Origin of the sequence: Paragemmobacter amnigenus (assembly GCF_009908265.2) — a bacterium.
In the GTDB taxonomy this organism is placed as follows: Bacteria; Pseudomonadota; Alphaproteobacteria; order Rhodobacterales; family Rhodobacteraceae; genus Paragemmobacter; species Paragemmobacter amnigenus.
The window spans coordinates 111573-168418 of sequence record NZ_JAAATX020000001.1; the positions used below are offsets into that span (position 1 = coordinate 111573).

Consider the following 56846-nt stretch of genomic DNA (forward strand, 5'->3'; position numbering starts at 1 on the left):
GCTCGCCCCCGTCGTCCCCGTCCTCGTGATCGACGACCTCGCCCATGCCGCCCCCCTCGCCCGCGCGCTGGTGGCGGGCGGCCTGCCCGCGCTGGAAGTCACGCTCCGCACCCCTGTCGCGCTGGACGCCATCCGCGCCATGGCCGACATCGAAGGCGGCACCGTCGGCGCGGGAACCCTCCTCACCCCCGCCGACGTCAAGGCCGCCAAGAAAGCAGGCGCCACCTTCGGCGTCTCGCCCGGTGCCACCGACAGCCTGCTGAAAGCCTGCGAGGATGAGGGCCTCCCCCTCCTCCCCGGCGCCGTGACGGCGTCCGAGATCATGGCGCTCCTCGAACGCGGCTATACGGTGCAGAAATTCTTTCCCGCCGAACAATCGGGCGGTGCGGCCTTCCTCAAATCCATCGGCTCCCCCATCCCGCAGGTCAAATTCTGCCCCACCGGCGGCATCAGCCTGAAGAACGCGCCCGACTACCTGTCGCTCAAGAACATCCTCTGCGTCGGCGGCTCATGGGTCGCGCCGAAGGAGGCGATGGCCGCAGGCGACTGGGCCACGATCACCCGCCTCGCCGCCGAGGCGCGCGCCCTGCGCTGAAAGGCTTGCCCGACTCTCCCCTCCCGCGCATTCTCAGAATGAGACGCAATGCAAGGGAGAGGCCACCATGACCGGACCCAGCCTGCAAACCTGCCTCTGGTTCGACGATCAGGCGCAGGAGGCGGCGGAATGCTACGTCGCGCTCCTGCCCGGATCGAAGATCCTGCACAGCTTTCCTCGGCGGGGCGGGACGGGAACCTTCCTCGTCCACCTCTCGCTTCTGGGCCAGCGCTACACCTTCCTCAACGGCGGCCCGCATTACCGCCTGACCCCCGCCGCCTCGATCGAGGTGCATCTGGACACGCAGGTCGAGATCGACCTCCTCTGGAACGCCCTGCTGCAAGGCGGTCAGGCGATGCGCTGCGGCTGGCTGACCGACCGTTTCGGCGTATCATGGCAGATCATCCCGCGCAGCCTGATCCGCCTGATGCAGACCGAAGACGATGCCGTGGCCCAGCGCGTGACGGCCGCCATGATGCAGATGGTCAAACTCGACGGCCCGGCGCTGGAAGCCGCCGCCCTCGGCTAGGCGATTTTTGGCGCAAAAATCGCCCCGAAATCTGACGCAGATTTCGGAACCCGACGCCGCGCTCCGGAAAATTCTGCGTCAGAATTTTCCGCGATTTCTGCGTCAGAAATCGCTAAACGCCCCCCACCCGCGCCGCGCGCCCGCCGCGCCGCTTCGGCGCCTCCGGCGTCATCAGCCCGTCCTCCAGCACCTTCGACATCGGATGATCCGGCGCGCCCAGCGCATATTCCGCCATCAGCACGCGGATCGCATCCTTCATCGGCGCATCCACCGGCAGGCTCAGCGCCCAGTCGACAAGGATCGACCGGCACTCGCCCGGCGTGATCCCCTCGATGCGGTAACTCTCCCGCACCAGCCCCTTCGGGTCCGCCTCTTTCAGGTCCAAAGCCCGTCTCCCCATCTCATGCCCCCTGCCCGACATGGGCCGCGATCACCGCCTCGGCAAGGCCCGTCACCGCCTCCAGCCGCTCGGACAGCGCCTCCGCCCCCGCCTCGCCCGTCTCGCGCAGCACAAAGGCACAGGCCCCCTCGCCAAGGCTGCCCGGCTCCACCACGCCATCCGTGATCAACCGCGTCCCCGCCTGCAACCGCCACAGCAACCTGTAGGCATCCAGCAGCACCCGCGCGTCCGAATCCGACACAATGCCGCCCTTTCGCCCCGCCTCGATCTGCCGTTCCACCCCCCGCGCGGGCGATCCGGCCAACAGCGCGGCCATCTGCGCCATCAACTCGATATCCATCAACCGCCCGGGGCCGTTCTTGGCCTCCCACAGGCCGCGCGCCGGTTTCGCCGCCTGCAACCGCGCCCGCATCTCGGCCACGTCCGACCGGACCTTCGGCCCCTGCCCCTTCTCCACAAGCAGATGCCGCCGGAACGCCTCCACCGCCGCCATCACCTCTGCCGCCCCTGCCAAGGGCCGCGCGCGGGTCAGCGCCAGATGCTCCCATGTCCAGGCCTCGCCCTCCTGATAGCTGGTGAAGGACTGGAAGGACGTCGCCACCGGCCCCTGCCGCCCGCTGGGCCGCAGCCGCATGTCGACCTCGTAAAGCCGCCCCTCCGGCATCTGCGCCGTCAGCGCCGTGACGAAGGCCTGCGTCAGCCGCGCGTAATAGGCCCGCGTGGCCAGCGGACGCGGCCCCTCCGACGCCTCCACCCCCTCGGCGTCATAGATCACGATCAGGTCCAGATCGGACCCCGCATTCAACCGCGCCGCCCCCAGCGACCCCATCCCAAGGACGACCGCCCCCTTCCCCGGCAAGGGCCCGTGCTTGCGCGCGAATTCCGCACAGACGACCGGCCACAGCGCGGCAATCACCGCCTCGGCCAGATCGGCATAGTGCTTGGCCGCCTCGAAGGCATCGACCAGCCCGCGCAGATGATGCACTCCCACGCGGAAATGCCACTCCTTCATCACCCGCCGCGCGGCGCCCAGCTTCTTTTCGTAATCCCCCTCGGCCTCCATGCCCTTCGCCACCGCCTGCACCAACGGCCCCACCCCCGGCCATGGCGCAAAGAACGACCCGCCGATCACCCCGTCCAGCACACCCGCATTGCGCGACAGATACCGCGCCAGCGCGGGCGACGTCCCCGCGATGTCGATGATCAGATCGATCAGCGCCGGATTGGCCTCGAACAGCGAGAAAAGCTGCACCCCCGCCGGCAAGCCCGCCAGAAACCCGTCCAGCGCCACCAGCGCCTCATCCGCATTGGCCGCCCGCATCAGCCGCTTCAACAGCACGGGCCGCAACCGCCGGAAGATCGCCTGCGCCCTTTCGGACCGCAGCGCAGGGTAATGCGACCACCCCTCCACGATCCCCCGCGCATGATCCGAAAGCTCGGGTCCCTCCTCCGCCTGCCCCGGCGCAAAGAACCCCTCCGTAAGCCGGTCCACCCGCGCCAGCCGGTCCAGCAGCCCCGCGCGGAACGCCCCCTCCTCCTCGCCGCAGAAGGCCGCGATCCGCGCCACCCCCTCCGCCGTCACCGGCATGTCATGGGTCTGCGCGTCATTCACCATCTGCAACCGGTGCTCCACCTCGCGATGCGCGCGATAAAGCGCGGTCAGCTCCTCCGCCACATCCCCCGGGATCCACCCCTTCGCCGCCAATGCCGCAAGGCCACCGACGGTCGTCCGGTCCCGCAGGTCCGCATCCCGCCCCCCCGCGATCAGCTGCCGCGTCTGGGTGAAGAACTCGATCTCGCGTATCCCGCCCTGCCCCAGCTTCATGTTGTGCCCCTCGACCGTCAGGGGCCGGTTCAACTGTCGGTGCTCGCGGATGCGCAGGCGCATGTCATGGGCATCCTGGATGGCGGCGAAATCCAGATGCTTGCGCCAGACGAAGGGCACCAACACCTTCAGGAACCGCTCCCCCGCCGCCAGATCGCCGCCACAGGGCCGCGCCTTGATATAGGCCGCCCGCTCCCATGTCCGCCCGACGCTCTCATAGTAACTCTCCGCCGCCGCCATCGAGAGGCAAACCGGCGTCACCGCCGCGTCCGGCCGCAGCCTCAGGTCGGTGCGGAACACATATCCCCCCGCCGTCAGGTCGCTCAGCAGCGCCGCCATCTTCCGCGTCACGCGGATAAAGGCCGCCCGCGCCTCGCCCGCCTGATCGCCATAGCGCGTCTCGTCGAACAGGCAGACAAGGTCGATGTCGGAGGAATAGTTCAACTCCCCCGCCCCCATCTTCCCCATGGCCAGCGCGACCATGCCCGCCCCCGTCGCCTCGTCCCCCGCCACGGCACCGGGCAGCTTGCCCCGCCGGATCTCCTCGCCCACGAACCAGCGGATCCCCAGATCCACCCCCAGATCTGCCAGCCGCGTCAGCGCCCCCGTCACCTCCTCCAGCCGCCACACGCCCCCCACGTCACACAAGGCCGCCAGCAGCGCCGCCCGCCGCTTCGCCACCCGCAACGCCTCGCCCAGCGCCTCGGCCCCCTCCACCCCCACGGGCGCGGCCAGCACCGCCTCCATCGCCGCCTCCGGCGCGCCCGCCAGCGCCCCGCGCAGCCATTCCGCCTCGCGCCCCATCAGCCCCTTCAGATAGGGCGAACACCCCGCCGTCGCGGCCAGCAGACCCGCCACCTCGGGCGGCAGGTCGGCGAAACTGCGCCCCACATCGGCGGCAGCCTCGCGGTCAAAGGCGATGGGGGAACGGTTCAGGCGGGCGGCAAAGGGCGCATGTGTCATGGCCGAAGCCTTGCACCGCCCGCCCCGCAGGGTCAACGCGTCAACCCGACCCCCGTTGCGCTGCCTCCGACCGTCACGCTAGACCTGTGCCATCCGACAGGAGCCCGCATGTCCAAGAGCCTCGCCCGCGTCACCGCAGCCCTCCGCGCCGCAGGGCTGACCATCACCCCCGTCGAAACCGCGACCGAAACCCGCACCGCCCAGCAGGCCGCCGATGCGGCGGGCGTGCATCTCGACCAGATCGTGAAATCCATCCTCTTCGCGGGCGAAACCTCGGGTCGCCTCTTCCTCTTCCTGACCGCAGGCGGCAACCAAGTCGCCGCCGACCGCGCCACTGCCCTTGCCGGCGAACCGCTGGGTCGCGCCGACATCGCCACCGTCCGCGCCGTCACGGGCTTCGCCATCGGCGGCGTCGCCCCCGTGGGCCACCTGACACCCTCCCCCACCTTCCTTGACCCCCGCCTCATGGATTTCCCCACCGTCTGGGCCGCCGCCGGAACCCCGCGCCACATCTTCCCCATCGCGCCTGCCGATCTCTTGCGCATCACCGCCGCCCGGACCGCACCCTTCACCGCCTGACGCCCCCCATTTTCCGTCTTCAAATATCCTCGGGGGGTGAATGGCCGCGCCCGCGCGGCCAGAGGGGGCGCGAGCGCCCCCTTGACCCCTCCCCTCCGCCCCGATGTGAATTATTTTAACATTACCCCTTGAACCCGCCCCGCCGCCCCCTCATCTTCCCCGATGTGAAGGACATTCACATAACACACGCAACGGGAGAAACCGCCGATGTACACCACCCCCGCCGCCGCCGCGCGTCCCGCTGGCGGTCTCCTCGCCTGGCCCCGCCGCGCCGAAACCTGGCTTGACGGCCACGGCCGCAAGGCCTGGATCACCGCCATGGTGCTGGGCTTCATCTTCTTCTGGCCCGTGGGCCTCGCCCTCGTCGCCTACATGACCATCACCAACCGCTGGAGCAGAACCATGTTCGGACAATCCTGCCGCACCTCCCGCCACACGCATTGGGGCGCGCAGCGCGTCCATTCCTCCTCGGGCAACAGCGCCTTCGACGCCTACAAGGCCGAAACGCTCCGCCGTCTGGAAGAGGAACAAGCCGCCTTCGAAGGTTTCCTGAACCGCCTGCGCGAGGCGAAGGACAAACAGGAATTCGACGCCTTCATGGAAGATCGCAGCCGCACCGCCGCCCGCCCCGTGGCGGACGACCGCCCCGCCAGCGACGCCTGATCCCCGACACCCCCTTGATCCGGTGGCCCGCAAGGGCCACCTTTCCCTCCGACCGAAGGAGCGACGATGTTCACCGACAGCTACCAGCCCGCCCTGCCCGACCCCGACCGCCACGCGGAATTCTACGCGGGCGTCGCATTCAAGCGTGCGCTGGCATGGGTCGTGGACACGATCTTCGTCACGCTCATCGTCTTTCTCGTCACCCTCGTCACCGCGCTGACCGCGCTCTTCATCCTGCCGCTGGTCTGGCTGGCCGTGGGCTTCCTCTACCGCTGGGTCACCCTCAGCGGGACGTCGGCCACCTGGGGCATGCGCCTGATGTCCATCGAATTCCTCGACCGCACCGGCAAGCGGTTCGATGCGGCCACGGCTTTTGTCCATACGCTGGGCTACTCGCTCTCCATGGCCTTCGTGATCCCGCAGCTCCTCTCGGTGGCGCTGATGATGCTCAGCCGCCGCGGTCAGGGCCTGACGGACATGGTCCTCGGCTCGGTCGCGATCAACCGCGCGGCCTGAACCCGCGCGTTCCGGCACAAAACCGCCCGCTTTGCGCGGATTCCCGGCTTGGCGGCTGGCATTCCCCTTGCTAGGGTGACGGCTGATCCCAATTCCGTCAGCAGATGCGCCACACCCTTCCCATCGCGCCCCAGTTCTATGTGACGGCTCCCCAGCCCTGCCCCTATCTGGATGGGCGCATGGAACGGAAGCTGTTTACCGCGCTGCAGGGCGAACACGCGCAGAAGCTGAACGACACCCTGTCGAAACAGGGCTTCCGCCGCAGCCAGAACGTGCTCTACCGCCCCTCCTGCGCGGAATGTTCGGCCTGCCTCTCGGCCCGCATCCGCGTCGCCGACTTCGCCCCCCGCCGCACCCAGCGCCGCATCCTGAAGAAATGCGAGGATTTGCGCCGCAACGCCACCTCGCCCTGGGCGACCGAGGACCAGTTCGCGCTCTTCCGCCGCTATCTCGACACGCGCCACGCCGATGGCGGGATGGCCGACATGGACATCTTCGAATTCGCCGCGATGATCGAGGAGACGCCGATCAAATCCCGCGTCATCGAATACACCCGCCCCGCGCGCGAGGGCGAGCGGGGACGTCCCCTTGCCGCTGTCTGCCTGACGGATGTCTTCGATGACGGGCTGTCGATGGTCTACAGCTTCTACGACCCCGGCATGACGGACTTCTCGCTCGGCACCTATGTGATCCTCGACCACATCGCCATCGCGGCCGAGGCGGGTCTGCCTTACGTCTATCTCGGCTACTGGGTGCCGGGCAGCCGCAAGATGGGCTACAAGGCCACCTTCCCCGCGCTGGAAATCTACAAGGGTGGGCGCTGGCAGGACATCGGCGATCCGGCCGACCACAAGGCGGAACTCCACCCCCTCTCGGTCGACCCCATCGCGGAACAGGTGGCCCGCATCTCGCTGCCCGACACCCGCACCCCGCGCGACGCTTCCTGACCCCACACCGACAGCGTGGCCGGAAGGCAACGTCCGCCCCCGACCCCGCCACCCGACGGGGAATTTTGCCCCCCGCCCGCCGCTGCGGCCTTGTATCCCGCCCCGCCAGCCCAATCTCTGCCCAAGCCCGCCGCGCCAAGCCCGGCGCAACGGGCCAAGCGGGAGCATCCATGACCTATCTACTGTTCGGTATCGGCCTTCTGTGCCTGTTCTTCGGCGGCGAATATCTCGTGCGCGGCGCCTCGGCGGTGGCGCGCCATTTCCGCCTGTCGCCCATGGTGATCGGCCTCACAATCGTGGGCTTCGGCACCTCCGCGCCCGAGATGCTGGTCTCGGTGCAGGCCGCGCTCGAAGGCAGGCCGGGCATCGCCATCGGCAACGTGGTCGGCTCCAACATCGCCAATATCCTGCTGATCCTCGGCGTCTCGGCCCTGATCGCGCCACTCCTGATCCCCGCTCGCAAGCTCTGGCGCGATCTGGGCTTCATGCTTGCCGCGACCGCCATCCTCTGGGTCATGCTGCTCGACGGCGATATCTCCCGTCTGGAAGGGATCCTGCTGCTCGCGGGACTTGCCACCTTCCTTGGCGTGGCCTTCCTGACGGGCAAGCAGGACTCTGACGAGGTGACGGTGGGCGACATCCCGCAATGGAAGGCATGGGCCATGACGGCGGCCGGTCTCGTGGTGCTTGTCGTCGGCGCAAGGCTGCTCGTCGACAGTGCCACCGAACTCGCCCGCGGCTTCGGCATCTCCGAGGCGGTGATCGGCCTGACCATCGTCGCGGTCGGCACCTCGCTGCCGGAACTGGCCACCTCGGTCATCGCGGCCATCCGCAAACAGACCGAGATCGCGGTGGGCAACATCGTCGGCTCCAACGTCTTCAACATCTTCGGCATCCTTGGCACCACTGCCGTCATCGCCCCCATTCCCGCCGAGGCGCGCTTTGCCCTGATCGACATGCCATGGGCCGCGGCCACGGCGGTCGGCCTGACGCTGCTCGCCTTCCTTCTGGGCGGCCTGCCCCGCATCGCCGGTGCGCTGCTGCTCGGTGCCTATGGCGGCTATCTCTGGCTGATGGGGTAAGGACGACGCAAGGGTGGCGGCCGTCCCGCCGGGGTGGCTGCACGGACCCCGTGCGGCCGCCCCGGGGGGGGCGGGACGGCCGCCACCCGGGCCATTGGGCCCGGGTGATGACCCGACCGTCGCGCCCTTGTGCCCTGCCCCCGCGCGACAAAGGAAAAGGGCCGCCCCGCAGGACGGCCCTCTCCGGTCGCTGAACGATCCTCACCCGCGCGGGCGGTTGCGGATCATGAAGGTGTCGAAGGTGTATTCGGCCACCTGATTCCACAGGTTCGCCTCGTTGCGATAGGCCTGCTGGCTTTCGAAGATCGTCTTGAAATCCGCATTCTCCGCCGACAGCGTGGCGTAAAGCTTGTTGGACTCCTCGAAGGCCTTGGCCATCACGTCATCCGGATAGGGCTTCAGCTGCGCCCCGCCCGCGATCAGGCTGCGCAGCGCGGCAGGGTTGCGGTAGTCGTATTTCGCCAGCATCGTCGCATTGGCCCGCGCCGCCGCACTCTCGACAATCGCCTTGTAGGCGGGCGTCAGCTCGTTCCACTTGTCGAGATTGATCATGAAATGCAGCATCGCGCCGCCTTCCCAGAACCCCGGGTAATAGTAGTAGGGCGCGACCTTGTTCAGACCCAGCTTCTCGTCGTCATAGGGACCGACCCATTCCGCCGCGTCGATGGTGCCACGTTCCAGCGCCGGATAGATCTCGCCGCCCGGAATCTGCTGCGGAACGACGCCCAGCGCCTCCATCACCTTGCCGCCCATGCCGCCGATGCGCATCTTCACCCCCGCCAGATCGGCCAGGCTGGTGATCTCCTTGCGCCACCAGCCGCCCATCTGACAGCCCGTGTTGCCCCCCGGGAAGGCATGCAGGTTCTGCTTGTTGTAGAACCCGTTCATCATGTCGATGCCGCCACCGTCATAGTTCCACGCGTTCAGGCCCCGCACGTTCAACCCGAACGGCACCGCCGTGCCCAGCGCATAGGTCGGGTCCTTGCCCCAGTAGTAGTAGGACGCCGTATGCGTCATCTCCACCGTGCCCGCGGCCACCGTGTCGGCGGCTTCCGGCATCGGGACGATCTCGCCCGCCGGAAAGGGCTGGATCTGGAAGTTGCCGTCCGTCGCCTCGCTCACGTATTTCGCGAAATCCTCGGCCGCGCCATAGATCGTGTCCAGCGCCTTGGGAAAGCCCGAGGTCAGACGCCAGCTGACCTTCGGCGCCTCCTGCGCGATGGCAGGCGCGGCCAGCGCTGCCGCAGCCGAACCGACGGCAGCGGTCGTCAGGAAATTCCGTCTCTTCATGTAGTCCTCCCTTGTGTCACTTTTCAAAGTTTCAGTCACCCGCCGGCGCCGGAGCGGGCGACGGCGAAAGATCCAGATCCAGCGCCGGCGGCTCCAGCCCCGGCATGGGCAGCGCATCCAGTTGCTGGCTCACCGCGGCATCGTCCAGCAGCACCTCTTCGGAGATGAACCCGTCCACGATCCCCGGGAATGCGATGATCAGCGCGACAAGGATCAGCTGCAGCCCGATCCACGGGATGGACCCTAGATAGATGTCGCGGCTCTTCACCTCGGGCGGCGCGATCCCGCGCAGATAGAACAGCGCGAACCCGAAGGGCGGATGCATGAAGGCCGTCTGCATGTTCACGCAGAGCAGCACCCCCAGCCAGACAAGGTCGATATCCAGCGCCAGCGCGGTGGGGATCAGCAGCGGCACGACGATGAAGACGATCTCGAAGAAGTCGAGGAAGAAGGCGATGAAGAAGATGAACACGTTGACAAAGATGAGGAACCCGATCCGCCCGCCGGGGATGTGGGACAGCATGTGCTCGATCCACTTGCCGCCGTTCACCCCCTGGAACACCAGCGAAAACACCGTCGCGCCCACAAGGATGAAGATCACCATCGCCGTGATCCGCATCGTCTGGTCCGACGCGTCCCACACCATCCGGTTGGAATACCGCCCATGCGCCAGCGCCAGCAGCACCGACCCCACCGATCCCATCGCCCCCGCCTCCGTGGGCGTGGCCAGCCCCATGAAGATCGTCCCCAGCACAAGGAAGATCAGCACCAGCGACGGCACCATCCCCCAGGCCAGCTTCTTGGCCAGCGCCGCCCCGCGCAGCGTGCGCGCCTCGGGCGGCAGCGGCGGCACCTTCTTGGGCGCAAAGATCGACACGCCAAGGATGAACAGCGTGAACAGCGCCACCTGCGCCAGCGACGGCCCGACCGCGCCCCAATACATGTCCCCCACCGGCACGCCCAGCTGGAAGGCCAGCACGATCAGGACAAGGCTCGGCGGGATCACCTGCGTGATTGTCCCCGACGCCGCGATCACCCCCGTCCCGATCCGCATGTCATAGCCGTATTTCAGCATGATCGGGATCGAGATCATCCCGATGGCGATGACGCTCGCCGCCACCGTCCCCGTGATCGCGCCAAGGATCGCGCCGACATAGATCACCGCATAGGCCAACCCCCCGGGCACCGATCCGAACAACTGCCCGAACCCTTCCATCAGATCCTCGGCCAGCCCCGATTTCTCCAGCACCACCCCCATGAAGGTGAAGAATGGGATCGCCAGCAGCAGGTCGTTCGACATGATCCCGAACACCCGCGCGGGCAGCGCCTGCAGGAAGGCCAGTCCGAAATACCCCACCTCGATGGCGACAAAGCCGAAGGCCAGCCCCAGCGCCGCCAGCGAGAAGGCGACAGGAAAGCCGAACAGCAGGAACAGGATCAGCCCGCCGAACATCGTGGGCGCAAGAAGGCCGTAATCAAGCATGGAGGGTCCTTCCGCTCACTGCACGGGCTTTTCGTAACGGACATCCAGCGCGATATCCCCGCGCAGGGCGGCGATGCGGCGGATGAACTCGGCCAGCCCCTGCAGGGCCAGCAGCGTGAACCCGAAGGGCAGCAGGAATTTCGCGGGCCACACCGCCAGCCCCCCCGCATTGGCGGAAATCTCGCCCTCCAGATAGCTGGTCCAGGCCCAGGGCCAGGCCATCTCCAGCATGATGAAGCAGACGGGGAAGAAGAAGACGAGGTATCCGGTCACATCCACCCACAGCTTGCGCCGCGCATTCAGCCCGCCATAGATCAGATCCACCCGCACATGTTCGTTCAGCTTCAGCACATAGGGCGCGCCCAGCAGGAAAACGCCCGCGAACATCTGCCACTGGATTTCGAGAAAGGCGTTCGACGACAGGTCCAGCGCATAGCGCGACAGGGCATTGCCCGCGCTGATCGCACAGGCCGCCGCCACCAGCACCGCCGCGACAATGCCGAAAAAGCGGTTCATCCGGTCAATACCGGATGCAAGCGTCAAAAGACCCTGCAAACCTTCCTCCCCTGACTATGCGACCGTCTGACGCGCTCGCTTGTCCGGAGAGAGTAGGCACTGCCCGCCCCATTTCAAGCCCAAGTTGCGGCAGCGCAGCAGGGTTTTCCGCGCCGCGCCCGCGCCGGACAGGCCCCGAATCCGACACTTCGGCGCATATATGCGTCAATTCCATCGTGATTTCAGCGACTTGCGCCCGAACACTCCGCCGCGCCCCGCTGCAAGGCAGCGCAATAAAAAAACCCGCGCTACCCCTGCGCGGGTTTCATTCTTGCGCTCCGGCAAGGTCCGTTACTTCAGCAGACCTTCCGCCTTCATCGCCGCCTGCACCGCCGGACGGGCCGCCACACGGGCGCGCATCGCCTCGAGCTTGGGGAAGGCCGACAGGTCATGCCCGATCCCCTTGGACCAGTTGGTCACGGTGAACAGATAGGCATCCGCCGGCGTGAACTGCTCGCCCAGCAGATAGGACCGCCCGTCCGCCAGCCGCTCCTCGACCAGTTTCAGCCGTGTTTCCAAGAGCGCCACCTGCGCCGCCTTCGCCTCGCCCTCTATCCCGCGGAAGAAGGGGCTGTAGGTCTTGTGCACCTCGGTCGACACGAAGTTCAGCGCCTCCTGCAACCGCGCCCGCGCCAGCGTGCCTGCGGCGGGCAGCACACCCGGCGTCACGCTGTCGGCCACGAATTGCATGATCGCCACGCCCTCGGTCAGCACCTCGCCATCATCCAGCACCAGCACGGGCACCGCCCCGCGTGGGCTGATCGCGGTGAAATCCGCGCCGCTCTCGGTCTTCTTGGCGCGGATATCCGCCTTCTCGATGCTGTAATCCGCGCCGCTCTCGGCCAGAACGATATGCGAGGCCAGCGAACAGGCACCGGGCGAATAGTAAAGCTTCATAAATGGACCCTCCGTCACGGGGCGGACACCGCCCGTCTGGGGGCGCTATATCCTGAACGCGCCCGTGTACCAACGCCTGATCCGACTCAATCCGGCAGAATACCCTGTGCGGCAGCGCAGAGATTTGCGAAAATTGCGCGCACGGACCCGCATCCGTAACGAAGTTACAAAATTTCGGCCGACCGCGACACTTTACACCAAGTTTTGCGGTTGACGCCCCTTCCTGCCCGCCCTAGTGTCCGCCCCGAACGCAAGAGGATAGACCATGTCCGGTATTCTCGTACTTGTAGGACGATGGCGCATGGGGCGGTAACGCTGACCAGATTGGTTCCCATGCGCCCCCGGATCGAAGATCGGGGGCTTTTTCTTGCGCGGTGGACGCGATGACGGGGCGGAAGGCCCCGCGAAAGGGTGAAGGCAGATGACGAAACAGATGACCGGCGCGCGGATGGTGGTTCAGGCCCTCAAGGATCAGGGGGTCGAGGTCGTCTTCGGCTATCCCGGCGGCGCCGTGCTGCCGATCTATGACGAGATCTTCCAGCAGAACGACATCCGCCACATCCTCGTCCGCCACGAACAGGGCGCGGTCCACATGGCCGAAGGCTATGCCCGCTCCACCGGCAAGCCGGGCGTCGTGCTGGTGACCTCGGGCCCCGGTGCGACCAATGCCGTGACGGGCCTTGTCGACGCGCTGATGGATTCGATCCCCCTCGTGGTCCTGACCGGTCAGGTCCCCACCTTCATGATCGGCACCGACGGCTTCCAGGAGGCCGACACGGTCGGCATCACCCGCCCCTGCACGAAACACAACTGGCTGGTGAAGGACACGGCGAAACTGTCCGAAACCATCCATCAGGCCTTCCACGTCGCCACCTCCGGCCGCCCCGGCCCGGTGCTGATCGACATCCCGAAGGACGTGCAGTTCGCCACCGCGACCTACACCGAACGCGACAAGACCCGCATCAGCCATTACCAGCCCCGCAAGGACGGCGACGCCGCCCAGATCGCCCGTCTGGTCGAGATGATGGAACAGGCCGAACGCCCGATCCTCTATACCGGCGGCGGCGTCATCAACTCCGGCACCCGCGCCTCGGCGCTGCTGCGCGAGCTGGTGGCGGAAACCAACTTCCCCATCACCTCCACCCTGATGGGCCTCGGCGCCTATCCCGCGTCGGGCAAGAACTGGCTGGGGATGCTCGGGATGCATGGGCTCTATGAGGCCAACCTTGCCATGCACGGCTGCGACCTGATGATCAACATCGGCGCCCGTTTCGACGACCGCATCACCGGCCGCGTCAAGGATTTCTCGCCCCATTCGCAGAAAGCCCATATCGACATCGACCCGTCCTCCATCAACAAGGTGATCCGCGTCGATGTCCCGATCGTGGGCGACGTCACGTTGGTTCTGGAAGAAGTCCTGCGCCAGTGGCGCGCCCGCGGCTCCAAGACCAACAAGGGCGGTCTGGACAAGTGGTGGAAGCAGATCGCCGAATGGCGCGCGGTGGACTGCCTGTCCTTCAAGAACAGCGAAAAGACCATCAAGCCGCAATACGCCCTGCAACGGCTGGAAGCCCTGACCAAGGGCATGGACCGCTACATCACCACCGAAGTGGGCCAGCACCAGATGTGGGCGGCCCAGTTCCTCGGGTTCGAGGACCCGCATCGCTGGATGACCTCCGGCGGTCTGGGAACGATGGGCTATGGCCTGCCCGCCTCCATCGGCGTGCAGATCGCCCATCCGGACGCCCTGGTCATCAACGTGGCGGGCGAGGCGTCGTGGCTCATGAACATGCAGGAAATGGGCACCGCGATGCAGTTCCGCGCGCCCGTGAAGCAGTTCATCCTGAACAACGAACGCCTCGGCATGGTGCGCCAGTGGCAGGAACTGCTGCACGGCGAACGCTACTCGCATTCGTGGTCCGAAAGCCTCCCCGATTTCGTGAAACTGGCCGAAGCCTTCGGCTGCAAGGGCATCAAGTGCAGCGATCCGAAAGACCTCGACGACGCGATCATGGAAATGATCCGCTACGACGGTCCGGTGATCTTCGACTGCCTCGTGGAAAAGCACGAAAACTGCTTCCCCATGATCCCGTCGGGCAAGCCGCATAACGAGATGCTCCTGGGCGAGGCCGACACCCAAGGTGTGATCGGCGCCAAGGGCGCGGTTCTGGTCTGACCCGTCGCAGGCGGGGGGTTTTGCACCCCCCGCACCCCCCGCAGGATATTTGTGAACAGATGAAGGGAGTGGCGGATGTCCGCGCTCAATATCAAAAAAGGCTCCACGAGCCATTCGGCCTATGACCTGCGCGACCACCACAGCCAGGTCGTGGAAAGCCACACGCTCGCCGTGATCGTCGAGAATGAACCGGGCGTACTTGCCCGCGTCATCGGCCTCTTCTCGGGCCGCGGCTACAACATCGACAGCCTCACCGTGGCCGAGGTGGACCATACCGGCCACCGCTCGCGCATCACCATCGTCACCTCCGGCACCCCCTCTGTGATCGACCAGATCGAGGCGCAGCTTGGCCGCATGGTCGCGGTCTACGAAGTCCACGACCTGACCGCCGAAGGCCCCGCCGTACAGCGCGAACTCGCGCTTCTCAAGGTGGCGGGGAAAGGTGACGCGCGGATCGAGGCGCTGCGTCTGGCCGAAATCTTCCGCGCCAATGTGGTGGACTCGACGCTGGAAAGCTTCGTCTTCGAGATCACGGGAACGCCGGAAAAGATCGACGCCTTCGCCGACCTGATGCGCCCCCTCGGCCTGCGCGAACTGGCCCGCACGGGCGTCGCGGCACTCTCGCGCGGGGCGTAAAGCGAAATCTGACGCAGATTTCGCGGCGGTTCCTGAACGCAGGAACCGCATCCCGCCCTCAGGCCCCGGAATTTGCGTCAAATTCCGCCGCGAATTCTGCGTCAGAATTCGCCCCCTCACGCCCCCCGATACCGCGCGGGCCGCTTCTCCAGAAACGCCGCCACCCCCTCGCGGAAATCCTCGGTCGCCCCCGCCTCGGCCTGCAACCGCGCCTCCAGCGCCAGTTGCGCCTCCAGCCCGTTCGCGGGCGACGCCCGCAGCGCCTGCTTGACCAGCCGGTAGGCCACCGTCGGCCCGGCCGCCAGCGCCCCGGCCCGCGCCGCCACATGGGCGACAAAGGCATCATCCGGCACCGCCTCCCAGATCATGCCCCAGTCTGCTGCCTGCCGCGCGCCGATCTTCTCGGCAAACAGCGCCGCCCCCATGGCCCGCGCCATCCCCACCTGACGCGGCAGCCACCACGTCCCCCCCGCATCGGGGATCAGCCCGATCCGCGTGAAGGCCTGGATGAAACTCGCGCTCTCGCAGGCGATCACCACATCGCAGGCCAGCGCAAGGTTCGCCCCCGCCCCCGCCGCCGCCCCGTTCACCGCCGCGATCGTCGGCACGGGGCAATCATAGACCGCCTTCAACAGCGGCTCATATTCCTCGGCCAGCACGCGGCCAAGGTCCAGTTCGCCCAGCGCCATCGCATCCTGCAGGTCCTGCCCCGAACAGAAGGCCCGCCCCGCCCCCGTCAGCACGATGCAACGCGCGCGCCCCTCCACATCCCGCCACGCCTCCAGCAACTCCGCCCGTATCAGCGACGACAGCGCGTTCATCACCTCCGGCCGGTTGAGGGTCAGCGTCGCCACACCCCCCTCCACCGTCACCGTGATCGTCCGATAGGCCATGGTCCCCCTCCGCTTTTCCCCCACCCTAACGGGGAACGGCGCAAGGAAAAGCCCGACCCCGCGTCACTCCTTCAGGATTTCCGCCAGCCGCGCCTTTTCCTCCTCGCTCAACCCTTCGGCAGCGGCCGACCCGCGCCGCCGGAAGGTGGCAAAGGCAATCCCCGCCCCCGCCAGCAGCATCGCAGGCCCCGCGATCCACAGCAGGATATTCGCCCCCGTCGCGGGCGGGTTCAGCAACACATATTCGCCATAGCGGTCCACAAGGAAGGCCACCGCCTCCTCGTCGCTATCCCCCGCCACCAGCCGCTCGCGCAGCAGGACGCGCAGGTCCTTGGCCAGTTGCGCGTCGGAATCGTCGATATTCTCGTTCCGGCAGACCAGACAGCGCAAACCCTTCGACAGCGCCCGCGCCCGCGCCTCCAGCGCGGGGTCGGCCAGCATCTCCTCGGGCTGCACCGCATGGACCGGCACAGCCATCACCAGAGCCAAGGCAAGTAGGGCGGGCTTCAGCCCGCCACGCCAGACAAACCCCCTCATTCCGCAGGCACCCCCGCAGGCGCCCGCCGAGCCCCCGCCGCCACGCGATAGCGCCGGTCCGTCAGGCTCAGCAGGCCACCCAGCGCCATCAGGATGCAGCCCCCCCACAGCCAGTTGGCAAAGGGCTCGATATAGGACCGCACCGCCCAGCCGCCGTTATCCTGCGGATCGCCGATCACAAGGTAGATGTCGCGCAGGAAACCGTAATCGATCGCGGCTTCCGTCGTGGGCATCCCCGCCACGGGATAGACCCGCTTTTCGGGGAACAGCACCGCCACATCGGCCCCGCCGCGCGTCACCCGCATCTCGGCCATGGTGGTGGTGTAATTCGGCCCCGCCTCCTCGCGCACATCGACCAGCGTCACCTCGTAGGGGCCAAGGGGATAGCTTCCGCCCACCTGCACCACGCGGATATCCTCGGTCTTCCAGGCCAGCATGGCCGACACGGCAAAGATCGTGACGCCCAGCCCCCCATGCGCCACCATCTTCCCCCAATCCGCCCGCGGCAGCCGCCCCAGCCGCGCCACGCGGCCCGCCAGCGCCCCGCCGCGCCCCGTGCGCGCCCAGAAATCCGCAAGGGCCCCGAAACCCACCCAAAGGCCAAGGATCACCCCCACCGGCCCCAGCGCCGACCGCCCCGTCTGCATCGCCCAGACCAGCGCGCCCACCGCCAGCGACAGCACCAGCACCGGCCACAGCGGCCGCATCGCCCGCCCCGCATCGCCCCGCTTCCACGGCATCATCGCGCCGATGGGCAGGATCGCCGCCAGCGCCACCACAAAGGGCGAGAAGGCCGCGTTGAAGAAGGGCTCGCCCACGCTCAGCTTGCGGTCAAAGACCAGCTCCGCCACCAAAGGCCAGATCGTCCCGAAGAAGACGACAAAGGCCGACACCGCCAGCAGGATATTGTTGGCCACCAGCGCGCTCTCGCGGCTGACCATGCCGAAGACGCCCTTCGCCTCCATCGCCCCCGCGCGCGCCGCAAACAGCGTCAGCGCGCCCCCCATGAAGACGCCAAGGATCAGCAGGATGAACACCCCCCGCTCCGGATCATTGGCAAAGGCATGGACGGATGTGATGACACCGGAGCGCACGATGAAGGTCCCGATCAGCGAAAAGCCGAAGGCAAGGATCGCCAGCAGGATCGTCCATGCCTTCAGGCTCTCGCGCTTTTCCACCACGATGGCCGAATGCAGCAGGGCGGCGGCGATCAGCCACGGCATGAAGGACGCGTTCTCCACCGGGTCCCAGAACCAGAACCCGCCCCAGCCCAGTTCGTAATAGGCCCACCACGACCCCAGCGCGATGCCGATGGTCAGGAAGACCCAGCTGACCAGCGTCCATGGCCGCACCCAGCGCCCCCAGGCCGCATCCACCCGCCCCTCGATCAGGGCAGCGACGGCGAAACTGAAGGACATCGAAAGCCCGACATAGCCCAGATACAGGAACGGCGGATGGAAGGCCAACCCCGGGTCCTGCAACAGCGGGTTCAGGTCCTGCCCGTCCAGCGGCGGCACCTCCAGCCGCCAGAACGGGTTGGAGGTCAGCAGCATGAACAGCATGAAGGCCACCCCGATCATCCCCTGCACCGCCAGCACCCGCGCCTTCAGTTGCGGCGGCAGGTTCCCCCCGAACCACACCGCACATGCCCCGAAGAGCGACAGGATCAGCACCCACAGCAGGAGCGACCCCTCATGGTTCCCCCAGACGCCCGAAATCTTGTAAAGCATGGGCTTCAGGGTGTGCGAATTGCTGACGACCAGTGACAGCGAAAAGTCGGACACCACAAAGGCATAGGTCAGCGCCGCGAAGGAGAACGCTACCAGCAGGAACTGCACCACCGCCGCAGGGTCCGCCACCGCCATCCAGGCCGCATTCCTGCGCTCCGCCCCGATCAGGGGCACGACGGACTGGATCACCGCCACCGCCAGCGCCAGTATCAACGCGAAATGCCCAAGCTCGACGATCATGGCGGCCCTCTCTTCTGTCGGTGCAGACCATAGGCCCAAACCGCGCCACCTCCAATGGGGCTGCGCGCCCGCGTCGCAGGTGGTGACGAAGGGTTGAACGCGCATCCTGTGAGCCTGACGCGGAAGGGCGCTCGAAAGGCGCCAGTGGCGCGTTTCGAGTGACCGCCGGTAGGGACGCGCGCGTCACGCCGGGGCGGGCGCCTCTGGCGCACGTCCCGGTGCGGCGGGACGTGCGCGGCCCGTGGCTTTGGGCCACGGGCAAGACCCGACTGTTGCGCTTTGGCGCCAAAATCCAAACCTCAGGAAGAAACCTACCTCCGCCCCGCCTTCCGCGTCGACAAAAGCAGGTTCGTCTCCGACACCGTCACCCCCTCCATCGCCCGGATCCGGTGGATCGTCTCGTCCAGCTCCAGCAGGGTCTGCGTCCCCAGTTCCACGATCACATCCCACCGCCCGTTCGTCGAATGCACCGCCTGCACCTGCGGCAAGCCCCCCAGCCGCGCCATGATCTTCTCGCCCCCGCGCCCCTCGATCCCGATCATCATCAAGGCCCGCACGGGCGAAGAGGACACATCCCCCCGCGTCACCACCGTGAACCCCGCGATCTCGCCCTTGGCCGTCAACCGCTCCATCCGCGCCCTGACCGTCGCACGGCTCAGCCCCAGCCGGTCCGCCAGATCCGACAGCGCCGCCCGCCCGTCGCGGCGTAACTCGGCCACCAGCCGCTGGTCCACTTCGTCCATCATGGCCAATTTCCCCGCCGTTCCGAACAATCCCCTGTCCAGATCGACCATATCAGCGCTAGGATTCGCCGCAACCCGGTAACACCCTGCCCAGCAGAAGGAGTCTCCCATGTCCAACGCCATCCTCATCGGCGCCCCGATCGACAGCGGGCAACGCTACCCCGGCTGTCTCATGGGCCCCTCTGCCTATCGCGTGGCAGGGATCGCACAGGCGATCCGCGACCTCGGCCACGGGCTGCAGGACTGGGGCGACGTCACCATCACGGACCTCAAGCCCGTCACCACCCCAAACCCCGCCGTCCATTCGCTGCCCGAAACCGTGGCATGGACCGAAACACTGGCCGACCGCGTCGACGACGCCCTCTCGCAAGACGGCCTGCCCATCGTCATGGGGGGCGACCATTCCCTCGCCCTCGGCACTGTCGCGGGCGCCGCGGCCTTTGCCAAACGTCAGGGCCGCCCCCTCTTCCTCCTCTGGCTCGACGCGCACAGCGACTTCCACACCCCCCTCACCACCACCTCCGGCAACCTGCACGGCACCCCCGTCGCCTATATCGCAGGCCGCGACGGCTTCGACGCCTTCCCGCCCTTTCCCGAACCCATCCCGCCGCAGAACATCTGCCTCTTCGGCATCCGCTCGGTCGACCCTGCCGAACATGCGGCCCTCCTGACCCATGACATCGCCATCCATGACATGCGCGTCCTTGACGAACGCGGCATCGTCGCGCCCTTGCGCGAATTCCTCACCCGCGTCCGGGCGGCAGGCGGGATGCTGCATGTCTCGCTCGACGTCGATTTCCTCGACCCTTCCATCGCCCCCGCCGTCGGCACCACCGTCCCGGGTGGCACCACCTTCCGCGAGGCGCATCTGGTGATGGAACTCCTCCACGAATCCGACCTCGTGACATCCCTCGACCTCGTCGAACTCAACCCCTTCCTCGATGAACGCGGCCGCACCGCGCGGCTGATGGTCGACCTTGTCGCCTCCCTCATGGGGCGCAAGGTCTTTGACCGCCCCACACGGAGCCACATGTGATGCTGAACCTCGTCCCCTTCGTCTCGGTCGACCGCATGATGAAACTCGTCCACCGCATCGGCGTGGAACCCATGCTCGCCGACCTCGCCGCCGCGATCGAGGCCGACTTCCTCCGCTGGGCCCAGTTCGACAAGACACCCCGCATCGCGTCGCATTCCGACGTCGGCGTCATCGAACTCATGCCCACCTCCGACGGGCGGACCTACGGCTTCAAATACGTCAACGGCCACCCCTCCAACATGAAGCGTGGCCTGCAGACCGTCACCGCCTTCGGCCTTCTGGCCGATGTCGAAACCGGCTACCCCGTGCTCCTGTCCGAAATGACCATCCTGACCGCATTGCGGACAGCCGCCACCAGCGCCTTGGCCGCCAAATGGCTCGCCCCGTGCGGGGCCACGACCATGGCCCTCATCGGCAACGGCGCGCAGGCCGAATTCCAGGCGCTGGCCTTCAAGGCCGTCTGCGGCCTCACCCATATCCGCCTCTACGACATCGACCCCGCCGCCACCGCCAAATGCGCGAAGAACCTCGCGCACACCGGCCTGACCGTGACCCCCTGCCGCACGGCGGAAGAGGCGATCCTCGGCGCGCAGATCATCACCACCGTCACCGCCGACAAGACCAACGCCACGATCCTGACCGACAACATGGTGGGCGCGGGCGTCCACATCAACGGCGTCGGCGGCGACTGCCCGGGCAAGACCGAACTCCACCCCGACATCCTGCGCCGCGCGTCGATCTTCGTCGAATACCCGCCCCAGACGCGGGTGGAGGGCGAGATCCAGCAACTCCCCCCCGACCACCCCGTCACCGAACTCTGGCAGGTCATCGCAGGCCGCGCCACGGGCCGCACCGACCCCGCGCAGGTGACGCTCTTCGACTCCGTCGGCTTCGCGATCGAGGATTTCTCGGCGCTGACCTACATCCGCTCCAAACTCGCGGAAACGGGTCTCTACGAAGACCTCGACATGATCGCCGATCCCGACGATCCGCGCGACCTCTTCGGGATGCTCCTGCGCGCCGCCTAGGGCAAGGCGCCGGACGCACCCCGATGGCGGGGTTAACCCCGCCCTACGCCACAGCCCGCCGCGTGCTGACAGGTTGCGGCACAGGTTGCGGCACAGAAACCGGACACCGTAGGGCGGGGTTCACCCCGCCCCCCTCCCGCCCCCCGTCACTGCAGCCGGAACTCCCCCACCACATTGCGCCACTCGTTCGGCGCGATCAGCTTGCGATGGGTGAACCGCACCGAATGCAACGGCCCCTCGATCTTTTCCTGCCAGAACTCGATGAAACGGAACAACTCCGGATAATCTGGCGCCAGATCATAGTGCTGCCACACGAAGGTGTTGAGAACATTGCGATAATCCGGCATCCGGTAGAAGATTTCCGCCGTCGTCAGCCCATAGCCCTTCAGCATCAACTCCACCTCGCCCCGCCTCTGTCCAAGGGTCATGCGCGCCTCCTTGCTGCCTCGCCTTGGAAAAGGCTGCCGCGATTCGTCTTTTCCGGCAACGATTTCAATATGTTGGCACTCCGCCACCGCGGCTGCCAACCGTCCCGCCCATCGCGCATTGCACCCAAGATGCAGGATGGTGTAAGGTCGCGCGCAACTACATCTAGCGCGCGCGCAGGAAGGCTTAGGCTCACGTGAACGACACGCCCGAAACCCCTGAAAACACCGAAGATTCCGCCCCGAAGACCCCGTGGCACGGCCCGCAGGTCTCCATCGCGGACGAGATGAAGACGGCCTATCTCGACTACGCCATGAGCGTGATCGTCTCCCGCGCCATTCCCGACCTGCGCGACGGCCTGAAGCCGGTCCACCGCCGCATCCTCTATGCGATGCACGAATCCGGCAACACGCATGACAAATCCTACCGCAAATCCGCAAGGCCGGTGGGCGATACGATGGGGAAATACCACCCCCACGGCGACTCGGCCATTTACGACGCGCTGGTGCGGATGGCGCAGCCCTTCTCCATGTCGCTCAAGCTCTTGGATGGACAGGGGAATTTCGGCTCCATGGACGGCGACGCCGCCGCCGCCATGCGCTATACCGAAGTGCGGATGGACAAGCCCGCCGCCTTCCTTCTGGCCGATATCGACAAGGAAACGGTCGAATTCCAGGACAATTACGACGGCAAGGACCGCGAACCCACCGTCCTTCCCGCCCGCTTTCCCAACATGCTGGTCAACGGCGCGGGCGGCATCGCCGTCGGCATGGCCACCAACATCCCGCCCCATAATCTGGGCGAGGTGATCGACGGCACGCTCGCCCTCATCGAAAACCCCGACCTGTCGACCGAGGCGCTGATGGAAATCATCCCCGCCCCCGACTTCCCCACGGGCGCCGTGATCCTCGGCCGCTCCGGCGCGCGCAAGGCTTATCTCGAAGGCCGCGGCAGCGTCATCATCCGCGCCAAGACGCGGGTCGAGGAAATCCGCAAGGACCGCTTCGCCATCATCGTGGACGAGGTTCCCTATCAGGTGAACAAGGCGTCCATGATCGAAAAGATCGCCGAAATGGTCCGCGAAAAGAAGATCGAGGGCATCTCGGGCGTGGCCGACGAATCCGACCGGATCGGCGTGCGCGTGGTGATCGAACTCAAACGCGACGCCACCCCCGACGTGGTGCTGAACCAGCTTTACCGTTTCACCCCCATGCAGACCTCCTTCGGCTGCAACATGCTGGCGCTGAACGGCGGGCGTCCCGAACAGCTCACCCTGCGGGATTTCCTCACCCATTTCATCACCTTCCGCGAGGAAGTGGTGGCCCGCCGCACGGCGTTTGAGCTCCGCAAGGCCCGCGAACGCTCGCACATCCTCTGCGGCCTTGCCGTCGCCGTGTCGAACGTGGACGAAGTCGTCCGCACCATCCGCGCCTCTGCCGACGCCGCCGAGGCCCGCGACAAGCTGATGACGCGCCGCTGGCCCGCCGCCGACATCGCGGCCTATATCCGCCTGATCGACGACCCGTCGCACACGATGAACGACGACGGCACCTACAACCTGTCCGAGGCTCAGGCCCGCGCCATCCTCGAACTCCGCCTGCAGCGCCTCACCGCGCTCGGCGTCAAGGAAGTCACCGACGAACTCGAAGAACTCGCCGCGAAGATCAAGGATTACCTCGACATCCTGTCCTCCCGCGACCGCATCATGGCCATCATCTCGGACGAGCTGCGCGAGGTGAAAGCCGCCTTCGCCGTCCCCCGCCGCACCGAGATCCAGGACTGGTCCGGCGACATGGACGACGAGGATCTGATCGAACGCGAGGATATGGTCGTCACCATCACCTCGGGCGGCTATATCAAACGCACGCCGCTGGCCGAATTCCGCGCCCAGAACCGCGGCGGCAAGGGCCTGTCCTCGATGCAGACGAAAGAGGATGACGTCGTCACCACCCTCTTCGTCGCAAATACCCACACCGCCCTTCTCTTCTTCACGACCGACGGCATGGTCTACCAGATGAAGACATGGCGCCTGCCGCTCGCGGGTCGCACGGCCAAGGGCAAGGCGATGGTCAACATCCTGCCCATCGACACCGGCGTCTCCATCGCCGCCATCATGCCCATCGACGTCCCGGAAGAGGAATGGAGCGCGCTTCAGGTCTTCTTCGCCACCTCGGATGGCGACGTGCGCCGCAACGCGCTGTCGGACTTCACCAACATCAAGCGCAACGGCAAGATCGCGATGAACCTTCCCGAAGGCACCAGCCTCGTGAATGTCCGCATCTGCGACGAGAATGACGACATCCTCCTCGTCACCCATATGGGCCGCGCCATCCGCTTCCCCACGACCGAGGTGCGCGTGTTCAAGGGCCGCGACTCCACCGGCGTCCGCGGCATCCGTCTGGCCGAGGGCGACCGCGTCGTCTCCATGGCCGTCATCCGCCATTTCGAGGCCGAGGCCGAGGAACGCGCCGCCTACCTCAAACAGCGCCGCCTCATGGCCGGCGTAACCGAGGACGAGGCCAGCGATGACGAGGAAGAGACCGTCGCCGCAGGCCAGCTTTCGCCCGAACGCTATGCCGAAATGTCGGCGGCCGAAGACCTGATCCTGACCGTCACCGCGGGCGGGTCGGGGAAACTGTCGTCCAGCCACGACTACCCCGTGCGCGGTCGCGGCGGCATGGGCGTCAAGGCCATCTCGCCCGGCCCGCGCGGCGGTCGCATCGTCGCGGCCTTCCCGGTGGACCCGTCCGACCAGATCATGCTCGCAACCTCCACCGGCCAGTCGATCCGCACGCCGGTCGACCAGATCAGCTTCCGCTCGCGCTCTGCCGGCGGTGTCCGCGTCTTCAACGTGGCCGAGGGCGAGGATGTCGTCTCTGTCGCCCGCGTGGCCGAACAGGCCGATGAGTGACCTTGAAAGCCGGCTCGCAGAGCTGGCTTTTCATGGAAAAACGGTCACTTACGGCGCGCTGGCCCGCGATCTGGGCTGGCGCGTCGCGGACCTGACCGCAGCCCTTGAATCGCTGATGGAACAGGACGCCGCCGCGAACCGCCCCCAGCGCGCCGCCCTTCTCGAAGGGCGCCTGTCGGGCGGCCTGCCCGCGCGGGGCTTCTTCGACAAACTCGCGGAACTGGGCCTCTCTCCTGCCGATCCCGCAGCCTTTGTGACCGAAACCCGCGCCCGCCTGCGGCAGGATTTTCTGCGAAAATCCTGATCCACGAACCTTCTCGCGAAGGTTCCCCCCCCCACCACTGCCCACCGCGCAAATCCCGAATCTTCGCAGAAAATTCGCCCCGAAAATTCTTCGCCAGAAGAATTTTCCCGACCCCTGCATCCATGCACAGCACCGCTGCGCCTGTCGCTATTTGGCACATGACGGATGCATGTTAGCAGACGGGTCCACAGGGGGCCGGGGCGCGCACAATGCGCCTCGGCCCTTTCCTATTTCCGCCAAACCCCCTAAATCCCCCCCATGACCGAGACACTCCACATCATCGGCGGCGGCATGGCCGGGGCCGAGGCCGCATGGCAGGCCGCCCGCATGGGCGTGCGCGTCGTGATCCACGAAATGCGCCCCGCCGTGGGCACCTTCGCCCACCGCACCGGCCACCTCGCGGAAATGGTCTGCTCAAACTCCTTCCGCTCGGACGATGACGAACGCAACGCCGTAGGGCTGCTGCACTGGGAAATGGGTGCCGCAGACGGCATCATCATGCAAACCGCCCGCGCCCACCGCCTGCCCGCAGGCGGCGCGCTGGCCGTCGACCGCGACCCCTTCGCCGAGGCCGTGACGCGCACCCTGCGCAGCCACCCCCTCATCACGGTCGAGGATGGCGAAATCCGCGAGTTGCCGACCGAAGGCCACTGGATCATCGCCACCGGCCCCCTCACCTCCGGCGCGCTGGCACAAAGCATCCGCGCCGCCACGGGCGCCGAACACCTTGCCTTCTTCGACGCCATCGCCCCCATCGTCTATGCCGAAAGCGTGGACATGTCGGTGGCCTGGATGCAATCCCGTTACGACAAGGGCGAAACGGTCGAGGAACAGACCGCCTACATGAACTGCCCGATGGACCGCGCGCAATACGACGCCTTCATCGACGCGCTGCTGGCGGCCGAGAAGACCGAATTCCACGAAGGCGAAACCGCAGGTTATTTCGACGGCTGCCTGCCGATCGAAGTCATGGCCGAACGCGGCCGCGAAACCCTGCGCTTCGGCCCGATGAAGCCGGTGGGCCTGACCAACCCCCACCGCCCCGACGTCAAACCCTATGCCGTGGTCCAACTGCGCCGCGACAACAAGCTGGGCACGCTCTACAACATCGTGGGCTTCCAGACCAAGATGAAGTACGGCGCGCAAACCGCTGTTTTCAAAACCATTCCCGGACTTGAAAACGCCTCCTTCGCGCGGCTTGGCGGCATCCACCGCAACACCTTCATCAACTCTCCCACGCTGCTCGATGACCGGATGCGCCTGAAATCCCGCCCCAACCTGCGCTTTGCGGGTCAGGTAACGGGCGTCGAAGGCTATGTCGAATCCGCCGCCATGGGCCTGCTCGCCGGCCGGATGGCAGCAAGCGAAATCCTCGGCCGCGACCTGCCCCCGCCCCCGCCCGACACCGCCATGGGGGCCCTGATCACCCACATCACGGGTGGCGCGGATGCCAAGACCTTCCAGCCGATGAACGTCAACTTCGGCCTCTTCCCCCCGATCGACGCCAAGGGCGGGCGCAAGGGCCGCAAGGACCGGTACAAGGCCTATACCGACCGCGCGAAGGACAGCTTCCGGGGCTGGCTCGCCGCGCAATGACGTTCCGTACCCGGTTCGCCCCCTCGCCGACCGGCCCGCTGCACCTCGGCCACGCCTATTCCGCGATCCTCGCCCATGACATGGCCCGCGCGGCAGGGGGCGAATTCCTCCTCCGCATGGAAGACACCGACCTCGACCGCTGCCGCCCGGAATGGGAGGCGCTTATCCGCGAAGACCTCGCATGGCTCGGCCTGTCATGGGACGGCCCCGTCCAGCGCCAATCCGACAAGATCGCCGCCTACAACACCCGCCTCGAACCGCTGGCCGACCGCGGCCTTCTCTACCCCTGCTCCTGCACCCGCGCCGACATCCGCGCGGCCCTTTCCGCCCCGCAGGAAGGCGTGGCCTTCGCCGTCTACCCCGGCACCTGCCGCCACCGCCCCCTCTCCGACCGCCGCGCAGGCGACGCGCTGCGCCTGAACCTCGCCGCCGCCCTCGACGCCCTGCCCGGACCGCCCGCCTTCACGGAAACCGGCCCTGCCCATGCAGGCACCCACAGCATCGACCGCGCCAAGGCGCTGGCGCAGATCGGCGACGTGGTCCTTTCCCGCAAGGGCGAGGATATCGTGGCCTATTTCCTCGCCTCCGCCTTCGACGACGCGGACCAGGGCATCACCCATGTCATCCGCGGCGAAGACCTCTTCGACTTCACCCCCGTGCAGGTGATCCTGCAGCACCTCTTCGGCCTGCCCACCCCCGCCTACCACCACCACGCGCTCATCCGCGACGATGCAGGCAAGCGCCTTGCCAAACGCGACGACGCCCGCGCCATATCGAAATACCGCGCCGACGGGGCCACCCCGCAGGACATCCGCCGCATGATCGGCCTCTAAAGAAGCTTTATTTTCTGTCTATAAATATCCTCAGGGGGTGAATTGGCCGTCAGGCCAAGAGGGGGCGCGAGCGCCCCCTTCCCTCACACCATCGGCTCTGTCAGGACGACCTCGCCGCCCTCCCGCACCGCCGTATAGAAACAGGACCGCCGGTTCGTATGACAGGCCGGCCCCTCCTGCTCCACCATCGCCAGCAGCGCATCGCGGTCGCAATCCACCCGCAATTCCACCAGCCGCTGCACATGCCCCGACGTCTCGCCCTTCACCCAGAAGGCCCCGCGCGACCGGCTCCAATAGGTCACCCGCCCCGTCGCGACCGTCCGCGCCACCGCCTCGGCATTCATCCATGCCATCATCAAGACCTCGCCCGTCGCATGATCCTGCGCGATGCAGGGGATCAGGCCATTGGCATCATACTTTAGGCTTGCAGGGTCAAAGCGCACGGGCCTTCTCCTTGGCAGGGGCGGCGGACGGGTCTATCTAAGGAGAAGCACGCGAAAGGAAAAGCCATGAGCGACAGCGATCTGGTCAAGCTCTATTCGGGCCGCATCCTCGAACTCGCCGCCGACATCCCCCATCTCGGCCGCCTGCCCGCGCCTGACGGCACGGCAAAGAAACGCTCGCCCCTTTGCGGCTCCACCGTCACCGTGGACCTCACGCTCGACGGCGACCGCATCGCCGACTACGCGCAGGACGTGAAGGCCTGCGCGCTGGGTCAGGCCTCGGCCTCCGTCTCGGGCCGCGCCGCCATCGACCGCACGCGCGCCGAGATCGCGCAGGCGCGCGCCGAACTCGAAGCCATGCTCAAACGCGGCGGCCCCGTCCCCGCCGCGCCCTTCGACGGGCTCGAAGTCCTCCTTCCCGCCCGCGACTACGCCAACCGCCACGCCTCGATCCTCCTCGCCCTCGACGCCACCCTCGCCGCCATGGACGCCGCCCTCACCGCCCGCGCCGCAGGCTGACCCCGCCCTTTCATCTCGGCCCAAATACCCCGGGGGTCCGGGGGCAAAGCCCCCGGCTTCGCCACGGCAAAGCCCGACCCCGCAGACAAAAAAACCGCCGCACGTCCATCGACGGCGGCGGTCAGTGGCGTTTCGTCCACCGGACAGGCAGGGCTGCCATCCGGGCGCCGCTTGGGGACAGGCGCAAAAGGAACGGAGCGCAGGCAGAATTCCGAAAAGCTCAGGCCGTCCCGAAGACGTGCAGGCAGACCACCAAAAGACCGAACAGCGTGACAACCCCGACCGTATCCTCGACCACCGTCGCGCGGGACCGGGAAAGAATATCCTTCATATCCGTCAGCATCGTCACCTCCCTTGGTGTTGTTGCTGATTTGTTCTCATATCCGCGCGATTCGAACAAGAACTTTTTAGGAACATTCAGGAACACAAGCGGAACCGCCGGAAAGCCTGCCGCAGATCAGCCCACCCCGATCAGCCGGATCGCCCTATCCTGATCCAGCAGCCACAGCAGCATCCGCGCCGCCTTCCCCCGCGACCCCGTCAGCGTGGGGTCATCCGCCAGCAACCGCCGCGCATCACTCTGCGCGATCGCCATCAGCGCCCCCTGCCGCTCCAGATCCGCCACGCGGAACCGCGGCAGCCCCGATTGCGCCGTCCCGATCAGATCCCCCGCCCCCCGCATCGCCAGATCCTCCTCGGCGATGCGGAACCCGTCCTCGGTGTCGCGCAGGACCTTCAACCGCCGTTCGCCCCCCTCGCTCAGGGGCGCCTGATACATAAGAAGACAGGTCGATTCCGCCGCCCCCCGCCCCACGCGCCCGCGCAGCTGGTGCAACTGCGCCAGACCGAATGTCTCCGCCCGCTCGATCACCATGATCGAGGCATTGGGCACGTTCACCCCCACCTCGATCACCGTCGTCGCGACCAGAACCTTCGTCTCTCCCGCCACGAACCGCGCCATGGCCGCATCCTTCTCGGCGGGCGGCATCTGGCCATGCACCATGCCGACCACATCGCCCAAGGCCGCGCGCAGATGCTGGAACCGTGCCTCGGCGCTGGCATAGTCCAACACCTCCGACTCCTCGACCAGCGGGCACACCCAATAGGCCTGCCGCCCCTCGGCCACGGCCTTGGCCAGATGCCCCACCACCTCGTCGATCCGCGCCGTCGACACCAGCGCGGTGCGGATCGGCTTGCGCCCCGGCGGCTTCTCGTCCAGCACGGACACATCCATGTCGCCATAGGTCGCCAAGGCCAGCGAGCGGGGAATGGGCGTCGCCGTCATCACCAGCGTATCGGTCGCCGCCCCCTTCGCGCCCAGCTCCATCCGCTGCGCCACGCCAAAACGGTGCTGCTCGTCCACCACCGCCAGCCGCAGGTCGCGGAACTCCACGTCCCGCTGGAACACCGCATGGGTGCCCACCAGCACGGCAATCCGCCCCTCGGCCAGATCGCGCAGCTTGGCCGCCCGCTCCGCCCCCTTGTCGCGGCCCGTCAGCAGCTCCAGCCGCACCCCCGCCGCGGCGGCCAGCGGCTCCAGCCCCGCGAAATGCTGCCGCGCCAATATCTCGGTGGGGGCCATCATCACGCCCTGCCCCCCAGCCTCCACCGCCACCAGCAGCGCAAGAAAGGCGACCAGCGTCTTGCCCGCCCCCACATCCCCCTGCAGCAGCCGGTTCATGCGGAACGGGCCTTCCATATCGGCGGCAATCTCGCCCACCGCCCGTGCCTGCGCGCCGGTCAGGGCATAGGGCAGGCTTTCGATCACCTTCGCCCGCAACCGGCCATCCCCGACCGTCGGCAATCCCTTCTGCTTCCTCAACGTCGCCCGCGCCAGCGCCAGCGTCAGCTGATGCGCCAGCAATTCGTCATAGGCCAGCCGCTGCCGCGCCGGATGGGTGGGCGCGATCTCTGCCGCCCCCTTCGGCCCGTGCACCGCCAGCAAGGCATCGCGCCACGACGGCCACCCCTCGCGCGCCAGCAAGGGCCCGTCGATCCATTCCGGCAAGTCCGGCGCCCGCGCCAACGCCCCCGCCACCGCCTTGGCCACCACCTTCTGCGTCACCCCCGCGGTCAGCGGATAGACGGGTTCGAACGCGGGCAATTCCCCCGCCTCCTCGGGCCGCAGCACATGGTCGGGATGCACCATCTGCGCGATCCCGTCGAACAGCTCCACCCGCCCCGAGATCAGCCGCCGCTGCCCCGTCGGCAACAGCCGCTGCAGGAAATCCCCCCGCGCGTGAAAGAAGACCAGCGTGAATTCCAGCGCCGCATCCCGCACCATCACGCGATAGGGCTTGCCCTTCACCCGCGGCGGGAAATGCGCGCCCACCTCCACCTCGACCGTGACAACGCAGGGCGGCACCACCTCCCGCACCGACGCCTTCCGCGCCCGATCCACCCCCGAATGCGGCAGCAGGAACAGCAGATCCTTCGGCCGCTCCACCCCCAGCCCCGCCATCGCGGCAGCCGTCTTTTCCCCCACGCCCTCCAGCGTTTCCAGACCGGCAAACAGCGGGAACAGCTCGGGCGGGCGGCTCATGCGTCCCCGATCAGGGCCAGCCACCCATCCTCGTCGATCATCCTGACGCCCAGCCGCTCGGCATCCTTGGCCTTCGACCCCGCCCCCGGCCCCGCGACCAGCAGGTCCGTCTTGGCCGACACCGACCCCGCCACCTTGGCCCCCAAGGACTCGGCCCGCGCCTTGGCCTCGGCCCGCGTCATCTTCTCCAGCGTGCCGGTAAAGACCACCGTCAGCCCCGCCACCGGCGATTCCGTCGCCCGCGCCTCGGGCGGCTGGATGTCCAGATGCGCCACCAGCCGCGCGATCGACGCCCGCTCTTCGGGATTGGCCAGCGTATCCGACAGCGACAGCGCCAGAACCGGCCCGATCCCGTCGCCCGTGATCAGCTCCTGCCACGCCGCCGCCGCGTCGTCCGGCACGGACAGCGCGCCGACGGCCCGATCCCGCGCCTCCTTCACCCGCGCGCGCCGCCCCTCGGCCTCGGCCGCCGCCCGCTCTTGCAGCTCCGCCTCGTCCGCCGCGCGATGGGCCAGTGCCGCAGGCCGCGCAAGGTCCACCGCCGCCACCAGCGCCTCCCATGTCAGGTAATGCCGCGCCAGATCCTGCGCCGCCACCTCGCCCACATGCCGCATCCCCAGCGCAAAGATCACCCGCGCCAGCCCGATCCGCCGCCGCTCGCGGATCGCGGCCCAGAGGTTGGTCACCGACTTCTCGCCAAACCCGTCGCGGTTCCGCAGCTTCTGCAAAGGGTTGGCCGCATCCCGCGCCTCAAGCGTAAAGATATCCGCAGGCTCGCGCACCGGCAGCAGGCTGTCGGCAAAGAACATCTCGATCTGCTTGCGCCCCAACCCCTCGATGTCGAAGGCCGCGCGCGAGACGAAATGAACCAGCCGCTCCACCGCCTGCGCGGGACAGATCAGCCCGCCGGTGCAGCGCCGCACCGAATCCCCCTCTTCCCGCACCGCCTCGGACCCGCATTCGGGGCAGAGATGCGGGAAGACATAAGGCACCGCCCCTGCAGGCCGCCGCGCCATGTCCACATCGGCCACCTTGGGGATCACATCCCCCGCGCGATAGACCTGCACGCGGTCGCCCACGCGGATATCCTTGCCCTCGCGGATCACCTGCCCGCGCGAGTCGCGCCCGGCGATGTAATCCTCGTTGTGCAGCGTGGCGTTCGACACCACGACCCCGCCCACCGTCACCGGACGCAGCCGCGCGACCGGCGACAGCGCGCCGGTCCGGCCCACCTGTATGTCGATCGCCTCCAGCTCGGTCCACGCCAGTTCCGCCGGAAACTTGTGCGCGATGGCCCATCGCGGCGTGGTCGACCGGAACCCCAGCCGCCCCTGCAACGCCAAATCGTCGACCTTGTAGACCACCCCGTCGATGTCATAGCCCAGATCGGCCCGCATCGCCTCGATCCGGCGGTAATGCGCCAGCATCTCGGCCGGATCGGAGCAGAGGACGGTCAGCGGATTCGTCTGGAATCCCAACCCGTTCAGCCGCGAAATTGCAGCAAATTGCGAAGTCGCCAAAGGCTCAGTCACCGCGCCCCAGCCATAGGCAAAGAACCGCAGCGGACGCGCCGCCGTGATCGTGGCATCCAGTTGCCGCAGCGACCCCGCCGCCGCGTTGCGCGGATTGGCAAAGACCTTGCCCCCGCCCGCCGCCTGCCGCGCATTCAGCGCCGCGAAATCGGCATGGGACATATAGACCTCGCCCCGCACCTCCAGCACGTCGGGCGCCCCGTCCAGCCGCTGGGGTATATCCGCGATGGTGCGCGCATTGTCGGTGACATTCTCGCCCACCTCGCCATCGCCCCGCGTCGCGGCCTGCACCAGCACGCCCCGCTCGTATCGCAGCGACAGCGACAGCCCGTCGATCTTGGGCTCGGCCGTATAGGCAATCGGCGCGTCGCTGCCCAGAAAGCTCCGCACCCGCGCGTCGAATTCGGCCACGTCGCCATCTTCAAAGGCGTTCTCCAGCGACAGCATCCGGATCTCGTGCCGGACCTTGCCGAACCCCTCGGCCACGGCGGCACCGATCTGGTCGCTGGGACTGTCCGCCCGTTTCAGCGCGGGAAAGCGCGTCTCGATCTCGGCATTGCGGCGCTTCAGCGCGTCGTATTCGGCATCCGAAATCTCGGGCGCATCCAGCCCGTGATAGGCGGTATTCGCCGCGGCAATCGCATCGGCCAGTCGGGCCAGTTCCGCCCGCGCCTCTGCCTCTGTCAGATCACCGACTTGCCGTTCGCCCGTCATGCCTTCCCCCTTCGTCGCCCCCTTGGTTTAGGGGGCGACCGGGGACTCGTCCAGCCAATCCGGACCGCTCAGCTTGCCGCGGCCAGCGACACGCGGCGATGCGCGATCTCGGGCACGGGGTCGCGCATGACATAGCCGCGGCCCCAGACGGTTTCGATATAGTTCTCGCCGCCCGTCGCCTCGGCCAGCTTCTTGCGCAGCTTGCAGATGAAGACGTCGATGATCTTCAGCTCCGGCTCGTCCATCCCGCCGTAAAGATGGTTCAGGAACATCTCCTTGGTCAGCGTAGTGCCCTTGCGCAGGCTCAGGATTTCTAGAATCTGGTATTCCTTGCCGGTCAGATGCACGCTCTTGCCGTCCACATCGACCGATTTCGCGTCGAGGTTCACATTCACCCGACCCGTGCGGATGATCGACTGCGAATGTCCCTTGGACCGGCGGATGATCGCATGGATGCGCGCGATCAGCTCCTCGCGGTGGAAGGGCTTGGTCATGTAGTCATCCGCGCCAAAGCCGAATCCGCGGATCTTGTTGTCGGTATCGTCCGATCCCGACAGGATCAGGATGGGCGTCTCGATCCGCGCCTGCCGCAACTGGCGCAGAACCTCGTGCCCGCTCATGTCCGGCAGGTTGAGGTCGAGAAGGATCAGGTCGTAATCATAGAGTTTCGCCAGATCCACGCCATCCTCGCCAAGGTCCGTGCAGTAGACGTTGAGGTTGGCATGGGTCAGCATCAGTTCGATGCTCCGCGACGTCGCGGGATCGTCTTCCACCAGAAGTACTCGCATTTTCACTCTCCGTAAGGTCGCCCGAAGACAACTTTGCAGACCACTCATTAAACGAAGGTTACTATGGCAGCATTTGCATGGATTACAACTCAAAATTGCCGGTACTGCTGGATCTTCGTGACGCGCAAGGCCGCCTCGCCATGGCTGCGGACCGCCGCCTCCCACAGCGCGAACTCCTCCTCCGACAGGCCGTAACGCTCCAGCGCCTCGTCGCGCGGGATCAGGCCGTGCTCCACCGCCTGCACCACGACCGCCTTGCGCCGCGCGACCCAGCGCGCGGTCTCCTTCGGCGGCAGGTCGGCGCGCGTCAGGATCGTCCCGTCGGGCAGCGTCACATGGCGCGGACCGGATACACGCTTGATGTACATGGCAAGCCTCCTTTTGCCCCGCCGCCACTATCGCGCCTGATCCTTAATCCTTGCTGAACGCCGCCCCCTTGCTGGACAGGGGCGTTTTCCTATATTGCCAACGCTTCCCCTGCCCGCGAAGGCCGCCGCACATGTCCCTCGACCAACCGCTCAACTCGCTCGGCCTGCCCAAGGCCCCCGCCGACACGCGCGTCGTCGTCGCCATGTCGGGCGGCGTGGACAGTTCGGTCGTCGCCGCCGTCCTTGCCGAGGAGGGCTATGATGTCGTGGGCGTCACCCTGCAACTCTACGACCACGGCGCGGCGCTGGCGAAAAAGGGCGCCTGCTGCGCGGGCCGCGACATCCACGACGCCCGCCGCGTCGCCGAAACCATGGGCTTTCCCCATTACGTCCTCGACTATGAAAACACCTTCCGCGAGGCGGTGATCGACGAATTCGCCGACGCCTACCTGGCCGGCGCCACCCCCGTCCCCTGCATCCGCTGCAATGAAAGGGTGAAGTTCAAGGACCTGCTCGCCACGGCAAAGGATCTCGACGCCGACTGCATGGCGACGGGGCATTATATCCAGCGCAAGATGGGCCTGACGGGGCCGGAACTGCACATGGCCGCCGATCCCAACCGCGACCAGAGCTATTTCCTCTTCTCCACCACGCCCGAGCAACTGTCCTACCTGCGCTTTCCCTTGGGCCACCTCGCGTCAAAGGCCGAAACCCGCGCGCTGGCCGCCCGCTACGGCCTGCCTGTGGCCGACAAGCCCGACAGTCAGGACATCTGCTTCGTCCCGAACGGCAACTACGCCGCCGTGATCGAAAAGCTGCGCCCCGGCGCGGCGGAACCGGGCGAGATCGTGGACATGTCCGGCACCGTCCTTGGCACCCATCGCGGCGTGATCCATTACACGATCGGGCAGCGCAAGGGGCTGGGCATCGGCGGGCTTGGCGATCCGGTCTATGTGGTGAAACTCGACCCCGACACCCGCCGCGTGATCGTCGGGCCGAAAGAGGCGCTCTCCACCCGCACCATCCCCGTGCGCGAGATCAACTGGCTGGGCGACGAACCCTTCGCCAGCCGCGCCGAATGGCACCTGAACGTCAAGGTCCGCTCCACCCGGCCGCCGCGCCCCGCGGTGATCCGGCCCCTGTCAGACATCGAGGCGACGGTGGAACTGCTGAACCCCGAGGACGGCGTCAGCGCGGGTCAGGCCTGCGTCTTCTACGCGCCCGAAGGCAGCCGCATCTTCGGCGGCGGCTGGATCTGGAAGGGGCGGGGGTAAACCAAGGGCAAGCCCCCAAGACTGTGCCTGCAAGTGCCTTCAAAAGTGCAAGGCGGTGGGAAAGGCCCCAGTGGGGCGTTTCCCATCGCCGACGGTAGGGCCGCGCACGTCCTGCCGGGGCGGGCGCCTCTGGCGCACGTCCCGGTGGGGCGGGACGTGCGCGGACCGTGGCTTTGGGCCACGGTCCGGACCTGACCGTTGTTATCCTTGGTGCAAGGGCCAGCGTGGTTCGCTGGGCCTCACCCCAGAACCCCCAACACCGACCGCGCCGCCCGCAACCCCGGCGGTTCGCCCCCAGCGCCCAGCCGCTCCATCGTCACGCGCATCGCCGCATCCTGCGCCGAGGGGTCCGCCAGAACCGCCTCGACCGCAGGCGCGATCAGCTCCGCGCGGCAGCGATCCCCGATGAATTCCGGCACCACCCGCGTCTCCGACACAAGGTTCACCAAGGTCACCGTGTCGACCAGCGCCGCCCGCCGCATCAGCCATAACGTCAATGGATGCATGTCATAGGCAATGACCATGGGGCACCCGTTCGCCGCCAGCTCCAGCGACACCGTCCCCGATGCCGCCACTGCCACATCCGCCGCCGCAAAGGCCCCGCGCTTGGCCCCCGCCTCCTCCACGATCACGGGCGCCACCGGCCAGCCCGCCGCCATCTCCGCGACCTGCCCCGCCACGCCCCGCACCGTGGGCAGCGCCACCCGCAGCCCCGGATGCCGCGCGGCCAGCCGCCCCACCACCTCGCCCAGCACCGGCATCAACCGCGACACCTCGCCCCGCCGCGACCCGGGCAGCGCCAGCACCAGCGGCCCCGTCCCCGCCCATGCCGCCCGCTCCTGCCCGCTCGCCAAAGCCTCCGCTACCACGGGATGCCCCACGAAATCGCAACTCATCCCCGCAGCCTGCATATAGGGCGGCTCGAAGGGCAGCAGCGCCAGCACATGGTCCACATGGCGCGCCATCTTCGCCGCCCGCCCCGGCCGCCAGGCCCAGACCGACGGCGCCACGTAATGGATCGTCCGCACCGCTGGCTTTGCCGCCTTCACCAGCGCCGCCACCCGCAGCCCGAAATCGGGCGAGTCGATCGTGACCAACGCCTCCGCGCCCGATGCCACGACAGCCTCCGCCACCTCGCGGATGCGCCGCTTCAGATGCAAATACTTCGGGATGACCTCAGCGATCCCCATCACCGACAGCTCCTCCATCGGAAACAGCGACGCCATCCCCTGCGCCTGCATCAGGGGCCCCGCCACCCCCGCAAATTCCACATCGGGACGCAGGGACCGCAACCCCGCCATCAGCGCCGCGCCCAGACGGTCGCCCGAAGGCTCGCCCGCGACGAGAAAGATCTTCATGGCTCGCGCGCCCAGAGGAACAGGCCCGCCGCCTGCGCCTCGGCCACCATCGCGGGCAGGTCCAGACAGATCACCCCGCCCGCCTCCCAGACGATCCCGCCCAGCCCCGCCGCCGCCACGCGCCGCACGGTTTCCACCCCCAGCGCGGGCAGGTCGATCCGCCGATCCTGCGCGGGCTTCGGCGCCTTGTAGAACACGCCCCGCGCCCCCGCTGGCCGCAGGCCCGCCGGAATCGCCGCCACACCCGCCAGCATCGCATCCGTCCCGGGCAGAGCCTCGACCGCCAGACACAGCCCCTGCTGCACCACGGCGCCCTGCCCCACATCCACGGCCCCCAGCGCCGCCACGATGGCCGCCGCCCGCACGGCATCCGCACGGTCCCGCTCGCCCACCGTTCCGCACAGCACCCCCGCCGCAGGCACCAGCGCCGGCGCCACCTCGGCCACACCGGCCAGCGCAAAGCCAGCCTCGGCAAAGATCGCCAAGACCTCGCGCAAGGTCGCATCATCGCCCTGCTGCATCGCGCCCAGCAGGCGCGGCACCATCGTCGCCGTATCGGGATCGAACAGCGCGGGGTCCAGCCGCGGCCGCTGCACCGCCCCCGCGAAACAGACGCGGCTCACCCCCGCATCCTCCAGCGCGCGCAGGAAGGGCACCAGCCGCTCGACACGGAACCACAGGTCCGGCTCCACCCCGCGCGGGGCGAACCCCTCCAGCGCCGCCACAAAGGGCCGCACCTCCATCGCCGCCACCAGCGCCGCAGGCAGCCCCCCCGCCCCCGCAATGATCGCCGTCCGCGTCATTTCGGCGTCAGGAAGGACCGGTCCGAGGCCGACAGGATGAACTCCGTCACCTCGCGGACATAGGCACTGTCCGTCTCGTCCGCCAGCTTGCGCGCGCGGTCAAGGAAGGTCCCCTCGCCCTGCGCCAGCATCTGGTAGGCGGCGCGCAGCGCGGTGATCTCGCCCCGCTCCACCCCCCGCCGCTTCAGCCCGACAAGGTTCAGCCCGTCCAGCTCGCCCCGCGGGGCCTGCACCAGACCATAGGGGATCACGTCATTCGTCACCATCGTGACCGCCCCGATGATCGCCCCCTGCCCGATGCGGACGAACTGGTGCACACCCGACAGCCCCCCCACGATCACGTCATCGCCCAGCACGCAATGCCCCGCGATGGCGACATGGTTCACAAGGATCACGCGATTGCCGATCTGCGCGTCATGGCCAACATGCGCGCCGGTCATCACCAGCACGTCATCGCCCACCCGCGTGACCCCGCCGCCGCCCTCGGTGCCAAGGTTCAGCGTCGCGCCCTCGCGGATGCGGCAGCGCTTGCCCACCACCAGCCGCGACTTCTCGCCCTTGTATTTCAGGTCCTGCGGCACCTCGCCCACCGTGGCAAAGGGAAAGACCACCGTCTCCTCCCCCAGCTCGGTCCAGCCGGTGACCACGGCATGGCTCTTGACCACCACGCGCTCGTGCAGCACCACATCCGGCCCGATCACGCAGAACGGCCCGATCTCGCAGCCCGCCCCGATCACCGCGCCGTCCTCGACCACGGCAGAAGGATGGACCCGCGCCTCCGGATGAATGCCCATCGTCACGCCTTCGGCACGTCAAACATGGCCATGAAGGTGGCCTCGCAGGCCAACTCGCCCTCCACCATGGCGCGGCCCTCGAACTTCCAGACGCGCCCGCCCCCGCGCAGCGCCTTCACATGCAGTTCCAGCACATCGCCGGGCACCACCTTGCGGCGGAACTTCACCCCGTCCACGCCCATGAAGAACACCTTGGCCTGCTTGTCGACCAGATCCATCGACAGGCCGACAAGGATACCGCTCGTCTGCGCCATCGCCTCGATGATCATCACGCCCGGAAAGATGGGCATCCCTGGGAAGTGACCGGTGAATTGCGGCTCGTTGATGGTGACGTTCTTGATCCCCACGCAGCTTTCGTTCAGCACGATGTCGCGCACCTTGTCCACCAGCAGGAAAGGATAGCGGTGCGGGATGATCCGCTGGATCAGATCGAGATCGGCGGAAAGAACGGCGGTTTCGGTCATCAGGCTCTCCATTCGGCGCGGCGCAGGCGCCACCCCGCCGTGACTAGCAACCTTGGCAGGACGAAACAAGCACGGCCACGCTCAGGGCGCCGTCGCAGCCCCCCCCGCTCCCGCATCTGACGGCGCAGGCAGCTTCGACCCATCCCCCAGAACCGAGTCGATCCGCACCACGGCCTCGTCGGTAATGTCGACACCGCGCAGCGACAGGATGACGATGTTCTTGTCGAAGATCGCCACCGCCCCCGACTCGCGCATCAGATCGCCCAGAACCGGCACCGCCGCCTGCAGGAACCGCTGCCGGTCCTCGTCCCTGCGCGAGGTGAGCGCCCGCGACTTGGCATCCTGCGCCGCGCGGATCGCCTCGGTCTTGGCGTCGAACTCGGCCGCCAGCCGCTGGAATTCCTCGGCAGGCAGCGTCGCGCGCCGGTCGGTCAGATCGCGCTCCTCGGCCTCCAGCGCCTGTTCCAGCCGCAGGTTCTCGTCGATCAGTGTCTTGCTGTCGGCCTGAAACCGCGCCTCGACCGCCTTGCCGAACATCGTCTCGGACAGCAGCCTCTCGCGATCCACCATCAGGATGGGCGCCTGTGGCACGTCCAGAACCGGCGCCTCCTGCGCCGTGGCGGACAGCGCCAGCGGTGAAAGGACCAGCGAAACCGCCAGCACCGCCCCGCGCGCCAGCCGTGACAGCGGCGCGCAGGTCATCAGAACTTGGTCGAGATCGTCAGATCGAAGGACTGCTCGCGGTCATAGTCCTCCTTGGCAAGCGCCTTCGAGAAGTTCAGCCGAAGCGGACCCACCGGCGTATCCCAGAAGACCGAGAAGCCCGCGGCGGACCGGATGTTCATGCTGTCGTCGACATTGACGCCGCCACTGCCCAGCGTGTTGTCGAGCGACCAGACCGACCCCACATCCATGAACAGACCGCCCGAAATCCCGTATTCCTCGGGCAGACCCACGGGGAAATCGGCCTCGAACCGCGCAACGGCGAACATATTGCCTCCAAGTGCCTCGGTACCGTCCCGCGGACCGATCCCGTTGGACTCGAACCCGCGGATCTTGCTGTTGCCGAAGAAACGTTCGGTAACGCGGCTGTTCGTGCCGCCAAGGCTGTTGATCATCCCGCCTTCGAAGATGGTTCGCAGCGTCACCTCTTCCTGCATCACCTTCGTCTCGGCCAGCGCGAGACCCGTGGTCATGATGTACTTGCTGTCCCCGCCCAGCCCCGCGAAGTCCTGCGAGAAGCGCAGCAGCACGCCACCCTTGGGGTTCAGCCCGCTGATGCGCGAGTCGTAGGAATACGTATAGCCTAGCGCACTGCTCGTCACAGCGCCCTGCGCAACCTCGGCCGCAATGATGGGCGACACGCCTGCGGGCGGATTGCTGATCTTGCTGTCCTGATAAGTGTAGCGCACCTGCAACCGGCTCAGCTCGCCCAGCGGGAATTCCAGACCCGTGGTCAGACGGCCAACGCGAGTGTCATAGCTGGCAGAATTCGCATTGTCCGACTCGCGGTAGGATACGCCAAAGCTCCAGGCCAGATCGCGGCCAAGGAAGGCCGGTTCCGTGAACGAGAAGCTTCCCTCGGTCGCATCCGCCCCCGTGGTCAGCGACAGGCCCACCGACTGCCCGCGGCCAAGAAAGTTCTTCTCGCTCAGCCCGATGTTGAACCCGATCCCGGCCTCGACCCCGTAGCTCGCGCCAAAGGTCAGCGACCCCGTCGGCTGCTCCTCGACATCGACATTCACGACCACGCTGTCAGAGGAACTGCCCGGCTCCGCATTGACCTGCGCGTCGGCAAAGAATCCCAGCGCGCGGATGCGTTCCGCCGACTGGCGGATTTCCCGCGCGTTGAAGGGGTCGCCTTCGACCGTCCGGAACTGGCGGCGCACCACCTGATCCAAGGTCGTCGTGTTGCCCTCGATGTCGATGCGCTCGACAAAGATACGCTCGCCGCGGACGATGGCGAACTCCACGTCCAGCAGCCCGCCCCGTTCATCCCGCGTGATGCGCGGATCGACGCGCACAAAGTTCAACCCCTTGCGCAGCGCCAGATTTTCCATCCGCGTCACGTTGTTGTCGATCAGCGCGGGCGACCAAACCTCGCCGCTGCGGATGCGCTGGACCGCCTCGAACTCGGCCGCATCCACGCCCTCGATCTCGGACACGGTGCTGGTCTGGCCGATGCGGAACTGCTGCCCCTCGCGGATCGTGATGGTGACAAAGAACGCATCCCGCTCGCGCGACACGTCCGACGTCGCGTCCAGCACCTGCACATCGGCATAGCCGCGCGCCAGATAGAAGTCGCGCAGCAACTGCTTGTCCAGCTCCAGCCGCTCGGCCACGAAGGTGTCGCGCTGGATGACCTGACGCAGCAGACCGGCCTGCTTGGTCTCCAGCACCTGCCGCAGGCGGCGGTCGCTGAAGGCGCGGTTGCCCACGAAGGACAGACGCTCGATCTCGGCCACCTTGCCTTCGGTCACCTCGAAGACCAGATCGACACGGTTGCCGTCACGGCGGATGATGCGCGGATCGACCGTCGCCGCGATCCGGCCGCGCAGGCGGTAGGCATCGGCGATGGCGGCGGCATCCTCTTCGGCCTGCGACGGCGAATAGACCAGACGGCCGCGCGATTTGGCGATCTCGGCCAGCTCCTCGTCCTTCAGGCGCGAATTGCCCTCGAAGTTGACGATGTTGATCATCGGATATTCGACGACGCGGATCACCAGCGTATTGCCCTGCGGCTCCAGCTCGACGGATTCGAACAGGCCGGAATTCACGATGTTCTGGTAGGCATCGTTCAGACGCGCCGCCGTCACCTCCTCGCCCCGCCCGATTCCGGCATAGGCGATGATGGTGGCCGGTTCGATGGCGCTGTTGCCTTCGACCTGGACGCTGGAAAAACTATAGGTCTGGGCGAAGGCGGGCCCTACGACCGGTGCCGCGATGGCAACGCTGCCAAGGAAAGCCGCGATGAGTGCAGGGCGAACCAGACCGTTCTCCGACTTGCCGATCCTGCCAGCCGTTTTCCGCATCGCTCAAGCCCCGCCAATAACAACTTCTTGTGCCTTCACTAGCTGGAAGTGCAGGAGTTGTCAAAAGGCAGGGGTGAATTTATCGCCCTTAATGGCCGAGAAGTGACGTTCCGATGAAGGCACCGGCCAGCAATCCGGCGATCATCGTGCCGACCGTGAAAATACGGTCCGAATTCACCACCATGATCACCGACAGGCCCTTGGTGCCGTTTGCGATGTAGTGCATGTCCGTCATCTCCCTATCCGGTCGGACGAGCGATGACCCGCGAATGTGGCGCGAATTTGGCCCAGCACCGGCAGTTTCGCGACATGGCCACCCGCGACCGGCCCCCTGACGGAACCGGTGGCGCGATCAGCAGAACAGATCGTTGGACAGCGCAAAGGCCATCAGCGTCAGGATCGCCGCCAGCCCCACCGTCATCAGCACGCGCAGCGCCTTGGCCGTCGGCGGCTTTCCCGTCACCGCCTCCCAGGCGTAGAACACCAGATGCCCGCCATCCAGCACCGGCACCGGAAACAGGTTCATCATCCCCACCGCCGTGGACAGCATCGCGATGAACCAGATGAAGCTGGTCAGCCCCGCGCTCGCCGCCGCACCCGAAGTTTCGGCAATCCCGATCGGCCCGCGCAGGTTGCACGACGAGATCGCCCCCGTCACCATGTGCCAAAGCCCCGACAGCGAGGTCGCCGCGATGTCCCAGCTCTGCTCGGCCCCCATCACGATTCCCTCGACCGGACCGGGCTGGCGCGTCTCGGGCTCGAAATACAGCGCCCCCGTCAGCCCGATCAGCCAGCGCGTCTCGAACCCGCCCTCGGCCAGCGGCAGATCGACCCGGCGCGGCTGCAACTCGCGCTCCAGCGTCTCGTCCCCGCGCATCAGGCGGAGGGTCAGCGCCTTGCCCTCCGACGCCCCGACCAGCGCGCGCAGTTGCGGGAAGCTGGCGACCGGCACCCCGTCGACCGAAAGGATGATATCCCCCGCCTCGACCCCCGCCTCGCGCGCGGCGGAATCGGGCTGCACCGTCTCCACCACCGGCGGCAGCGGATGGGCATCGCGCAGCGTCACGCGCTCCGCGCCCCGCTCCACGGTATAGTCCAGCACACCCGCCGCAGGCTGATCTGCCGCCGCATCCAGAAAGGCCGCGAAATCCGGCGTCTCGGTCCCGCCCAGCGCCACGATCCGGTCGCCGCTCTGCAGCTGCGCCTCGACCCCCGGCAGGGGCCGGACCGACCCCACCGTCGCCGTGTCGGTCGCCACGCCATTGACCCAGAAGATCCCCGCAAAAACCGCGACGGACAGCACGAAATTGAACAGCGGCCCCGCCGCCACCGTCGCCGTCCGCGCCCAGAGTGGCGCGCCATGCATCGTCGCGCGCATCTGCTCTGCCGTCAGCCCGCCCAGCTCGTCCACATGGCCCGCCGAGGCCGCGTTGGAATCCCCGAAGAACTTGACATATCCCCCAAGAGGCAGCGCCGCGACCTGCCAGCGCGTCCCGCGCCGGTCCACCCGCGACCACAGCACCGGCCCGAAGCCGATGGAAAAGACATCGGCATGGATGCCCGACCAGCGGCCGACGATGTAATGGCCGAACTCGTGGACAAAGACGATGATCAGCAGCGCGACCACAAAGGCCGCAAGCGTATAGGCCAGCCCGCCAAAACTCGGGATCAGCGCAACGATATCCACGGTCTATCTGCCCCTTTGCCGCTTTGCGGCCAATTCACCGGCCCGCACTCTGGCCAGATGGTCCATTGCAAGCACGTCCTCAAGCCCCGCAGGCGGATTTCCCAGCGCACATTCCGAAGATAGCCGCGACATGGTGTCCTCCACCACCCCCGCCATGTCCAGAAAGCCGATGCCGCCACCCATGAAATGGTCCAGCGCGATCTCCTTGGCCGCGTTGAAGGCCGCGCCCGACAGGCCGCGCATCTCCATCACCTCGCGCGCAAGGCGCAGCGCGGGAAAGCGCGCGGGATCGGGCGCCTCGAAGCTCAGGCTGCCCAGCTTGGCCAGATCCAGCCGCTCCACCGGCACATGCCCGCGCCCGGGCCAGTGCAGGGCAAAGCCGATGGCATGGCGCATGTCGGCAGGCCCCATATGCGCCATCACGCCCCCGTCGCGGAACCCCACCAACGCATGCACGATGCTTTGCGGATGGACCAGCACCTCGATCATCTCCGGCGCAAAGCCGAAGAATTCCCGCGTCTCGATCAGTTCCAGCGCCTTGTTGAACATGGAAGCGCTGTCGATGCTGATCCGGCTGCCCATCGACCAGTTCGGATGCGCCTTCGCCTCGGCCACCGTCGCCGCCGCCAGCCGCTCCAGCGGCCATTGCCGGAACGGCCCGCCCGACGCGGTGATGATCACCCGCTCCACCGCCGCCGCATCCTCGCCCGTCAGGGCCTGGAACACCGCCGAATGCTCGCTGTCCACCGGCAGGATCGTCGCGCCATGGTCCCGCGCGGTCGACATCAGCAAGGCCCCCGCCGTGACAAGGCTTTCCTTGTTGGCCAGCGCCAGCATCCCCCCGTGGCGCAGCGCCCGCATCCCCGGCACCAGCCCCGCCGCACCCACGATCGCGCTCATCACCCAATCCGCGGGCCGGTCCGCCGCCTCGGCAATCGCCGCCGCCCCCGCCGCTGCCTCCACACCGGACCCCGCCAGCGCCTCGCGCAGGGCGGGCAGCTCCTCCTCATGCGCGACGACCGCCACCTCGGCCCGCAACTCGCGCGCCATCTCGGCCAGCCGCGCCACGTTGCGCGCCCCGCTCAGCGCGACCGTGCGATAGGCCTCGGCCCCGCCCGCCCTGCGGATCAGGTCGAAGGTGCTTTCCCCGATGGACCCGGTGGCCCCGAAAATCGAAATCGACCGCATCATGCCTCAACCGATGGGAAGCTGCGGCAGGACCAGTCCCAGCAGCATCACAAGAACCGTCGCCCCGATCAGCGCGTCAAAGCGGTCCAGCAGACCGCCATGCCCGGGGATCAGATGCGACGAATCCTTCACCCCCGCCCGCCGCTTCAGCCAGCTTTCCACGACGTCGCCCATCTGCCCTGCAAAGGCCACGACCGGCGACAGCAGCAACAGCGCGACGCCCCCCTTGCCCGCCAGTACGAAGCCAAGCCCCACGACAACCGCGCCGATCCAGCCCGCCACCGTGCCCGACCATGTCTTCTTCGGGCTGACCGCGGGCCAGAACTTCGGCCCCCCGATCATCCGCCCCGCGAAATAGCCCGCCACATCCGACATCACCACGACCATGACCAGCCAGATGATCCCCGCCGTCCCCGTCGTCTCGCGCAGCGACACAAGCCCGTATCCCGCCACCATGATCGCCGCGGCATAGACCGCCGAAATCCGCCGGTCCCGCCGCGGAGTCAGCGCCAGCGCCACCGACGGCACCAAGAGCGCCGCCGCCGCCAGATCCGACCGGAACAGCAACGCCCCCCCCAGTGCCGCCGCCGCGATCCCCGCCATGACCAGCGGACGGTTGCGCTGCACCGGCGCCGTGATCGTCGCCAGTTCCCAGATCATGCCGGCCGTCAGCAGCACCACCAGCACCGCAAAGGACGGCCCACCCAGCCAGATTTCCGCCGCCCCCACCGCGACCATCACGATGGCCGACAGCACGCGCGGCCGCAGATCGCCCCAGCGGCCCGGATCGGGCGCCCCTGCTGTCATCCGTTCACCACCCCGCCAAAACGCCGCTCGCGGTTGCCAAAGCGCGCCACGATCGCGGCCAGCTCCTGCGGCGTGAAATCCGGCCACAGGGTCGGCGTGAATTCATATTCGGCATAGGCCGCCTGCCACGGCAGGAAATTCGACGTCCGCGTCTCGCCGCTGGTGCGGATGATCAGGTCCGGATCGGGCAACCCGGCCGTATCCAGCCGCGCCGCGACCGCAGCCTCGCCCACCTCCTCGGCACGCAACCGCCCCTCGGCCACATCCAGCGCCACGGCCCGCATCGCCCGCGCGATCTCGTCCCGCCCGCCGTAATTGATCGCCACAGTCAGGTTCAGCCGCGCCCCCCCCGCCGTCCGCGCCTCGATCCCCGCCATCATCCTTTGCAGCTTGGGGTCAAGCCGCGACCGGTCCCCGATGAAGCGCAGACGCACGCCCTCTGCTGACAGCCGGTCAGCCTCGCGCTCGATATAGCGGGCAAAGATCGCCATCAGGCCCAGCACCTCTTCGGTGGACCGCTTCCAGTTCTCGGTCGAAAAGGCATAGACCGTCAGCCAGCGTATCCCCAGATCGGGACAGGCGCGCACGATCTCGCGCACCCGCTCGGCCCCGCGACGATGCCCCACCAGACGCGGCCACCCGCGCGAGGTGGCCCAGCGCCCGTTGCCGTCCATGATGATCGCCACATGCTCTGCCGGGCGGGGCAGGTTCTTCGGATCGGTTGTGTCGCCTTTGCCCAAGCCCCTGCTCCCCTCGCCTCCGCCACGGATTGCCCGTCGCGGAACCGCCTCAGACCTGCATGATCTCGGCCTGCTTCTGTTCCAGCTGCTTGTCGACCGCGGCAATCGCCTTGTCCGTCAGTTCCTGCACCTCGTCCGACCACATCTTCTGGTCGTCCTCGGACATTCCCGCTGACTTGGCCTTCTTGATCTGGTCCATCCCGTCGCGCCGCACGTTGCGGATCGCGACCTTGGCGCTTTCGGCATATTGCGCCGCCACCTTGGCCAGCTCCTTGCGCCGCTGCTCGTTCAGCTCGGGGATGGGCAGCCGGATCAGCGGCCCGTCGGTCACCGGGTTGATGCCCAACCCCGACTCGCGGATCGCCTTCTCCACCTTGGAAATCATGCCTTTGTCCCAGACATTGATCACCACCATCCGCGGCTCGGGCACGTTCACCGTGCCAAGCTGGTTGATCGGCGTCATCTGCCCGTAAGCCTCCACCTGGATCGGGTCGAGGATCTGGGCCGAGGCCCGCCCCGTGCGGAGCGAGGCGAATTCCTGCTTCAGCGCAGTCATCGCGCCGTCCATCCGGCGCTGGATCGCGTCAAGGTCGATGTCGAGGTCGTCAGCCGACATGTGGTCTTCCTTCATTCTCCGGCCCGCCCGCGGACCGTTTCCCTGATCTATAGCAGAGCCGCGCCACAACGGAACCCCGTAGGGCGGGGTTCACCCCGCCACGACGCCACCGCCACGACGCACCCCACGACGCCCCTGCCAAGGCCCGCCAGCAGCCTCAGCCCTGCACCCGCGTATAGGTGCCCTCGCCGCGCAGGATGCCGCGGAACCCGCCCGGCTCGTCCAGCGAGAACACGATGATCGGCAGGTCGTTATCCCGCGCCAGCGCGATGGCCGAGGCATCCATCACCCCCAGATGCTTGGCCAGACACTCGTCATAGCTGACCGTCTCGTACCGCTTGGCATCGGGGAATTTCTTGGGGTCCTTGTCATAGACCCCGTCCACCTTCGTGCCCTTGAAGATCGCCTGACAGGCCATCTCGTTGGCGCGCAGCGTGGCCGCCGTGTCGGTGGTGAAATAGGGGTTCCCCGTTCCGGCGGCAAAGATGCAGACCCGCTTCTTCTCCAGATGCCGCACTGCGCGGCGGCGGATATAGGGCTCGCAGACCTGATCCATCGGGATCGCGCTGATCACCCGCGTGAACACCCCCAGCGCCTCCAGCGCCGACTGCATCGCCAGCGCGTTCATCACCGTGGCCAGCATCCCCATGTAATCCGCCGTCGTCCGCTCCATCCCCTGCGCCGACCCTGCCAGCCCGCGAAAGATGTTGCCGCCCCCGATCACCATGCAGATCTCGACGCCCAGTTCCTGCACCGACTTCACCTCCTGCGCGATGCGCGCGACGGTGGGCGGATGCAGCCCGAATCCCTGATCCCCCATCAACGCCTCGCCGGAAATCTTGAGCATCACGCGGCTGTATTTGACCGATGCGTCAAGGACCGGTTTGGACATGGGAAACCCCGCTTTTCGTAATCTGGTTGGACTGCGGCGCAAAATGTATGAAAACGGCGGCGGGTTCAACCGGGAACGGCAGCGCAGGCGAACCCCGCACGGGGATATGTGCAGACAGGAAACGAGGGGGCCGTGGGCTTCGACATCTCGACCATCTCGCGCGAGGCGCCCGTCCTGATCGCAGGCCCCACCGCCAGCGGCAAATCCGCGCTCGCGATGGAGATCGCCGCCCGCGACGGCCGCACGGTCGTCAATGCCGACGCGCTGCAGGTCTATGCCAACTGGCGCATCCTGACCGCCCGCCCCTCGGCCGCGGACGAAGCGGCACTGCCGCACGCCCTCTACGGCCATGTCGCACCCGATGCCGACTGGTCGGTCGGCCACTGGCTGCGCGCCGTTCTGCCGCTCCTCGACCGCCCCCTGGTGATCGTGGGCGGCACGGGCCTTTACTTCACCGCCCTGACCGAAGGTCTGGCCGAAATCCCCCCCACCCCGCCCGACATCCGCGCCCGCGCCGATGCCCGCCTCGCGCGCGACGGTCTGGCCGCGCTGCTGGCCGATCTCGACCCCGCCACCGCCGCCCGCATCGACCGGCAGAACCCCGCCCGCGTCCAGCGCGCGTGGGAGGTGCTCATGTCCACCGGCCGCGGCCTTGCCGACTGGCAGGCGCAGACCGGCGCGCCGCCCCTTCCCCTTGCCCGCAGCGAACCGCTGGTCCTGCGCCCCGACGTGGACTGGCTCAACGACCGCATCGACCGCCGCTTCGACATGATGATAGCCGAAGGCGCACTGGACGAGGTGCGCGCCGGACTGCCCCGCTGGGACCCCGCCCGCCCCTCCTCGCGCGCCATCGGCGCGCCGGAACTGGTGGCCCATCTGCAAGGCAGCCTCGCCCTGCCCGATGCCATCGCCGCCGCCAAGCTCGCCTCGCGCCAATACGCCAAACGGCAGCGCACATGGTTCCGCTCGCGTATGGGCGACTGGCGCGAATTCGCCTTTTCCTGACAGCGGTCGGGCAAATCCCCGCCGAAGGGTGGCAAAGTTATCAACAGATACGCGATGATCTGTGGATAAAGACCGGTTAATGCCATTTTTCCGCTTGGGTCACCTGCAATGCCAAGGGTATGATTCGGACGAAGACCTTGGCGGAAGTGCCTCATATGACTGACCAAACCCAGACCGCAGCAGCAGCGGGCACAGCCGCCGGACAGGCGCGTCTGGTTGCAATTCCGCGACTTGCCGCCGGTGGCCGCTGGCGGGTAGAGGCGATGCGCGCCATCTCCGAACCCATGCTCTTGTGGTTCACCAAGGGTCAGGGCCGCATCACCATCGCGGGCGTCACCCGCGGCTATACCGCCCACAACGCCGTCTTCATTCCCGCCGGCGTCATGCACGGCTTCGAGGTCGGCCCGCAGGTCTTCGGCACCGCCGTCTTCTTTGGCAAGGACTGCCCGATCCCCCTGCCGCAGACCCCGCAACTCCTCCGCATCCGCGAGGTGCATGCCCAGCAGGAGGTCAACGTCATCCTCGACATGATCCTGCGCGAGATGAACTCGGACAGCCCCGCGCATGAACGGGCGACGCGGCACTATCTCGGCCTTCTGGGCGTCTGGCTGGAACGCCAGTCGGTCAAGGCCGCCCCCGAACAGGCCAAGCCCGACGCCGCCAAACGGCTCGTCGCGCGCTACACCGCCCTTCTGGAACGCGACTTCCGCACCGGCGCGGGCGTGTCCGAATTCGCCGCCGCCCTTGGCGTCACGCCCACCCACCTGTCGCGCTGCTGCCGTCAGGCCTGCGGGCGCTCCGCCCTCTCGCTCCTGCAGGACCGCCGCATCTTCGAGGCCCGCCGCATGCTTGCCGAAACCCGCCTCCCCGTGGGCGAGATCGGCGCCAGCCTCGGCTTCACCTCGGCGGCCTACTTCACCCGCGCCTTCCAGCACCTGACAGGCAAATCGCCGACAGAGTTCCGCAAGTCGGTCTGATCTTTCCGACCTGCAGGATGCGTCGCTTTTATGTCGTAAACCGACCATCGGATGGTGAATCCAGTCGTTGACGCAGGGCGCAAAAAGGTGCGCTAATGACGGGCGACCCAGCGTCGGGCAACATCGCGGCCAAGCCCCATGTCCATACGGGACAGGGCAAATTCGCGGCTCAACCGGCGCGGGTAAACGCCACAACAAGAAGCAAGGCCACTGCCTGTCCAGGGAGACCGAGATGAAAGACACCTACGAGACCGCCAAGCTGCACCCGGCGGCCAGCATGTATGCCGAGGAAGTGCGTCAGGGGCTGCTGTCCCGCCGCGAATTCCTTGCCCGCACCACCGCCCTTGGCGTCTCTGCCGCCGCTGCCTATGCCCTGATCGGCATGGACGCCCCCGCCATGGCGCAGGACGCCCCGGCCGAAGGCGGCACGCTGCGCATGTCGATGGAGATCAAGGCGCTCAAGGATCCGCGCACCGCCGACTGGTCGCAGCTCGCCAACGTCACCCGCGGCTGGCTGGAATACCTCGTCGAATACAACAACGACGGCTCGATCCGCGGCATGCTGATCGAATCCTGGGAAGCCAATGCCGACGCCACCGAATACACGCTGAAGGTCCGCCCGGGCGTGAAGTGGAACAACGGCGACGACTTCACCGCCGATGACGTGGCGCACAACCTGACCCGCTGGTGCGATGGCAATGTCGAGGGCAACTCGATGGCCGGCCGCTGCACCGCGCTGATGAACGCCGAGGCCAAGACCGTCGCCGAAGGTGCCGTCACCGTGGTCGACCCGCTGACCGTGAAGCTCAAGCTGAACGGGCCGGACATCACCCTGATCGCAGGCTTTGCAGACTATCCGGCCGCCATCGTCCACAAATCCTACGAAAACGGCGATCCGACCCAGACCCCCGGCACCGGCCCCTTCCTGCCGGAAGTCGTCGAAGTCGGCGTCAAGGCGCATCTGGTCAAGAACACCAACCACACCTGGTGGGGCACCGCCGTCTATGGCGGCCCGTATCTGGACCGGATCGAATATACCGACCTCGGCACCGACCCGTCGGCCGAAGTGAACGCCGCCGCTGCCGGTGAAATCGACGCGACCTACCAGTCGACCGGCGAATTCATCGAACAGTTCGACGCGCTGGGCTGGACCAAGTCCGAAGCCGTGACCGCCGCGACGCTGGCTGTCCGCTTCAACCAGCTGGCCGAGGAATACAAGGACGTCAACGTCCGCACCGGCCTGATCAAGTGCGTAGACAACAGCGTCGTCCTCGAACTGGGCTATTCGAACCTCGGCACGGTGGCCGAAAACCACCACGTCTGCCCGATCCATCCCGAATACTACGCCCTGCCCCCGCTGACCCCCGATCCGGCAGCAGGCAAGGCGGCGATCGACGCGGCCGGCAAGACCGACTTCGAATTCGAACTGATCTCGCTCGACGACAGCTGGCAGGCCGCGACCTGCGACGCCGTCGCCGCCCAGATCCGCGACGCGGGCATCAAGATCAAGCGCACCGTGCTTCCGGGGTCGACCTTCTGGAACGACTGGACGAAGTATCCCTTCTCGGCCACTGAATGGAACATGCGTCCGCTCGGCGTCCAGATCCTCGCGCTGGCCTACCGCTCGGGCGAGGCGTGGAACGAATCCGCCTTCTCCAACGCGGAATTCGACGCCGAACTCGCCAAGGCGCTCTCGATCTCCGACGCCAAGGCGCGCTCCGAAGTGATGAAGCGTCTGGAAGAGATCATGCAGGAACAGGGCGTCATGGTGCAGCCCTACTGGCGCTCGATCTACCGCCACTTCGATCCCAAGGTGAAGGGGGCCGACATGCACGCCACCTTCGAACACCACCACTACAAGTGGTCGATCGCGGCGGCCTGATCCGGCCATCTGCAACGGACCGCGCGGGGTCTTCCCCCGCGCGGTTCCCGCCCTGCTGCCCGTTCGACCGCGGGCAATGCTCCCACCCACGACCTCCGTGCACTTGACCCATCCCGGGAAAGGATGAGCCATGCTCATGTTTGTGCTGCGGCGCATCGGCGTCATGATCCTGACCGCCTTCGCGCTCACCTTCGTCGTCTTCTACATGACGAACCTTCCCCCCAATCTTGAAAAACTCGCCAAGTCCGAGGCTTCGGTCCGCATGGAGGATGACGCCGTCATCAGCTGGCTGGCCGAGAATGGCTATTCCAGCCCCGTCCTGCAACGCTACGGCGAATGGCTGGGCGTCGTCCCCGGCTGGACCCGCACGGACGAGACAGGCAAGATCACCGGCCGCTGCATCAAGGCAGGCACCGACCCCGCCACCGCCCCCGGCTACTGCGGCGTGCTGCAGGGCGACTGGGGCTTTTCCACCGTCTTCAAACAGCCCGTCTCCGAAGTGCTCGCCCGCTCGCTGGGCGCCACGGGCTGGCTGATGTTCTGGGTCATGGCCGTGATGGTGCCGACCTCGCTCCTGCTCGGCGTGCTCTCCGGCATGCGCGAGGGCAGCCGCACCGACCGCGTGCTCTCCACCTTCGCCATCACCACCACCGCGACGCCCGAATATGTCTCGGGCGTCATCCTGATCGCGCTCCTCGCCTCGGCCACCGCCGGCATCTCGCCCATCCTGAACGAGGCGGGCTGGATCTCGGGCAAGACGCTGTTTCCCGGCACCGCCACCTCGGCGATGGACGACATCACCTTCATGAACTTCTTCCTGCCCGTCATGACCATTGCGCTCTACGGCATCGGCTACATCGCCCGCATGACCCGCGCCTCCATGACCGAAGTGATGACCCAGCAATATATCCGCACCGCCCGGCTCAAGGGCGTGGGCTTCCGGCAGGTCGTCATGCGCCATGCCCTGAGAAACGCCCTGATCGCACCCTTCACGGTGATCATGCTGCAATTCCCGTGGCTCCTGAACGGCGTCGTGATCGTCGAGACCCTCTTCAACTACAAGGGCTTCGGCTGGACGCTGGTGCAGGCCGCAGGCAACAACGACATCAACACGCTGCTGGCCTGCTCGGTCGTGGCCGTCTTCGTCGTGCTCGTGACGCAGCTGATCTCGGATATCGGCTACGTCTTCCTCAACCCCCGCATCCGTCTCGCGTAAGGACCAGCCATGGAAGACGCACTCTCCTGGGGCTCCATCCTCGTCCGCATCGCGGCCCAGCTCCTGCCGGTCTGGGTGGCACTCATTGCCACCTTCGCCCTCTCGATGACCTTCAAGCGCCGCCTCGGCCTCTATGGCCGCATCTTCGACAGCCCCGTCGGCATGACGGGCTTCGCACTGGTGATGTTCTGGGTCTTCACCGCGATCTTCGCGGATATCATCATCACCCATGACCCGCTGGGGCAATTCTCGGGCATGAAGAACATCCTGCCCGGCGCACCGCTCAAGGACGCGGCCGAGGGTGCCTATCCCTACTACCTGCTGGGCGGCGACCACCTCGCCCGCGACGTGTTCAGCCGCATGGTCATGGGCGCGCGCGACGTGCTGAAGATCGCGCCCGCCGCCACGGTCGTGGCCTTCATGGTGGGCGTGACGCTTGGCCTTCCGGCAGGCTATCTCGGCGGCAAGCTCGACACCTCGATCAGCTTCCTGTCCAACCTCGTCCTCGCTTTTCCGGTGATCCTGCTCTTCTACCTGCTCGTCACGCCGGAAATCCGCGTCACGGGCATCCCCACGGTGCTGGCCGCGATCCTCTTCATCTTTCCGGTGGTCTTCCTCACCATCCTGCTCAACTCCCGCTTCTTCACCTCTCCGGCAAAGCGGAACCTCTATGTGGGCATCGTGCTTGTCATCGGCCTCTGGGCCTATTCCGGCCTCGCCTTCAACGCCGACCCGCTCGGCGTCTGGTCGATGGACCCCAACATGCTCAACGTCTTCGTCTCGGTGGTCTTCGTGAACTCGCCGGGCGTTTTCCGGATCGTGCGCGGCATGGTGATGGACATCAAGACGCGCGACTACGTGGCGGCAGGCCAGACCCGCGGCGAAGGCCCGTGGTACATCATGCTGTGGGAAATCCTGCCCAATGCCCGCGGCCCCCTCATCGTCGATTTCTGCCTGCGGATCGGCTACACGACGATCCTTCTGGGCACGCTCGGCTTCTTCGGCCTCGGCGTCACCCCCGAATCCCCCGACTGGGGCAGCACGATCAACTACGGCCGCCGCCTCCTGGCCATCGCGCCCCACCCGGCGGTCGTCCCCGCCTTCGCCCTCATGTCGCTCGTCCTCGGCCTCAACCTTCTTGCCGACGGCCTGCGCGAAGAAAGCATGAAGGACTGATCCCGATGGATGGCAGCGCCATTTTCCGTTCCCAAATATCCCACGGGGGTCCGGGGGTGTGAAACCCCCGGTCCCGCACGATCAACCCGCGCGAGGTCGAAATGTCTGAACCTTGGGATCCCTCCAAACCCATCCTCGAAATCGAGAACCTCTCGATCTCCTTCTTCACACGCCTGCGCGAAATCCCCGCCGTGATGGATTTCTCCTGCACCGTCATGGCGGGCGAGGCGATGGGGCTCGTGGGCGAATCCGGCTGCGGCAAATCCACCGTGGCACTGGCCGTGATGCGCGATCTGGGCAAGAACGGCCGCATCACCGGCGGCTCCATCCGCTTCAAGGGCCGCGACCTGACGCGCATGGGCGAAGAGGAACTCCGCCACCTGCGCGGCTCCGAAATGGCGATGATCTATCAGGAACCCATGGCGTCCCTGAACCCGGCCATGAAGATCGGCGCGCAACTGGCCGAGGTTCCCATGATCCACCGCGGCATGGCCAAGGACGAGGCGTGGAAACTCGCCCGCCAGATCGTGGCCGATGTCCGCCTGCCCGACCCCGACCGCATCCTGAATGCCTACCCGCACCAGCTTTCGGGCGGCCAGCAGCAGCGCATCGTCATCGCCATGGCGCTCATGTCCAAACCCGCGCTCCTCATCCTCGACGAACCCACCACCGCGCTCGACGTGACGGTCGAGGCGGGCATCGTCGATCTGGTCAAGGATCTGGGCGAGAAATACGGCACCTCGATGCTCTTCATCTCGCATAACCTCGGGCTGGTGCTCGACGTCTGCGACCGCCTCTGCGTGATGTATTCCGGCGAGGCGGTGGAAACCGGCAATGTCGAGGAAGTCTTCGACAAGATGCGCCACCCCTATACGCAGGCGCTCTTCCGCTCCATCCCGCTGCCCGGCGCGGACAAGAACGCCCGACCGCTGGTGGCGATCCCCGGCAACTTCCCCCTTCCCCATGAACGGCCCCGCGGCTGCAACTTCGGCCCGCGCTGCTCCTATTTCGTCGAAGGCCGCTGCAACGCGCAGGACATCCCCATGGTCGACGTGGCCGATGCCCACCGGCACGAATCCCGCTGCCTCCGCATCACGGAAATCGACTGGTCCGCCCCCCCCGCCGTCGCCCGCACCGCCGAAAAGGCCGAGATCGGCCGTGTCGTGCTCAAGCTCGAGGATCTGAAGAAATACTACTCCGTCGGCACCTCGGCCTTCGGCGGCGGCATGAAGAAGGTGGTCAAGGCGAACGAAACCCTGACCTTCGAGGCGCGCGAGGGCGAGACGCTCGCCATCGTGGGCGAATCCGGTTGCGGCAAATCCACCTTCGCCAAGGTGCTGATGGGACTGGAAACCGCGACCTCGGGCAAGATCATGCTGTTCGACGAGAACGTGCAGTCCACCCCCATCCAGATGCGCGGCACCGACACCATCTCGAAACTCCAGATGGTGTTCCAGAACCCCTTTGACACGCTCAACCCCTCCTCCACCGTGGGCCGCCAGATCATCCGCGCGCTCGAAATCTTCAAATTCGGCGACAGCGACGCCGAACGCCACGCGCGGATGCTGGAACTCCTCGACCTCGTGAAACTCCCCCGCGCCTTCGCCGACCGCATGCCGCGCCAGCTTTCGGGCGGCCAGAAACAGCGCGTCGGCATCGCCCGTGCCTTCGCGGGCGGGGCCAAGGTCGTGGTGGCCGACGAACCCGTCTCGGCCCTCGATGTCTCGGTGCAGGCCGCCGTCACCGACCTCCTGATGGACATCCAGCGCAAGAACAAGACCACGCTGCTCTTCATCAGCCACGACCTGTCGATCGTGCGCTACCTCTCGGACCGCGTGATGGTCATGTATCTGGGCCATGTGGTCGAAATGGGCACGACCGATCAGGTCTTCTCGCCCCCCTACCACCCCTATACCGAGGCGCTGCTCTCTGCCGTGCCCATCGCCGACACCCGCGTGCAGCGCAACCGCATCGTGCTGGAAGGTGACATCCCCTCGGCCGTCAACCCGCCGCCGGGCTGCCCCTTCCAGACGCGCTGCCGCTGGAAATCGCAAGTCGCAGGCGGGCTCTGCGACCGCGAGGTGCCCCCCGTCCGCACGCTGGAGGGCGGGCACCAGATCAAATGCCACCTGCCCGACGACGTCCTTGCCAGCATGGAACCCGTCATCAAGATCGCCGCGGAATGAACGAAATCTGACGCGAGACTTTCGCGCCGTTTCCTGACGCAGGAAACGGTGCCCGCGCGCTGTGCCCATGATTCCCTACGGAATTTGCGCCAAAGTCCGACGCGAATTCTGCGTCAGAATTCGCCCGCGCGGACCGTTACCCCAGAATCGCCTTCACGTAATTCTCGGTCTCGGCATAGGGCGGAATGCCGTCATGCTCCTCCACCGCCAGCGGCCCCGCATTATAGGCCGCCAGCGCCAGCCGCCACGACCCGAAGCGGTCATACATCATCCGCAGATAGCGCGCCCCGCCTTCGAGGTTCTCTTCCGGATCGTTGATGTCCACCCGCAAAAGCCGCGCCGTGTCGGGCATCAGCTGCGCCAGCCCCGTCGCGCCCTTCGGGCTCACCGCGCCCGCGTTCCAGCCGCTCTCCTGCTGCACCAGCCGCAG

54 protein-coding genes (2 of these 54 cut by a window edge) are annotated in these 56846 nt (G+C 67.0%); 23 read left to right on the forward strand and 31 right to left on the reverse strand.

The genetic code is table 11. The features are described 5' to 3' along the window. Together GU927_RS00600 and GU927_RS00605 are read left to right on the forward strand one after the other, a co-directional pair. Positions 1 to 595, forward strand: the 3' portion of a protein-coding gene (locus GU927_RS00600) for a bifunctional 4-hydroxy-2-oxoglutarate aldolase/2-dehydro-3-deoxy-phosphogluconate aldolase (protein ID WP_161760259.1). Its footprint begins 44 nt before the window's first position; 595 of the gene's 639 nt are visible here — the last part of the coding sequence; its start codon lies beyond the left edge, outside the window; its stop codon occupies positions 593 to 595. Between the two features lie 67 nt (positions 596 to 662). Continuing rightward, entirely contained in the window at positions 663 to 1124 is a 462-nt protein-coding gene (locus tag GU927_RS00605) for a VOC family protein (RefSeq protein WP_161760260.1), read from the forward strand. Positions 1125 to 1236: 112 nt separating this feature from the next. Here GU927_RS00605 and GU927_RS00610 read toward each other — a convergent pair whose 3' ends face one another. Both GU927_RS00610 and GU927_RS00615 read right to left on the reverse strand, forming a co-directional pair. After that, a complete protein-coding gene (locus GU927_RS00610; protein ID WP_232489080.1) occupies positions 1237 to 1524 on the reverse strand; it encodes a hypothetical protein in 288 nt (95 codons plus the stop codon). A 1-nt stretch (position 1525) separates the two neighbouring features. Continuing rightward, positions 1526 to 4312: a [protein-PII] uridylyltransferase family protein gene (locus tag GU927_RS00615; protein ID WP_161760261.1), complete on the reverse strand. Its 2787-nt coding sequence runs from the start codon at positions 4310 to 4312 to the stop codon at positions 1526 to 1528. Positions 4313 to 4420: 108 nt separating this feature from the next. Here GU927_RS00615 and GU927_RS00620 point away from each other — a divergent pair, with 108 nt between their 5' ends. The 5 genes from GU927_RS00620 (at position 4421) to GU927_RS00640 (ending at position 8099) form a co-directional block, all read left to right on the forward strand. After that, entirely contained in the window at positions 4421 to 4891 is a 471-nt protein-coding gene (locus tag GU927_RS00620; RefSeq protein WP_161760262.1) for a YbaK/EbsC family protein, read from the forward strand. A gap of 207 nt (positions 4892 to 5098) precedes the next feature. Then, complete coding sequence (locus tag GU927_RS00625) at positions 5099 to 5554, forward strand: DUF2852 domain-containing protein (protein WP_161760263.1); 456 nt, start codon at positions 5099 to 5101, stop codon at positions 5552 to 5554. Between the two features lie 66 nt (positions 5555 to 5620). Beyond that, a complete protein-coding gene (locus GU927_RS00630; protein ID WP_161760264.1) occupies positions 5621 to 6070 on the forward strand; it encodes an RDD family protein in 450 nt (149 codons plus the stop codon). A gap of 104 nt (positions 6071 to 6174) precedes the next feature. Continuing rightward, positions 6175 to 7017, forward strand: a complete 843-nt coding sequence (locus GU927_RS00635; protein ID WP_161760265.1) for an arginyltransferase — start codon at positions 6175 to 6177, stop codon at positions 7015 to 7017. A 170-nt stretch (positions 7018 to 7187) separates the two neighbouring features. Next, positions 7188 to 8099 carry a calcium/sodium antiporter gene (locus GU927_RS00640; RefSeq protein WP_161760266.1) on the forward strand — a complete coding sequence of 304 codons (912 nt, stop codon included), beginning with the start codon at positions 7188 to 7190 and terminating at the stop codon, positions 8097 to 8099. Positions 8100 to 8300: 201 nt separating this feature from the next. Here GU927_RS00640 and GU927_RS00645 read toward each other — a convergent pair whose 3' ends face one another. The 4 genes from GU927_RS00645 to gstA all read right to left on the reverse strand — a co-directional run bounded on the left by GU927_RS00645 (position 8301) and on the right by gstA (position 12324). After that, entirely contained in the window at positions 8301 to 9389 is a 1089-nt protein-coding gene (locus tag GU927_RS00645; RefSeq protein ID WP_161760267.1) for a TRAP transporter substrate-binding protein, read from the reverse strand. Between the two features lie 31 nt (positions 9390 to 9420). After that, a complete protein-coding gene (locus GU927_RS00650) occupies positions 9421 to 10872 on the reverse strand; it encodes a TRAP transporter large permease (RefSeq protein WP_161760268.1) in 1452 nt (483 codons plus the stop codon). Positions 10873 to 10887: 15 nt separating this feature from the next. Continuing rightward, positions 10888 to 11388: a TRAP transporter small permease subunit gene (locus GU927_RS00655; protein WP_232489081.1), complete on the reverse strand. Its 501-nt coding sequence runs from the start codon at positions 11386 to 11388 to the stop codon at positions 10888 to 10890. A gap of 330 nt (positions 11389 to 11718) precedes the next feature. Continuing rightward, on the reverse strand, positions 11719 to 12324 hold the full coding sequence (gstA, locus tag GU927_RS00660; protein ID WP_161760270.1) for a glutathione transferase GstA: 606 nt from the start codon (positions 12322 to 12324) through the stop codon (positions 11719 to 11721). A gap of 421 nt (positions 12325 to 12745) precedes the next feature. Between gstA and GU927_RS00665 the strand changes: the two genes are divergently transcribed. Beyond that, positions 12746 to 14500, forward strand: coding sequence for an acetolactate synthase 3 large subunit (locus tag GU927_RS00665; protein WP_161760271.1), 1755 nt, complete (start codon positions 12746 to 12748; stop codon positions 14498 to 14500). A 75-nt stretch (positions 14501 to 14575) separates the two neighbouring features. After that, on the forward strand, positions 14576 to 15136 hold the full coding sequence (gene ilvN, locus GU927_RS00670) for an acetolactate synthase small subunit (RefSeq protein ID WP_161760272.1): 561 nt from the start codon (positions 14576 to 14578) through the stop codon (positions 15134 to 15136). Between the two features lie 116 nt (positions 15137 to 15252). Here the strand turns inward: ilvN and GU927_RS00675 are convergent, their stop codons facing one another. The 4 genes from GU927_RS00675 to GU927_RS00690 all read right to left on the reverse strand — a co-directional run bounded on the left by GU927_RS00675 (position 15253) and on the right by GU927_RS00690 (position 19279). Beyond that, positions 15253 to 16029: an enoyl-CoA hydratase-related protein gene (locus tag GU927_RS00675; RefSeq protein ID WP_161760273.1), complete on the reverse strand. Its 777-nt coding sequence runs from the start codon at positions 16027 to 16029 to the stop codon at positions 15253 to 15255. Positions 16030 to 16092: 63 nt separating this feature from the next. After that, positions 16093 to 16539, reverse strand: coding sequence for a cytochrome c-type biogenesis protein (locus GU927_RS00680; protein ID WP_161760740.1), 447 nt, complete (start codon positions 16537 to 16539; stop codon positions 16093 to 16095). 23 nt (positions 16540 to 16562) lie between these two features. Then, on the reverse strand, positions 16563 to 18536 hold the full coding sequence (locus GU927_RS00685) for a heme lyase CcmF/NrfE family subunit (protein WP_161760274.1): 1974 nt from the start codon (positions 18534 to 18536) through the stop codon (positions 16563 to 16565). A 311-nt stretch (positions 18537 to 18847) separates the two neighbouring features. Continuing rightward, complete coding sequence (locus tag GU927_RS00690; RefSeq protein WP_161760741.1) at positions 18848 to 19279, reverse strand: Lrp/AsnC family transcriptional regulator; 432 nt, start codon at positions 19277 to 19279, stop codon at positions 18848 to 18850. 109 nt (positions 19280 to 19388) lie between these two features. Between GU927_RS00690 and rocF the strand changes: the two genes are divergently transcribed. Both rocF and GU927_RS00700 read left to right on the forward strand, forming a co-directional pair. Continuing rightward, a complete protein-coding gene (gene rocF / locus GU927_RS00695) occupies positions 19389 to 20315 on the forward strand; it encodes an arginase (protein ID WP_161760275.1) in 927 nt (308 codons plus the stop codon). Continuing rightward, the gene (locus tag GU927_RS00700; protein ID WP_161760276.1) at positions 20315 to 21343 is read left to right on the forward strand and encodes an ornithine cyclodeaminase; all 1029 of its coding nucleotides are present in this window, start codon (positions 20315 to 20317) and stop codon (positions 21341 to 21343) included. Before rocF ends, GU927_RS00700 begins: the two co-directional genes overlap by 1 nt. A 146-nt stretch (positions 21344 to 21489) precedes the next feature. Here GU927_RS00700 and GU927_RS00705 read toward each other — a convergent pair whose 3' ends face one another. Continuing rightward, positions 21490 to 21771 (reverse strand): usg protein, encoded by a 282-nt coding sequence (locus GU927_RS00705; protein ID WP_161760277.1) that lies wholly within the window; start codon positions 21769 to 21771, stop codon positions 21490 to 21492. 194 nt (positions 21772 to 21965) lie between these two features. Between GU927_RS00705 and gyrA the strand changes: the two genes are divergently transcribed. The 4 genes from gyrA (at position 21966) to gluQRS (ending at position 27413) form a co-directional block, all read left to right on the forward strand. Then, a complete protein-coding gene (gene gyrA / locus GU927_RS00710; protein ID WP_161760278.1) occupies positions 21966 to 24680 on the forward strand; it encodes a DNA gyrase subunit A in 2715 nt (904 codons plus the stop codon). Further along, positions 24673 to 24984: a hypothetical protein gene (locus tag GU927_RS00715; RefSeq protein ID WP_161760279.1), complete on the forward strand. Its 312-nt coding sequence runs from the start codon at positions 24673 to 24675 to the stop codon at positions 24982 to 24984. The genes gyrA and GU927_RS00715 overlap by 8 nt, the downstream gene beginning before the upstream one ends. Before the next feature lie 258 nt (positions 24985 to 25242). After that, positions 25243 to 26580 (forward strand): methylenetetrahydrofolate--tRNA-(uracil(54)-C(5))-methyltransferase (FADH(2)-oxidizing) TrmFO, encoded by a 1338-nt coding sequence (gene trmFO, locus GU927_RS00720; RefSeq protein ID WP_161760280.1) that lies wholly within the window; start codon positions 25243 to 25245, stop codon positions 26578 to 26580. Then, the gene (gene gluQRS, locus GU927_RS00725; protein ID WP_161760281.1) at positions 26577 to 27413 is read left to right on the forward strand and encodes a tRNA glutamyl-Q(34) synthetase GluQRS; all 837 of its coding nucleotides are present in this window, start codon (positions 26577 to 26579) and stop codon (positions 27411 to 27413) included. The genes trmFO and gluQRS overlap by 4 nt, the downstream gene beginning before the upstream one ends. Positions 27414 to 27496: 83 nt before the next feature. On the opposite strand, the gene hisI is transcribed toward gluQRS, so the two are convergent. Continuing rightward, positions 27497 to 27856 (reverse strand): phosphoribosyl-AMP cyclohydrolase, encoded by a 360-nt coding sequence (gene hisI / locus GU927_RS00730; protein ID WP_161760282.1) that lies wholly within the window; start codon positions 27854 to 27856, stop codon positions 27497 to 27499. 66 nt (positions 27857 to 27922) lie between these two features. On the opposite strand from hisI, the gene GU927_RS00735 reads away from it, so the two are divergent. Then, the gene (locus tag GU927_RS00735; protein WP_161760283.1) at positions 27923 to 28375 is read left to right on the forward strand and encodes an iron-sulfur cluster assembly scaffold protein; all 453 of its coding nucleotides are present in this window, start codon (positions 27923 to 27925) and stop codon (positions 28373 to 28375) included. Between the two features lie 220 nt (positions 28376 to 28595). Here GU927_RS00735 and GU927_RS20415 read toward each other — a convergent pair whose 3' ends face one another. The 5 genes from GU927_RS20415 to sciP form a co-directional block, all read right to left on the reverse strand. Next, the gene (locus tag GU927_RS20415; RefSeq protein WP_269770088.1) at positions 28596 to 28718 is read right to left on the reverse strand and encodes a hypothetical protein; all 123 of its coding nucleotides are present in this window, start codon (positions 28716 to 28718) and stop codon (positions 28596 to 28598) included. A gap of 114 nt (positions 28719 to 28832) precedes the next feature. After that, positions 28833 to 30917 carry an ATP-dependent DNA helicase RecG gene (gene recG / locus GU927_RS00740; RefSeq protein ID WP_161760284.1) on the reverse strand — a complete coding sequence of 695 codons (2085 nt, stop codon included), beginning with the start codon at positions 30915 to 30917 and terminating at the stop codon, positions 28833 to 28835. Then, the gene (gene ligA / locus GU927_RS00745) at positions 30914 to 33163 is read right to left on the reverse strand and encodes an NAD-dependent DNA ligase LigA (protein WP_161760285.1); all 2250 of its coding nucleotides are present in this window, start codon (positions 33161 to 33163) and stop codon (positions 30914 to 30916) included. The genes recG and ligA overlap by 4 nt, the downstream gene beginning before the upstream one ends. Before the next feature lie 68 nt (positions 33164 to 33231). Beyond that, positions 33232 to 33951, reverse strand: coding sequence for a response regulator transcription factor CtrA (gene ctrA, locus GU927_RS00750; RefSeq protein WP_161760286.1), 720 nt, complete (start codon positions 33949 to 33951; stop codon positions 33232 to 33234). Between the two features lie 89 nt (positions 33952 to 34040). Further along, a complete protein-coding gene (gene sciP / locus GU927_RS00755) occupies positions 34041 to 34319 on the reverse strand; it encodes a CtrA inhibitor SciP (RefSeq protein ID WP_161760287.1) in 279 nt (92 codons plus the stop codon). Between the two features lie 131 nt (positions 34320 to 34450). Between sciP and mnmA the strand changes: the two genes are divergently transcribed. After that, the gene (mnmA, locus tag GU927_RS00760) at positions 34451 to 35593 is read left to right on the forward strand and encodes a tRNA 2-thiouridine(34) synthase MnmA (RefSeq protein WP_161760288.1); all 1143 of its coding nucleotides are present in this window, start codon (positions 34451 to 34453) and stop codon (positions 35591 to 35593) included. A 239-nt stretch (positions 35594 to 35832) separates the two neighbouring features. On the opposite strand, the gene lpxB is transcribed toward mnmA, so the two are convergent. From lpxB to pyrH, 13 genes are all read right to left on the reverse strand, one after another. Continuing rightward, positions 35833 to 36951 carry a lipid-A-disaccharide synthase gene (lpxB, locus tag GU927_RS00765; RefSeq protein WP_161760289.1) on the reverse strand — a complete coding sequence of 373 codons (1119 nt, stop codon included), beginning with the start codon at positions 36949 to 36951 and terminating at the stop codon, positions 35833 to 35835. Further along, positions 36948 to 37754, reverse strand: a complete 807-nt coding sequence (locus GU927_RS00770; RefSeq protein WP_161760290.1) for an LpxI family protein — start codon at positions 37752 to 37754, stop codon at positions 36948 to 36950. Before GU927_RS00770 ends, lpxB begins: the two co-directional genes overlap by 4 nt. Beyond that, positions 37751 to 38548, reverse strand: a complete 798-nt coding sequence (gene lpxA, locus GU927_RS00775; RefSeq protein WP_161760291.1) for an acyl-ACP--UDP-N-acetylglucosamine O-acyltransferase — start codon at positions 38546 to 38548, stop codon at positions 37751 to 37753. The genes GU927_RS00770 and lpxA overlap by 4 nt, the downstream gene beginning before the upstream one ends. A 2-nt stretch (positions 38549 to 38550) precedes the next feature. Next, the gene (gene fabZ, locus GU927_RS00780) at positions 38551 to 39012 is read right to left on the reverse strand and encodes a 3-hydroxyacyl-ACP dehydratase FabZ (protein WP_161760292.1); all 462 of its coding nucleotides are present in this window, start codon (positions 39010 to 39012) and stop codon (positions 38551 to 38553) included. A gap of 81 nt (positions 39013 to 39093) precedes the next feature. Beyond that, positions 39094 to 39714 (reverse strand): OmpH family outer membrane protein, encoded by a 621-nt coding sequence (locus GU927_RS00785; RefSeq protein ID WP_161760293.1) that lies wholly within the window; start codon positions 39712 to 39714, stop codon positions 39094 to 39096. Further along, positions 39714 to 42044 carry an outer membrane protein assembly factor BamA gene (gene bamA, locus GU927_RS00790; protein WP_161760294.1) on the reverse strand — a complete coding sequence of 777 codons (2331 nt, stop codon included), beginning with the start codon at positions 42042 to 42044 and terminating at the stop codon, positions 39714 to 39716. The genes GU927_RS00785 and bamA overlap by 1 nt, the downstream gene beginning before the upstream one ends. 88 nt (positions 42045 to 42132) lie before the next feature. After that, entirely contained in the window at positions 42133 to 42270 is a 138-nt protein-coding gene (locus GU927_RS00795; protein ID WP_161760295.1) for a hypothetical protein, read from the reverse strand. A 126-nt stretch (positions 42271 to 42396) separates the two neighbouring features. Continuing rightward, positions 42397 to 43731, reverse strand: coding sequence for an RIP metalloprotease RseP (rseP, locus tag GU927_RS00800; protein WP_161760296.1), 1335 nt, complete (start codon positions 43729 to 43731; stop codon positions 42397 to 42399). A 3-nt stretch (positions 43732 to 43734) separates the two neighbouring features. Further along, positions 43735 to 44919, reverse strand: coding sequence for a 1-deoxy-D-xylulose-5-phosphate reductoisomerase (gene dxr, locus GU927_RS00805; RefSeq protein WP_217765504.1), 1185 nt, complete (start codon positions 44917 to 44919; stop codon positions 43735 to 43737). Positions 44920 to 44925: 6 nt separating this feature from the next. Further along, positions 44926 to 45726, reverse strand: a complete 801-nt coding sequence (locus tag GU927_RS00810; RefSeq protein WP_217765494.1) for a phosphatidate cytidylyltransferase — start codon at positions 45724 to 45726, stop codon at positions 44926 to 44928. After that, positions 45723 to 46466 (reverse strand): polyprenyl diphosphate synthase, encoded by a 744-nt coding sequence (uppS, locus tag GU927_RS00815; RefSeq protein WP_269770089.1) that lies wholly within the window; start codon positions 46464 to 46466, stop codon positions 45723 to 45725. Before uppS ends, GU927_RS00810 begins: the two co-directional genes overlap by 4 nt. A gap of 49 nt (positions 46467 to 46515) precedes the next feature. Beyond that, positions 46516 to 47082 (reverse strand): ribosome recycling factor, encoded by a 567-nt coding sequence (frr, locus tag GU927_RS00820; protein ID WP_161760298.1) that lies wholly within the window; start codon positions 47080 to 47082, stop codon positions 46516 to 46518. Between the two features lie 157 nt (positions 47083 to 47239). Further along, entirely contained in the window at positions 47240 to 47974 is a 735-nt protein-coding gene (pyrH, locus tag GU927_RS00825) for a UMP kinase (protein ID WP_161760299.1), read from the reverse strand. 108 nt (positions 47975 to 48082) lie between these two features. Here pyrH and miaA point away from each other — a divergent pair, with 108 nt between their 5' ends. The 6 genes from miaA to GU927_RS00855 all read left to right on the forward strand — a co-directional run bounded on the left by miaA (position 48083) and on the right by GU927_RS00855 (position 56416). Further along, positions 48083 to 48979 (forward strand): tRNA (adenosine(37)-N6)-dimethylallyltransferase MiaA, encoded by an 897-nt coding sequence (gene miaA, locus GU927_RS00830; protein ID WP_217765495.1) that lies wholly within the window; start codon positions 48083 to 48085, stop codon positions 48977 to 48979. Positions 48980 to 49134: 155 nt separating this feature from the next. Continuing rightward, entirely contained in the window at positions 49135 to 49956 is an 822-nt protein-coding gene (locus GU927_RS00835) for a helix-turn-helix domain-containing protein (RefSeq protein ID WP_161760300.1), read from the forward strand. A gap of 232 nt (positions 49957 to 50188) precedes the next feature. Next, a complete protein-coding gene (locus tag GU927_RS00840; protein WP_232489082.1) occupies positions 50189 to 51838 on the forward strand; it encodes an ABC transporter substrate-binding protein in 1650 nt (549 codons plus the stop codon). 130 nt (positions 51839 to 51968) lie between these two features. Then, on the forward strand, positions 51969 to 53054 hold the full coding sequence (locus tag GU927_RS00845; protein ID WP_161760301.1) for an ABC transporter permease: 1086 nt from the start codon (positions 51969 to 51971) through the stop codon (positions 53052 to 53054). 9 nt (positions 53055 to 53063) lie between these two features. Next, positions 53064 to 54230, forward strand: coding sequence for an ABC transporter permease (locus tag GU927_RS00850; RefSeq protein ID WP_161760302.1), 1167 nt, complete (start codon positions 53064 to 53066; stop codon positions 54228 to 54230). A 101-nt stretch (positions 54231 to 54331) separates the two neighbouring features. After that, positions 54332 to 56416, forward strand: a complete 2085-nt coding sequence (locus GU927_RS00855) for a dipeptide ABC transporter ATP-binding protein (protein ID WP_161760303.1) — start codon at positions 54332 to 54334, stop codon at positions 56414 to 56416. A gap of 136 nt (positions 56417 to 56552) precedes the next feature. Here the strand turns inward: GU927_RS00855 and GU927_RS00860 are convergent, their stop codons facing one another. Continuing rightward, positions 56553 to 56846 carry the 3' end of a lytic transglycosylase domain-containing protein gene (locus tag GU927_RS00860; protein ID WP_161760304.1) on the reverse strand. It continues 306 nt past the right edge of the window, so 294 of the gene's 600 nt are visible here — the last part of the coding sequence; the start codon falls outside the window, past its right edge; its stop codon occupies positions 56553 to 56555.

Coding starts and splice junctions, on each gene's coding strand:
- GU927_RS00610 (WP_232489080.1), bottom strand. CDS start 1,524: ATGGGGAGACGGGCTTTGGACCTGAAAGAGGCGGACCCGAAGGGGCTG.
- ilvN (WP_161760272.1), top strand. CDS start 14,576: ATGTCCGCGCTCAATATCAAAAAAGGCTCCACGAGCCATTCGGCCTAT.
- GU927_RS00705 (WP_161760277.1), bottom strand. CDS start 21,771: ATGACCCTTGGACAGAGGCGGGGCGAGGTGGAGTTGATGCTGAAGGGC.
- trmFO (WP_161760280.1), top strand. CDS start 25,243: ATGACCGAGACACTCCACATCATCGGCGGCGGCATGGCCGGGGCCGAG.
- ligA (WP_161760285.1), bottom strand. CDS start 33,163: ATGACGGGCGAACGGCAAGTCGGTGATCTGACAGAGGCAGAGGCGCGG.
- GU927_RS00700 (WP_161760276.1), top strand. CDS start 20,315: ATGCTGAACCTCGTCCCCTTCGTCTCGGTCGACCGCATGATGAAACTC.
- GU927_RS00640 (WP_161760266.1), top strand. CDS start 7,188: ATGACCTATCTACTGTTCGGTATCGGCCTTCTGTGCCTGTTCTTCGGC.
- GU927_RS00690 (WP_161760741.1), bottom strand. CDS start 19,279: ATGGACGAAGTGGACCAGCGGCTGGTGGCCGAGTTACGCCGCGACGGG.
- fabZ (WP_161760292.1), bottom strand. CDS start 39,012: ATGACCGAAACCGCCGTTCTTTCCGCCGATCTCGATCTGATCCAGCGG.
- bamA (WP_161760294.1), bottom strand. CDS start 42,044: ATGCGGAAAACGGCTGGCAGGATCGGCAAGTCGGAGAACGGTCTGGTT.
- GU927_RS00645 (WP_161760267.1), bottom strand. CDS start 9,389: ATGAAGAGACGGAATTTCCTGACGACCGCTGCCGTCGGTTCGGCTGCG.
- mnmA (WP_161760288.1), top strand. CDS start 34,451: ATGTCCCTCGACCAACCGCTCAACTCGCTCGGCCTGCCCAAGGCCCCC.
- GU927_RS00735 (WP_161760283.1), top strand. CDS start 27,923: ATGAGCGACAGCGATCTGGTCAAGCTCTATTCGGGCCGCATCCTCGAA.
- sciP (WP_161760287.1), bottom strand. CDS start 34,319: ATGTACATCAAGCGTGTATCCGGTCCGCGCCATGTGACGCTGCCCGAC.
- GU927_RS00715 (WP_161760279.1), top strand. CDS start 24,673: ATGAGTGACCTTGAAAGCCGGCTCGCAGAGCTGGCTTTTCATGGAAAA.
- recG (WP_161760284.1), bottom strand. CDS start 30,917: ATGAGCCGCCCGCCCGAGCTGTTCCCGCTGTTTGCCGGTCTGGAAACG.
- GU927_RS20415 (WP_269770088.1), bottom strand. CDS start 28,718: ATGCTGACGGATATGAAGGATATTCTTTCCCGGTCCCGCGCGACGGTG.
- GU927_RS00855 (WP_161760303.1), top strand. CDS start 54,332: ATGTCTGAACCTTGGGATCCCTCCAAACCCATCCTCGAAATCGAGAAC.
- GU927_RS00785 (WP_161760293.1), bottom strand. CDS start 39,714: ATGACCTGCGCGCCGCTGTCACGGCTGGCGCGCGGGGCGGTGCTGGCG.
- lpxB (WP_161760289.1), bottom strand. CDS start 36,951: ATGAAGATCTTTCTCGTCGCGGGCGAGCCTTCGGGCGACCGTCTGGGC.
- gstA (WP_161760270.1), bottom strand. CDS start 12,324: ATGAAGCTTTACTATTCGCCCGGTGCCTGTTCGCTGGCCTCGCATATC.
- GU927_RS00625 (WP_161760263.1), top strand. CDS start 5,099: ATGTACACCACCCCCGCCGCCGCCGCGCGTCCCGCTGGCGGTCTCCTC.
- GU927_RS00795 (WP_161760295.1), bottom strand. CDS start 42,270: ATGCACTACATCGCAAACGGCACCAAGGGCCTGTCGGTGATCATGGTG.
- rocF (WP_161760275.1), top strand. CDS start 19,389: ATGTCCAACGCCATCCTCATCGGCGCCCCGATCGACAGCGGGCAACGC.
- GU927_RS00635 (WP_161760265.1), top strand. CDS start 6,175: ATGCGCCACACCCTTCCCATCGCGCCCCAGTTCTATGTGACGGCTCCC.
- GU927_RS00650 (WP_161760268.1), bottom strand. CDS start 10,872: ATGCTTGATTACGGCCTTCTTGCGCCCACGATGTTCGGCGGGCTGATC.
- GU927_RS00615 (WP_161760261.1), bottom strand. CDS start 4,312: ATGACACATGCGCCCTTTGCCGCCCGCCTGAACCGTTCCCCCATCGCC.
- GU927_RS00665 (WP_161760271.1), top strand. CDS start 12,746: ATGACGAAACAGATGACCGGCGCGCGGATGGTGGTTCAGGCCCTCAAG.
- GU927_RS00850 (WP_161760302.1), top strand. CDS start 53,064: ATGGAAGACGCACTCTCCTGGGGCTCCATCCTCGTCCGCATCGCGGCC.
- frr (WP_161760298.1), bottom strand. CDS start 47,082: ATGTCGGCTGACGACCTCGACATCGACCTTGACGCGATCCAGCGCCGG.
- dxr (WP_217765504.1), bottom strand. CDS start 44,919: ATGCGGTCGATTTCGATTTTCGGGGCCACCGGGTCCATCGGGGAAAGC.
- GU927_RS00835 (WP_161760300.1), top strand. CDS start 49,135: ATGACTGACCAAACCCAGACCGCAGCAGCAGCGGGCACAGCCGCCGGA.
- GU927_RS00605 (WP_161760260.1), top strand. CDS start 663: ATGACCGGACCCAGCCTGCAAACCTGCCTCTGGTTCGACGATCAGGCG.
- GU927_RS00630 (WP_161760264.1), top strand. CDS start 5,621: ATGTTCACCGACAGCTACCAGCCCGCCCTGCCCGACCCCGACCGCCAC.
- lpxA (WP_161760291.1), bottom strand. CDS start 38,548: ATGGGCATTCATCCGGAGGCGCGGGTCCATCCTTCTGCCGTGGTCGAG.
- GU927_RS00655 (WP_232489081.1), bottom strand. CDS start 11,388: ATGAACCGCTTTTTCGGCATTGTCGCGGCGGTGCTGGTGGCGGCGGCC.
- GU927_RS00685 (WP_161760274.1), bottom strand. CDS start 18,536: ATGATCGTCGAGCTTGGGCATTTCGCGTTGATACTGGCGCTGGCGGTG.
- GU927_RS00675 (WP_161760273.1), bottom strand. CDS start 16,029: ATGGCCTATCGGACGATCACGGTGACGGTGGAGGGGGGTGTGGCGACG.
- GU927_RS00620 (WP_161760262.1), top strand. CDS start 4,421: ATGTCCAAGAGCCTCGCCCGCGTCACCGCAGCCCTCCGCGCCGCAGGG.
- ctrA (WP_161760286.1), bottom strand. CDS start 33,951: ATGCGAGTACTTCTGGTGGAAGACGATCCCGCGACGTCGCGGAGCATC.
- GU927_RS00810 (WP_217765494.1), bottom strand. CDS start 45,726: ATGACAGCAGGGGCGCCCGATCCGGGCCGCTGGGGCGATCTGCGGCCG.
- gluQRS (WP_161760281.1), top strand. CDS start 26,577: ATGACGTTCCGTACCCGGTTCGCCCCCTCGCCGACCGGCCCGCTGCAC.
- GU927_RS00845 (WP_161760301.1), top strand. CDS start 51,969: ATGCTCATGTTTGTGCTGCGGCGCATCGGCGTCATGATCCTGACCGCC.
- GU927_RS00770 (WP_161760290.1), bottom strand. CDS start 37,754: ATGACGCGGACGGCGATCATTGCGGGGGCGGGGGGGCTGCCTGCGGCG.
- GU927_RS00840 (WP_232489082.1), top strand. CDS start 50,189: ATGAAAGACACCTACGAGACCGCCAAGCTGCACCCGGCGGCCAGCATG.
- pyrH (WP_161760299.1), bottom strand. CDS start 47,974: ATGTCCAAACCGGTCCTTGACGCATCGGTCAAATACAGCCGCGTGATG.